The sequence below is a fragment of the Exiguobacterium sp. genome (assembly GCF_020832205.1).
In the GTDB taxonomy this organism is placed as follows: Bacteria; Bacillota; Bacilli; order Exiguobacteriales; family Exiguobacteriaceae; genus Exiguobacterium.
The window spans coordinates 1-47,109 of sequence record NZ_JAFIFD010000031.1; the positions used below are offsets into that span (position 1 = coordinate 1).

Annotated in this window: 48 protein-coding genes and 1 other annotated feature; of the genes, 9 read left to right on the forward strand and 39 right to left on the reverse strand. The window is 52.5% G+C overall.

Annotation, left to right across the window (positions count from 1 at the left end; translation table 11 throughout):
* Positions 1 to 41: 41 nt before the first annotated feature.
* The 7 genes from JJU47_RS07155 to JJU47_RS07185 form a co-directional block, all read right to left on the reverse strand.
* A complete protein-coding gene (locus tag JJU47_RS07155) occupies positions 42 to 1,304 on the reverse strand; it encodes a PTS ascorbate transporter subunit IIC (protein ID WP_228617639.1) in 1,263 nt (420 codons plus the stop codon).
* A gap of 34 nt (positions 1,305 to 1,338) precedes the next feature.
* A complete protein-coding gene (locus tag JJU47_RS07160; RefSeq protein ID WP_228617641.1) occupies positions 1,339 to 1,605 on the reverse strand; it encodes a PTS sugar transporter subunit IIB in 267 nt (88 codons plus the stop codon).
* Positions 1,606 to 1,608: 3 nt separating this feature from the next.
* A complete protein-coding gene (locus tag JJU47_RS07165; protein WP_228617643.1) occupies positions 1,609 to 3,627 on the reverse strand; it encodes a BglG family transcription antiterminator in 2,019 nt (672 codons plus the stop codon).
* 148 nt (positions 3,628 to 3,775) lie between these two features.
* Positions 3,776 to 3,973: a hypothetical protein gene (locus tag JJU47_RS07170; protein ID WP_228617645.1), complete on the reverse strand. Its 198-nt coding sequence runs from the start codon at positions 3,971 to 3,973 to the stop codon at positions 3,776 to 3,778.
* Complete coding sequence (locus tag JJU47_RS07175) at positions 3,970 to 4,500, reverse strand: hypothetical protein (protein WP_228617647.1); 531 nt, start codon at positions 4,498 to 4,500, stop codon at positions 3,970 to 3,972. The genes JJU47_RS07170 and JJU47_RS07175 overlap by 4 nt, the downstream gene beginning before the upstream one ends.
* A complete protein-coding gene (locus JJU47_RS07180) occupies positions 4,497 to 5,084 on the reverse strand; it encodes a phosphatase PAP2 family protein (RefSeq protein ID WP_228617650.1) in 588 nt (195 codons plus the stop codon). Before JJU47_RS07180 ends, JJU47_RS07175 begins: the two co-directional genes overlap by 4 nt.
* Entirely contained in the window at positions 5,084 to 5,629 is a 546-nt protein-coding gene (locus JJU47_RS07185; protein ID WP_228617652.1) for a phosphatidylglycerophosphatase A family protein, read from the reverse strand. Before JJU47_RS07185 ends, JJU47_RS07180 begins: the two co-directional genes overlap by 1 nt.
* A 176-nt stretch (positions 5,630 to 5,805) precedes the next feature.
* Here JJU47_RS07185 and JJU47_RS07190 point away from each other — a divergent pair, with 176 nt between their 5' ends.
* Complete coding sequence (locus tag JJU47_RS07190) at positions 5,806 to 6,315, forward strand: YjcG family protein (protein ID WP_228617655.1); 510 nt, start codon at positions 5,806 to 5,808, stop codon at positions 6,313 to 6,315.
* A gap of 2 nt (positions 6,316 to 6,317) precedes the next feature.
* Here JJU47_RS07190 and JJU47_RS07195 read toward each other — a convergent pair whose 3' ends face one another.
* Complete coding sequence (locus tag JJU47_RS07195; RefSeq protein WP_228617659.1) at positions 6,318 to 6,506, reverse strand: hypothetical protein; 189 nt, start codon at positions 6,504 to 6,506, stop codon at positions 6,318 to 6,320.
* An 84-nt stretch (positions 6,507 to 6,590) separates the two neighbouring features.
* Positions 6,591 to 7,364, reverse strand: a complete 774-nt coding sequence (gene fabI / locus JJU47_RS07200) for an enoyl-ACP reductase FabI (protein WP_228617661.1) — start codon at positions 7,362 to 7,364, stop codon at positions 6,591 to 6,593.
* Positions 7,365 to 7,512: 148 nt separating this feature from the next.
* Here fabI and JJU47_RS07205 point away from each other — a divergent pair, with 148 nt between their 5' ends.
* Entirely contained in the window at positions 7,513 to 8,679 is a 1,167-nt protein-coding gene (locus tag JJU47_RS07205; protein WP_228617663.1) for an FtsW/RodA/SpoVE family cell cycle protein, read from the forward strand.
* Positions 8,680 to 8,717: 38 nt separating this feature from the next.
* Here JJU47_RS07205 and JJU47_RS07210 read toward each other — a convergent pair whose 3' ends face one another.
* The 3 genes from JJU47_RS07210 to yjbM are packed head-to-tail and all read right to left on the reverse strand — an operon-like array spanning position 8,718 to position 11,045.
* Positions 8,718 to 9,587, reverse strand: a complete 870-nt coding sequence (locus JJU47_RS07210; RefSeq protein ID WP_228617666.1) for an RluA family pseudouridine synthase — start codon at positions 9,585 to 9,587, stop codon at positions 8,718 to 8,720.
* 3 nt (positions 9,588 to 9,590) lie between these two features.
* The gene (locus JJU47_RS07215; protein WP_228617668.1) at positions 9,591 to 10,388 is read right to left on the reverse strand and encodes an NAD kinase; all 798 of its coding nucleotides are present in this window, start codon (positions 10,386 to 10,388) and stop codon (positions 9,591 to 9,593) included.
* Positions 10,389 to 10,400: 12 nt separating this feature from the next.
* A complete protein-coding gene (yjbM, locus tag JJU47_RS07220) occupies positions 10,401 to 11,045 on the reverse strand; it encodes a GTP diphosphokinase (RefSeq protein ID WP_228617671.1) in 645 nt (214 codons plus the stop codon).
* A gap of 108 nt (positions 11,046 to 11,153) precedes the next feature.
* Between yjbM and JJU47_RS07225 the strand changes: the two genes are divergently transcribed.
* Entirely contained in the window at positions 11,154 to 11,735 is a 582-nt protein-coding gene (locus JJU47_RS07225) for a CYTH domain-containing protein (RefSeq protein WP_228617674.1), read from the forward strand.
* A 207-nt stretch (positions 11,736 to 11,942) separates the two neighbouring features.
* On the forward strand, positions 11,943 to 12,593 hold the full coding sequence (locus JJU47_RS07230) for a DsbA family protein (RefSeq protein WP_228617676.1): 651 nt from the start codon (positions 11,943 to 11,945) through the stop codon (positions 12,591 to 12,593).
* Between the two features lie 227 nt (positions 12,594 to 12,820).
* Here the strand turns inward: JJU47_RS07230 and pepF are convergent, their stop codons facing one another.
* From pepF to cls, 3 genes are read right to left on the reverse strand one after another with little or no spacing between them, the layout of a single operon-like run.
* On the reverse strand, positions 12,821 to 14,623 hold the full coding sequence (gene pepF / locus JJU47_RS07235; RefSeq protein WP_228617678.1) for an oligoendopeptidase F: 1,803 nt from the start codon (positions 14,621 to 14,623) through the stop codon (positions 12,821 to 12,823).
* A 17-nt stretch (positions 14,624 to 14,640) separates the two neighbouring features.
* On the reverse strand, positions 14,641 to 15,702 hold the full coding sequence (locus JJU47_RS07240; protein ID WP_228617681.1) for a competence protein CoiA: 1,062 nt from the start codon (positions 15,700 to 15,702) through the stop codon (positions 14,641 to 14,643).
* A gap of 12 nt (positions 15,703 to 15,714) precedes the next feature.
* Positions 15,715 to 17,226, reverse strand: a complete 1,512-nt coding sequence (gene cls, locus JJU47_RS07245) for a cardiolipin synthase (protein WP_228617683.1) — start codon at positions 17,224 to 17,226, stop codon at positions 15,715 to 15,717.
* Positions 17,227 to 17,309: 83 nt separating this feature from the next.
* Between cls and JJU47_RS07250 the strand changes: the two genes are divergently transcribed.
* Positions 17,310 to 18,032 (forward strand): SDR family NAD(P)-dependent oxidoreductase, encoded by a 723-nt coding sequence (locus JJU47_RS07250; RefSeq protein WP_228617686.1) that lies wholly within the window; start codon positions 17,310 to 17,312, stop codon positions 18,030 to 18,032.
* A 34-nt stretch (positions 18,033 to 18,066) separates the two neighbouring features.
* On the opposite strand, the gene JJU47_RS07255 is transcribed toward JJU47_RS07250, so the two are convergent.
* The 4 genes from JJU47_RS07255 to JJU47_RS07270 all read right to left on the reverse strand — a co-directional run bounded on the left by JJU47_RS07255 (position 18,067) and on the right by JJU47_RS07270 (position 20,913).
* Entirely contained in the window at positions 18,067 to 19,221 is a 1,155-nt protein-coding gene (locus tag JJU47_RS07255) for a DUF2254 domain-containing protein (protein ID WP_300997578.1), read from the reverse strand.
* A 146-nt stretch (positions 19,222 to 19,367) separates the two neighbouring features.
* Positions 19,368 to 20,024: an adaptor protein MecA gene (gene mecA / locus JJU47_RS07260; protein WP_228617691.1), complete on the reverse strand. Its 657-nt coding sequence runs from the start codon at positions 20,022 to 20,024 to the stop codon at positions 19,368 to 19,370.
* A 180-nt stretch (positions 20,025 to 20,204) separates the two neighbouring features.
* Complete coding sequence (gene spxA / locus JJU47_RS07265) at positions 20,205 to 20,603, reverse strand: transcriptional regulator SpxA (protein WP_015881217.1); 399 nt, start codon at positions 20,601 to 20,603, stop codon at positions 20,205 to 20,207.
* Positions 20,604 to 20,775: 172 nt separating this feature from the next.
* A complete protein-coding gene (locus JJU47_RS07270) occupies positions 20,776 to 20,913 on the reverse strand; it encodes a hypothetical protein (RefSeq protein WP_228617693.1) in 138 nt (45 codons plus the stop codon).
* Between the two features lie 221 nt (positions 20,914 to 21,134).
* Here JJU47_RS07270 and JJU47_RS07275 point away from each other — a divergent pair, with 221 nt between their 5' ends.
* The gene (locus JJU47_RS07275) at positions 21,135 to 21,668 is read left to right on the forward strand and encodes an HD domain-containing protein (RefSeq protein ID WP_024369933.1); all 534 of its coding nucleotides are present in this window, start codon (positions 21,135 to 21,137) and stop codon (positions 21,666 to 21,668) included.
* Between the two features lie 70 nt (positions 21,669 to 21,738).
* Here JJU47_RS07275 and JJU47_RS07280 read toward each other — a convergent pair whose 3' ends face one another.
* From JJU47_RS07280 to JJU47_RS07300, 5 genes are all read right to left on the reverse strand, one after another.
* Positions 21,739 to 22,689 (reverse strand): ABC transporter ATP-binding protein, encoded by a 951-nt coding sequence (locus JJU47_RS07280; RefSeq protein WP_024369932.1) that lies wholly within the window; start codon positions 22,687 to 22,689, stop codon positions 21,739 to 21,741.
* Entirely contained in the window at positions 22,689 to 23,762 is a 1,074-nt protein-coding gene (locus JJU47_RS07285; RefSeq protein ID WP_228617695.1) for an ABC transporter ATP-binding protein, read from the reverse strand. Before JJU47_RS07285 ends, JJU47_RS07280 begins: the two co-directional genes overlap by 1 nt.
* A 23-nt stretch (positions 23,763 to 23,785) precedes the next feature.
* Positions 23,786 to 24,811 carry an oligopeptide ABC transporter permease gene (gene opp3C, locus JJU47_RS07290; RefSeq protein ID WP_228617697.1) on the reverse strand — a complete coding sequence of 342 codons (1,026 nt, stop codon included), beginning with the start codon at positions 24,809 to 24,811 and terminating at the stop codon, positions 23,786 to 23,788.
* Positions 24,811 to 25,737, reverse strand: a complete 927-nt coding sequence (gene opp3b, locus JJU47_RS07295; RefSeq protein ID WP_228617699.1) for an oligopeptide ABC transporter permease — start codon at positions 25,735 to 25,737, stop codon at positions 24,811 to 24,813. The genes opp3C and opp3b overlap by 1 nt, the downstream gene beginning before the upstream one ends.
* A 302-nt stretch (positions 25,738 to 26,039) precedes the next feature.
* Positions 26,040 to 27,656 (reverse strand): peptide ABC transporter substrate-binding protein, encoded by a 1,617-nt coding sequence (locus JJU47_RS07300; protein WP_228617701.1) that lies wholly within the window; start codon positions 27,654 to 27,656, stop codon positions 26,040 to 26,042.
* A 273-nt stretch (positions 27,657 to 27,929) separates the two neighbouring features.
* Here JJU47_RS07300 and JJU47_RS07305 point away from each other — a divergent pair, with 273 nt between their 5' ends.
* Entirely contained in the window at positions 27,930 to 28,298 is a 369-nt protein-coding gene (locus JJU47_RS07305) for a DUF3899 domain-containing protein (RefSeq protein WP_228617703.1), read from the forward strand.
* Between the two features lie 45 nt (positions 28,299 to 28,343).
* Positions 28,344 to 28,552 (forward strand) — a binding site (T-box leader).
* Positions 28,553 to 28,601: 49 nt separating this feature from the next.
* Complete coding sequence (gene trpS / locus JJU47_RS07310; protein ID WP_228617705.1) at positions 28,602 to 29,606, forward strand: tryptophan--tRNA ligase; 1,005 nt, start codon at positions 28,602 to 28,604, stop codon at positions 29,604 to 29,606.
* A gap of 90 nt (positions 29,607 to 29,696) precedes the next feature.
* On the opposite strand, the gene JJU47_RS07315 is transcribed toward trpS, so the two are convergent.
* From JJU47_RS07315 to JJU47_RS07385, 15 genes are all read right to left on the reverse strand, one after another.
* Positions 29,697 to 31,364 carry a peptide ABC transporter substrate-binding protein gene (locus JJU47_RS07315; protein WP_228617707.1) on the reverse strand — a complete coding sequence of 556 codons (1,668 nt, stop codon included), beginning with the start codon at positions 31,362 to 31,364 and terminating at the stop codon, positions 29,697 to 29,699.
* A 205-nt stretch (positions 31,365 to 31,569) separates the two neighbouring features.
* Positions 31,570 to 33,102, reverse strand: coding sequence for a peptide ABC transporter substrate-binding protein (locus JJU47_RS07320; RefSeq protein WP_228617709.1), 1,533 nt, complete (start codon positions 33,100 to 33,102; stop codon positions 31,570 to 31,572).
* 66 nt (positions 33,103 to 33,168) lie between these two features.
* Positions 33,169 to 34,401, reverse strand: coding sequence for a beta-ketoacyl-ACP synthase II (fabF, locus tag JJU47_RS07325; RefSeq protein ID WP_228617711.1), 1,233 nt, complete (start codon positions 34,399 to 34,401; stop codon positions 33,169 to 33,171).
* Positions 34,398 to 35,357, reverse strand: a complete 960-nt coding sequence (locus JJU47_RS07330; protein WP_228617713.1) for a beta-ketoacyl-ACP synthase III — start codon at positions 35,355 to 35,357, stop codon at positions 34,398 to 34,400. Before JJU47_RS07330 ends, fabF begins: the two co-directional genes overlap by 4 nt.
* Positions 35,358 to 35,432: 75 nt before the next feature.
* Positions 35,433 to 36,137, reverse strand: a complete 705-nt coding sequence (gene mtnN, locus JJU47_RS07335) for a 5'-methylthioadenosine/S-adenosylhomocysteine nucleosidase (RefSeq protein ID WP_228617715.1) — start codon at positions 36,135 to 36,137, stop codon at positions 35,433 to 35,435.
* Positions 36,138 to 36,192: 55 nt separating this feature from the next.
* The gene (greA, locus tag JJU47_RS07340) at positions 36,193 to 36,666 is read right to left on the reverse strand and encodes a transcription elongation factor GreA (RefSeq protein ID WP_228617718.1); all 474 of its coding nucleotides are present in this window, start codon (positions 36,664 to 36,666) and stop codon (positions 36,193 to 36,195) included.
* Between the two features lie 63 nt (positions 36,667 to 36,729).
* A complete protein-coding gene (gene udk / locus JJU47_RS07345) occupies positions 36,730 to 37,368 on the reverse strand; it encodes a uridine kinase (RefSeq protein WP_228617738.1) in 639 nt (212 codons plus the stop codon).
* A gap of 16 nt (positions 37,369 to 37,384) precedes the next feature.
* Complete coding sequence (locus JJU47_RS07350) at positions 37,385 to 38,026, reverse strand: O-methyltransferase (protein WP_228617720.1); 642 nt, start codon at positions 38,024 to 38,026, stop codon at positions 37,385 to 37,387.
* Between the two features lie 63 nt (positions 38,027 to 38,089).
* On the reverse strand, positions 38,090 to 39,232 hold the full coding sequence (mltG, locus tag JJU47_RS07355; RefSeq protein WP_228617723.1) for an endolytic transglycosylase MltG: 1,143 nt from the start codon (positions 39,230 to 39,232) through the stop codon (positions 38,090 to 38,092).
* A gap of 71 nt (positions 39,233 to 39,303) precedes the next feature.
* Entirely contained in the window at positions 39,304 to 39,600 is a 297-nt protein-coding gene (locus tag JJU47_RS07360; RefSeq protein WP_024369916.1) for a DUF1292 domain-containing protein, read from the reverse strand.
* Between the two features lie 13 nt (positions 39,601 to 39,613).
* Positions 39,614 to 40,036 (reverse strand): Holliday junction resolvase RuvX, encoded by a 423-nt coding sequence (gene ruvX, locus JJU47_RS07365; protein ID WP_228617725.1) that lies wholly within the window; start codon positions 40,034 to 40,036, stop codon positions 39,614 to 39,616.
* A 1-nt stretch (position 40,037) separates the two neighbouring features.
* Positions 40,038 to 40,304 carry an IreB family regulatory phosphoprotein gene (locus JJU47_RS07370; protein ID WP_024369914.1) on the reverse strand — a complete coding sequence of 89 codons (267 nt, stop codon included), beginning with the start codon at positions 40,302 to 40,304 and terminating at the stop codon, positions 40,038 to 40,040.
* A gap of 37 nt (positions 40,305 to 40,341) precedes the next feature.
* Complete coding sequence (alaS, locus tag JJU47_RS07375; protein WP_228617728.1) at positions 40,342 to 42,981, reverse strand: alanine--tRNA ligase; 2,640 nt, start codon at positions 42,979 to 42,981, stop codon at positions 40,342 to 40,344.
* Between the two features lie 308 nt (positions 42,982 to 43,289).
* A complete protein-coding gene (gene recD2, locus JJU47_RS07380; protein ID WP_228617730.1) occupies positions 43,290 to 45,500 on the reverse strand; it encodes an SF1B family DNA helicase RecD2 in 2,211 nt (736 codons plus the stop codon).
* A 67-nt stretch (positions 45,501 to 45,567) separates the two neighbouring features.
* Positions 45,568 to 46,290, reverse strand: coding sequence for a hypothetical protein (locus JJU47_RS07385; protein ID WP_228617733.1), 723 nt, complete (start codon positions 46,288 to 46,290; stop codon positions 45,568 to 45,570).
* Between the two features lie 118 nt (positions 46,291 to 46,408).
* Here JJU47_RS07385 and JJU47_RS07390 point away from each other — a divergent pair, with 118 nt between their 5' ends.
* Positions 46,409 to 46,957, forward strand: a complete 549-nt coding sequence (locus JJU47_RS07390) for a VOC family protein (protein ID WP_228617735.1) — start codon at positions 46,409 to 46,411, stop codon at positions 46,955 to 46,957.
* Positions 46,958 to 47,109 lie beyond the last annotated feature (152 nt).

The window sequence follows — 47,109 nt, forward strand, 5'->3', positions numbered from 1 at the left end:
GGCTCCCGATAAAGGAGACGGCTTTTTCTGTGATTGTGGCATCACGTGAACAACGAGACGATCCACCTGATCAAAATCCCGACGAGCGCGAAATCGGAGTCTCCGAACGTCGTACTCTCGAAACCGAGATTGCCAAGAAGCGGCAACAGCAACGCCGGCAAGAAACTGATCAACAATCCGTTCGCAAACGCTCCGAGCAAGGCACCCCGCCGTCCCCCGGTCGCATTTCCGAACACGCCGGCCGTCGCTCCCGTGAAGAAGTGAGGCACAAGCCCTGGCACGATGACCGCAAGACCGAAGAGCGGTAAGAAGAACATGGCGATCAATCCGGCCGTAAAGCTCGCCAAGAAGCCGATGATGACGGCGTTCGGAGCGAACGGGAAGACGGTCGGGCAGTCGAGCGCCGGTTTCGCGTTCGGCACCATCTTGTCGGCAATCCCTTTGAACGCCGGGACGATCTCCGCGATCAACATGCGGACACCTGCGAGGACGATGTAAACACCGGCCGCGAACGTGATCGCTTGAATGACCGAGAAGACGATATAGTTCGACCCGCCCGACAACTCACTCTCAATAAAGGCCGGACCCGCGAACAGGGCGACGACGATGAACAAGAGCGTCATCGTCAATGAGACGGCGACAGACGTATCTCGAAGGAAGCCGAGTTGCTTCGGTACTTTGATCTGTTCAGTCGAATGTTCTTTGTTCCCGGCATATTTCCCGATCGTTCCGGAAACGAAGTAACCAAGCGACCCGAAATGTCCGACCGCGAAATCATCCGACCCCGTGATTTGACGCACGAACGGTTGAAGTAGCGCCGGGAAGAGAACCATACACAGTCCGAGCAACACCGAACCGACCGCGACGAGGACGACACCGTCCAATCCTGATACCGAAAGAATCGCAGCGAGCAGACTCGCCATGAAGAGCGTGTGGTGACCCGTCAAGAAAATATATTTGAACGGGGTGAATCTGGCCAAGACGATGTTCATGATCATCCCGAATACCATGATCATCGCCGTCTCAACGCCGAACGCGTCTTGAGCGACGGCGACGATGGCTTCGTTGTTCGGAATGACACCGCGAATACTGAACGCTTCGTCGAACATCCGACCAAAGATGTCGAGCGCCGCAATGATGACACCAGCCCCTGCTCCGATGATGACGAATCCCATAATCGTCTTCAACGTCCCCGAAACGACGGACGCGACGTCTTTCTTTTGAAGCATGAGACCGATCAACGCGAACAGACCGACCAAGATCGCTGGTGTTCCCAATATGTCCCGCATAATCAAATCAAGCATACGTTATTCCCCCTCCCTGTCCCGAAATTGTACGTCAGAGCTTGTCGCTCAACTCGGCTTTGATTTGTTCGATATCCATCACGTTCTCGAGTGCGACGATCGTCCGTGTCCCGTCATCTAGCGTCGTGATGATGTCTTGTGCGCCGAGATAGATGTCAGCCGGTTCCGTTCGAGCCGTAGCGATGTCCGTGTGCGACACTTCCGCTTCTTTCCCCATCTGATCGAGCGCTTTTTTCACGTTCAACTCCATGATGAAACTCGACCCTAACCCGTTTCCACATACAACTAAAATCTTTTTCATGATTTATTCCTCCTCAGAATATTTAGTGATGACTTGTAACATTTGTTCAATCGATTCAGCGTGCATGACTTCTGTTAAATCGGGACCGTTACTGAGCAGCTCTGTCAGTTGCGCCAACGCTTTTAAATGGGTCGTCTGATCGATGGCCGCAAGGACGAAGAAGAGACGGACCGACTTGTCAGACGGAAAGACGACCGGTTCTTCGAGCTTCAAGACGCTCATGCCGAGTTGGCGGACCCCGTCTTCCGGTCTTGCGTGCGGGATGGCCACGTCAGGCATCAAGACGACATACGGACCATGCTGCTCGACGTTCTCGATCATCGTCTCGACATATCTCGCTTCAATCGATCCGTTCGTCTCGAGTGGTTGAGCGGCGACCCGAATCGCCTGTTTCCAATCGTCCACCCGTTCGAGCAGTTGGACCTGGTCGTGCGTGATCAATTCATTCAACACTGGTTGTTCCCCCTCTGACCTCATCAGGTGTTTATTCGGATTGAGCAACATCCGCAACGCTTGCTTCAATTGCCTTTCGTTCGTGACGTTCGCATATTTTTTCACGATATCCATGACGTCTTCCACTTGGATGGGCTCGTCTGAGATGCGGTTGAAGAAACGTTGACCGACTTCTTGCTTCAAGGCGACTTGTTCGATCCGTGTCGGCAATGTCGGGACGAGCATCACGTGGGCCAACCGCTGTATCTCGCGAGGCAATGGCACGGTCGTGAAGACGATGTCGACGAGCGGGACGAACCGTTCAACGTCCCGCTGTGAAATCGGCGGCAAAAAAATGAACTCCGGAAACTGGTTTTTCAAAATGTGATCGAGCATATGAGACACGCTGACCCCGCTCGGACAGACGACGACCGCCTTCATCTTCTCATCGAGGTGTTGCCCTTGCCGATGAAGGTGGGCTGCGAAGTGAAGGGTATAATACATCACTTCGATTTTAGGGACGTCTTTGCCGAACCGTTGACGGAACGGGTCGAGTGACCGTTCCACGAGAACGTTCAATACTTGGTGCTCTTTCATCACGTACCGTTCCAACTCTCTCGGTGCCTCCAGGCCGGTGTATACGCGTTGCATCGTCGCTTTCGAATGAAGGACGAGCTTCTCGCACAGCGCTTCCCGTTCGATGATGAACGTACAGCTCAACGTCTCGAACCGTTCGATCACTTCCATCATCGCTGCCGCCAAGTTTTGTTGCACTTCCGCTTCCATCTCTTCTTCCACTTTCGGACCGCTCTTGACGAGCATGTCGAGCGTCACCCACAAGTGTGGCACTTGATTAAAATGTTGCCGGAGCGACTCATCCGTGTTTTCGGCTAAAATGACGTCCTCTTCATCGAGCGGCTCGATGCTCGAGAGACGTTGACCGATCAAGAGGAAGTAAGCGAGCTTTTCCCGGTGGCTCTCCACGAACTGAAATTGACGCATCTGTTCGTACGACTCGATCTGTTCTTGCAACCGTCCGAGTTCATCTCGCCACTCTGCGATGACCGCGCTGACGAGACGTTCTTTCGTCGATAACTCCATCATCCGTTCGACGGCTCGATACATGTAAAGCGCCAACGTCTGGGGATGACCGTTAAAGTGGTACCCGAGTCGCCGCGTATAGGCAAAATCGAGACCGAAATGAGCCGCGCTTTTCTTCACTGCATTCAAACTTTCCTGGACGGTAAACTTGGATACGTCGAGTAACTGTTGATAATGGACGGCCGATAAGAAGTCACGGCTCGTCAACGTATAAAATACGATCAACAATTCCCGTTCTTCCTCCGAAAAGACGAGATCGGCGCGTTCGATCTGTTCGACGATGCGCGGGTCATCACGAAGTTGAATCGATGTCTTCTCGATGACGAGCGGAGGAAGGTCATTGCCGCGCAACCATTCTTGAATCCGCTCCAATTCGTATTCGATGGTCCGTTTCGAATAAGGCAACATGACGGTCAGCAGCTGCAACGTCACGTTGTTCTCATGCATGAGAACTTGGAAGATCCGTTTGCTTTTTTCGTTTAGTAACATGGGTAGAGGCCTCCTACACCTTTAGTATACGATACGGAGCGAACAAAAATGTAAGCGTTTACGACAGGATTTTCGGGTCGTTCGTCCAAAAATTCTGTCTGAAGGGTACATGCAAAAAAGCGAGGGGACTTCTGTCCCCTCGCCACCATCACGCTTCTGTCATCGGGCTGGCTTCGTTGCGACGATAAATCGTCACACCACCATGCTTTGCCTCTCCGACGACTTGAAACAACCATTCTTTTTCAATCAACATCGAACGCACGGTCAAAAAATCTTCTTTCGGAACCGTGAGCTCCTCGACGGAACCGTCGAGCAACGCGCGCATGCGTTGTTCCCATTCGTTCATGTCAGGTTCCCCCTCTCATTCTGCGCATTCGCCCAAGCGAACAACCGCTCGCCCGTTTTGACGACGTTCCCGTCGATATATAAATCACCCGGAACGCGGGCGACGTCCGGAACCTTGCCGTTGCCGGCCAACATGACGTCGTCTCCGAGCTTATGCTGTAAATAACGGACCGCGAAGGCGACGGCTTCTTCGTCCGTCGTCGCACCGGCCTGTACGAGTGCCGCCTCGTACTCGGCGTCCGCTTGATTACGCTCCAACAAGACGCGTCCCCCTTGAAGCAACGCATAAGGCGGCAACGCGTCGACATGGAACACTTCGTACGCTTTATAATCCGTTTCGTCGCATGACAATAACGGAATGAACCGTTCGGCTGCCGTCCACTTCTTCAATTGGAACAACGTCCGCATCGGAGCGAACGACCGGGCTCCGGTTTGATCTTTCTCTACTAAAATCGTGGGCACGTCAGCCAAATCCGCTGCGTGGCGGTCCATGAACAACCAGTGTTCAACTTCTGCTATAAGTATCAATTACGTTTCCTCCCTAACCACCACTCCGAGGCGGCGATGACGACGACCGCGACAAGCCATCCTCCGAGGACGTCACTGAAATAATGGACGTTTAAAATGACCCGACTGAATGAGACGAGGACGACAAGGGACAGGACGAGCCCGATCCCCCACATCGATCTGTCGTTGCGATACATCGTAAACGCGAACAATCCATAAAGGGCGAGCGATCCCGAGGCGTGTCCGCTCGGGAAACTGTACGTCGTGGCGTCAAGCGCCGCATCGATAAGCGGACGTTCAATCCCATAGACGAGCTTCAGCCCTTGTGTCAATATGAGCGTCCCGATGACGACGAGCGGCAACCGGAACGCCTCGCTTTTCTCGCCGTTCCATAACCAATACAACATCCCGACGAATGAAAGCCCGATCAGTACGCGGACGCTGCCGAGTTCTGTAATATAGGCGAACGTCGGTCCGGACAACGGTGCGACCGCCTCATAGATGAAGTCATCGATCGGGATGGCCGCTCCTAAAACGACAATCACCGAGACGAGAGCGTAGCCCATCGTCCCGGCGATTGTCAGCATCTTCGCTCGGTCGTTCATCAATACAATCCTTTTCGTTCCCGCATCTCTTCTTCACCGAAGTCGGTCATGTCCCGCAACCGATGCGCGAGACGGCCTGAGGCGTTCGCGGCGATGGCGCCGACGAGGTCGTCCATGAACGTATGGACTTGACCGTCCTCCATCTTCGTATCGAGCTGTTTGATGATCCCGATTTTCGCTTTATCTAAGTAACCGAACGTCGTGACGGCGATCGAACCGTACGTGTTGACGGCTCCGATGGCAATCGTCTCATCGACCCCGAACAGTCCTTCGTCCGAGGCGACAATCGATAGGAGCGGCTCCGACAATTGTCCGCGCTCCGCTAACATGTCGAGCTCCGAGCCGACGAGGATAGCGTGTTGGAGCTCACGCTTTTCAAGCACGGCCTCGACCGAGTCCATGCAATCTTTTAGCGATAAATGGGGCGAGTATGGGGCTTGCATTTGATAGACGATTTCACCGATCGATTCGATGGATACGCCGCGCTCAAGCAAACGGGCCCGGGCGGCCTCTCTGACGTCTCGTGAGTGTGGTACATTTTTCATAGTTTGCGCGGGCGCTGGTCCCGCTACACATCCTTTCGTATCGAGAGCGGTTCACGCTCTCACCGTACTTGATTCCATTATACTGAAAAATTGAAAAAAAGACTAAGCCCGCTTTGACTTCCCTTCTTAAATCGTTCATCATAAATGAGAAGACCACTATTAAAGGGGGAACTGGAATGAAGATTGGGGTAGTCTTATTTCCATCAAAACAAGTTCAAGACTTCGCCAACTCGTACCGTAAGCGGTACGATACGAAGTACGCCTTGATATCACCACACGTGACTATCAAAGAGCGGACCGAAGTGGACGAAGCCGACTTGCCAAAAGTGCTCGAGTATTTACAACAAGTCGCCGACGCGACGAAACCGATCCAACTGAAGATTGATGGCGTCCGTGCGTTCGCGCCGACAAACAACGTTCTTTACTTAAAAGTGTTGCCGACCCGTGAGCTGGCGGCGTTGCAACAAAAGTTGCACGAAGGCGTGCTTGACCAACCGCCGAAATACGAATTCCTCCCGCATATTACGATCGGACAAGACCTTGCCGATGCCGAGCTGTTCGACGTGCTCGAACGGATGCGGATGGAACAAGTCCATTTCGAGGAAACGATCACCCGGATGGCCGTCATGTACGAGCTTGAAAACGAAACGTGGAACGTCTATGAGACGTTCCGGTTCCGCGGATAATATTAAACGCTCCGGTCGACGAATCGACCGGGGCTTTTCTGTTGTTCTGCTTCTAACCATTCGTCTTGCCGAGGCCGAATCCGTTGGACCCGCTTAATGCGTGTCACTGGTTCGATGTTTGCCCGTTCAGTTGGTTGGACTTGGCGATTCCCGTATTGGACGACCGTGAAATCAATCTGATAAGGACCCATGACTTCCCCTCCCTCACAAGTCCTTACCCGAAACCGTTTCACGATAATACAAAAAAGAGCGCTTTAATGCGCCCTTTACCAAACTTATAAAATATGGTAGCCGCTGTCGACGTGAATGATTTCTCCCGTCACACCGCTGCCCATGCTAGACAACAAGAACAAGCCGGTCGAGGCGACCTCTTCTGCCGAGACGTTGCGTCGGAGCGGTGCCTTTTGCTCGAGCTCAGACAAGATGCTGTTAAAGTCACCGACGCCTTTGGCCGAGAGCGTACGGATCGGTCCCGCTGAAATCGCATTGACCCGAACGCCATGCGGGCCATACTCGTTCGCCAAGTATTTGACGCTCGAATCGAGCGCGGCTTTCGCGACACCCATCAAGTTATAGTTCGGGACGACTCGTTCGCCACCGAGGTAAGTGAGCGTGATGACTGAAGCATCTTCTGCGAAATAAGGCTTCGCCGCCTTGACGACCGCCGTCAAGCTGTACGCCGAAATATCGAGCGCCTGAGCGAACTGACCGCGCGTCATCTCCGAAAACTCACCGCGTAACGCTTCTTTGTCGGCGAACGCGATTGAGTGGGCGATCCCTTGAATCGTCCCGGCCTGCTCGTGGATCGTCCGGAACGTCGCTTCGATCGCTTCGTCGTTCGTGACATCGCATTCAAGCAACAGTGCTTCTCCGTTCAATTCAGCTGCGAGCGATTCGAGACCGGATTTGAACCGTTCGGCCGCATATGTGAGAACGAGCTTCGCACCCGCCTCATCAAGCGTCTTCGCAATCGCCCAGGCGATTGAACGTTTATTGGCGATCCCCATGACGACATACGTCTTATTCGTTAACGTTGGATAGATTGACATCGTAAACTCCCCTTTTTAGTACCTGGTGATAACATCTGTTATTAGATTACAGAATGGTGTCTGTTTTGTCAACCGACTCGGAACGTATTGCGATTTTTTTTGGTTATTGTAAGATAAAATACGTATAGAAAGGGTGACACGACTCCTCATGAACCGCATTCAATCATATTTTAAAAGCTTAGACGCGACGCTTTTGACAATCGTTTTTCTATTGATGATCATCAGTCTCGGCGCAATTTACACGGCACAACCGATGCTTCCGGTCCGTCTGCAAGGGATCAACTTCGCTTTCCAACAGGCAACCTGGTACGTCATCGGCTTCGTGGCGATGCTCGTCGTCATGACGATCGAATACGAGCAGCTTCGGAAGATCCATTGGTATTTATATGCGCTCGGCCTGATTTTACTCGGCGGGCTCATCCCGCTCCGCGATACGACGCTCGTTCCGAACATTAACGGCGCGTACGGCTGGTATAACTTGCCGGGCTTCAGCTTCCAGCCGGCTGAATTCATGAAACTGTTCTTGTTGATCACGATGTCGACGATCATCTATGACCATAACAAGCGGTTCGGCACGTCACAGCTCGACACGTGGCTGCTCGTGAAGCTCGTTCTCGTGACGCTCCCACCGCTTGGGCTCATCGTGACCCAACCGGACCTTGGGATCGGTCTCGTGTTGATCACGATGCTCGGGGCGGTTATCATCGTTTCCGGGATCGGCTGGAAATGGCTCCTCGGCCTGTTCAGTGCCGCCGGGCTAGCCATCGGCGGATTCATGTATTTGTTTTTCTTCCAATTTGAGACGCTGGCTAAAATTTTCCCAGGACACGCCTTGAACCGTTTCCAAGCCTGGATTTATCCGTACGAGTATTCGGATGACCTCGCGTTCCAGCTCATCAAGTCGCTCCAAGCGATCGGCTCTGGTCAAATGTTCGGTGCCGGATACGGCCAAGGACTCGTCTACTTGCCCGAGTCCCAGACCGACTTCATCTTCGCCGTCATCGCCGAGCACTACGGTTTCATCGGGGCTGCGATCGTGATCATCGTCTTCTTCTTGTTCTTGTATCGCATGATTCATATCGCGCTCGAATCGAGCAGTCCGTTCGGAAGTTATATCGTCACTGGGATCGTCGCCATGTTCACGTTCCAAGTGTTCCAAAACATCGGGATGACGATTGGAGTCCTCCCGATCACGGGACTTCCGCTCCCGTTCGTCAGTTACGGCGGGACATCGTTGCTTATGAACATGATTGCCGTCGGCCTCGTCATGAACGTCGCCTCGAAGTCGAAAACGTATATGTTCGATGATGATTAAACAACAAGCCCCGGCTCATTCGAGCCGGGGCTGTTTTGTTAACCGGTGATGTCGATGAAATCTTGCGGGAGCGACGCTTGAACGGTGAGCGTTTCTTTCGTCAACGGGTGCGAAAACGTCGCTGACGCGCTGTGCAGGGCGTGACGATCGATGACCGGTGTGCCCCCGTACATCGTGTCTCCAAGCAGCGGATGACCGATATGACGCATATGCACACGGATTTGATGGGTTCGTCCCGTTTCGAGCTGGATCGTCAGTGCTGAGACACCCCCGTGCACGACGGCTGCTCGAACGTGGGTGACGGCGTGTTGCCCTGCTTCGGTGACGACCCGTTCCATGATGGAATGCTCGGCTCGACCGATCGGCGCGTCAATCGTTTGCGGCTCGACGGCGCCTTCGGCGAGCGCGACATACGTCCGTGTCAATCCGCCCTTTTTCTGAAGCTCACTGAAACGATGATGGACGTACGCGTACTTCGCGAACAAGACGACGCCGGACGTATCGCGGTCGAGCCGGTTGATCACATGAATGGCCGACGATAAACCGATCTGTTCATAATATCCGAGCACGGCGTTCGCGAGCGTATCGTCCGGGTGGAGGCGCGACGGGATCGTCGCGATGCCGGGCGGTTTATCGACGGCGAGCAAATAGTCGTCTTCATACAGCACGGTGAGCGGACGTGTCGAGCGGACCATCGTCGCCGCGGGGTGTTCGACCGGGAAATGGACCGTCACCGCATCGCCTGGCGATACATCATAACGGACGGTCCGCGGTTCCCCGTTGACGAGGATGAGACCGCCATGCTTCACTTGGGTCAACATTTTCCGGGAGATGCCACAGTCTGTCATTAAAAAATCGCGCAGCGGGACGTTCGTCTCCGCGACGCGATGTAGCGTAAATCCGTACATCGGTTATTTCCCTTCTTCAATGAACGACTCGCGCACTCGTCTCCAAAACGGGAACGGGCGGAAACGGGCGAACGTCACTTTTTCTTTCGCGACCGCACAACGAATTGAGCGGACGTTCGACCATGACAACGCTTCTTGGTGGTCAAACGCCAATTCAAACTCCGTTTTCGTGTGCGGCGCAATCTTCACTTGGTGGTGTTTTGGCAAGAGCAGCGGCGACCCGATCGTCCGATAGACGAGGTTGTTGATCGACGCCATCTCCGTCACTTGAATCGCCTCGATCGACGGATGGACGATGGCCCCGCCGAGCGCCTTGTTGTAAGCGGTCGACCCTGAAGGTGTCGAGATGCACAACCCGTCCCCCCGGAACGTCTCGAAATAGTCGTCTCGAATCGACAAATCGCAGACGAGCGTCCGCTTATAGTTTTTAATCGTGCACTCGTTCATGGCGAGCTGGCGTTCGGTCGTCCCGTCCTCATAATCGATGAGCACCTCGACGAGCGGGTACGAGACCGGCTCGAACGATTCGCTCGTGATCATATCGGTCAGTTCATCGAGCTCGTCCGGTTGCCAGTCGGCATAAAAGCCGAGATGTCCCGTATGGATGCCGACGAGAAGCACATCTTCCAAGCGGTCGACGTATTCGTGGAACGCTTGCAACATCGTCCCGTCCCCGCCGACCGACACGACGATGCGCGGTTCGTTCGACACAGAATGTCCTGCTGCCGTCAACTTGTCCGTCAACTCACGCGCGATGTCAGCCGAACGCGCGTCTCCCCTTGCCACAATCGCAAACTGCATACTCTCTGCCCCCTAGTCTTGGTCCGTTTGGACGTTCATTTCTTTATCCCGGAACACTTGCTGTGCGTCTTGGATCTCGACTCGGAGCTGACTCATTTCGGCATCGAGCAAGAAAGCCGCTTCGGCGGCACGGCGAAGCCGTTCCTGCACTTCTTTCGGCATGTCCCCATCGTATTTATAATTAAGCGAGTGTTCGATCGTCGCCCAAAAGTTCATGGCGAGTGTTCGCACTTGCACTTCAACGAGCGTCGGGAACTCCCCATGAATCGTCTGGACCGGGTATTCAATGATGATGTGGTACGAGCGATACCCCGACTCTTTTTGATTCGTGATGTAGTTGCGCTCTTCAACGATTTTAAAGTCTGTCCGATGGTGGAGCAGTTCGAGGACGTGGACGATGTCGTCGACGAACTGGCACATGATGCGCAGACCTGCGATGTCCTGCATCTCGGTCGCCAAGTTGTCGTATGCGATTTGTTTCCGCTTCGCTTTCTCAAGGATGCTGCCGAGAGGTTTGACGCGTCCCGTGACGAACTCGATCGGAGAGTGATCGTTTTGTGAGTTATATTGCTTCCGAATCGCTTTGAACTTCACTTTCAGCTCGTCGACCGCGATTTGATACGGTACTAAAAATTGATCCCAATCCATTGATTGCATAGGCTGTCACCACTTTCGTTCGTTTCGGAAATTCGTGCTTTTTTCCGTATGTATCCGATAGTATGGTATCATAAACCAACAATTGTTCATAGAATGGAGCGACGACAAATGACCCAAGAAGTGGAAATTGAATTTAAATCGATGTTGACGAAAGACGAGTACGAGACGTTGCTCGACGCTTATCAACTCGCAGACGAAGTGAAATGGCAAGCGAACGACTATTTCGATACGCCGACGTTTGAACTGCGCAACCATGGTGCGGCTTTACGCATCCGCGAGAAGAAAACCGGTCTCGTCTTGACGCTCAAACAACCACACGACGTCGGACTGCTTGAGACGCACGCTCCGCTCACGGACGAGGAGGCCGAAAATTTATTCAAGTACGGGATCGTCCACGATGAGCAGATGAAAGAAGCACTCGCCCCCTTCCATCTGACCGGTCCGCTCGAACACCTCGGACGCCTCGAGACGAAACGGGCCGAAATCGAGACGGCAGAAGGGTTGCTCGTCCTTGACGAAAGTAATTATTTGGAGATTCGTGACTATGAAATAGAATTTGAAGTGACGAACGAGACAGCCGGCCGGATCGCCTTCCTGCGCCTCCTCGCCGAACACGGCATCCCGCTGCGTCCCGCCAAAAATAAAATTGTTCGGTTCATGGAAGAAAAGATGGGCCGGAGTGAAGGTTGAGCAGATACATTGCCAACCTTTTTTTGTCGTTGCTACAATGAGCATACGATATATTTGATTCTGTTTACGAGAGGAGGCGACACAATGGAACTTGAACAATGTAATGAGTCATCCTGTTCACTGGAAGAAACTGCTATCCAAGTCACATATAAACCATTAGAGCTATTCTATTTCGTGGATATATCGGACCCGGATGGACTTCACGTGATGACACTCATTAAAAAGCTCGAGCTCGAATACGGTCATTTGATTCGTTTTCGGATGGTCTCGACAGTTCCAAGTTGTGTTGGCGGATGTCAAGAAGAGGTTCGCCTTCTCACGATGATCAAGGCTATGGAATTACAAGGGAAACGTCATGCGATGCGCTTTTTGCGTCACTTGCATATTAACGACATCTTTTTGAACAAAACGACGCACGACGCTGATTTATGGGAAATCGCTCGTTCGTTTTCCGGATATGGTCTCGACATCGATGAGCTGGCGGCTGACATTCAGTCCAACCAACTGTTAAGCGCCCTCGCCGTCGACCACCAGATTTTAAAAGACTGGGAAATCGAGACGTTGCCGGCGCTCACATTCGTCACACGTGACGAAGCGCTGAAAATCGAAGGCGTCTATCCTTACGACGTCTATCAAGCCGTCATGGCCGAACTGCTTGGCTACGTCCCGAATCGTGAAACCGATTGGAACGTTGAAAAAGTGCTCAGCCATTATGACGCCTCGACGATTACCGAACTTGCGTTCATTTTAGAACTCGAGAAGCCGGTCATCGAACGAGAACTGAAAAAGTTGTCGCTCCAGCAACGTTGCCGCCCCGTACCAGGGTGCAGCGGACAAGCGTGGGCGACGAAAAAGTAAGACGAAACGAAAAAAAGCCCACGGCCGGGGAGCCGTGGGTTTTTTGACGTCTCAAGCGGGGACAAGAGGCGTCGATCTCAACACCCGGGGAAGGTGTCGAGACGGGAGAAAGTTTACGGTCAATAAAGGGGTTTGTGATTGATTTCACACTTATAATATACCGAGCAACGCCTTCATTGACAAGCTGTTTGTTCACTTTGTCACATAATGTTCACGTAGCGTGACGATTATGAGAACAGGAGCGCCTCCATCTCATCGAGGACAGATTCGAATTGATCCAACGCCGCTAGAACAGGGGCTTTTGTCGTCATATCGACTCCGGCCGCTTTCAACACTTCGATCGGATAATCGCTTGATCCCGCTTTCAAGAACTGATCGATATAACGGCGAACGGCCGGCTCTCCTTCTTCCATGATCTGCTGGGACAAGGCAGCTGAAGCCGAGATGCCCGTCGCGTACTGGTACACGTAATAGTTGTAGTAGAAGTGCGGAATGCGGGCCCACTCATATGCGATTTCTTCGTCGATGACAATGTCGTCGCCGAAATAACGTTTGTTCAGTTCCAAATATGTCTCGTTCAAATATTCTGGCGTGAGCGAGACGCCATCTTGGGCCGCCCGGTGAATCATATGCTCGAACTCGGCAAACATCGTTTGGCGGAACAAGGTGCCTCGGAACGTTTCAAGCTGATTGTTGAGAAGGTACAGGCGCTCGGCCTTGTCCGTACGCGTCTTCAACAAGTAATCGTTCAAGAGCGCCTCGTTCGTCGTCGAAGCGACTTCGGCCACGAAGATCGAGTAGTCTCCATACGGATACGGTTGTGTCGCCCGTGTGTAATGGCTGTGCACGGAATGCCCGAACTCATGAGCGAGCGTGAACAAGTTGTTGACGTTGTCTTGCCAGTTCATCAAGATGAACGGTTGCGTGTCATATGCGCCGGACGAGTAGGCGCCGCTACGCTTCCCTCGCGTTTCCCGGACGTCGACCCATCGCGAGTCGAGCCCATCCTTGACGATTTGAACGTACTCGTCACCGAGTGGGGCAAGCCCATCGACCATCAGCTGTTTCGCTTCTTCATATGAGATTTTCATCTCCACGTCTTTGACGAGCGGCGTATACAAGTCGTACATATGCAACGCGTCGACTCCGAGCGCCCGTTTCCGGAGCGCGACGTAACGGTGCAACAGGTCGAGCCGTTCATTCACCGCTTCGACGAGACCGTCGTATACCGATTCGGGGATCGAATTGTGATGGAGTGCCGCTTGACGGGCATTTTCAAATTTCCGGACCGTCGCGTAGAAGTTATCTTTTTTCACACTTCCCGACAGCGTCGAGGCGAACGTGTTCAAATAGTCTTTATACGTGCCGTACATCGCCTTGAACGCCGTCTCCCGCACATCGCGGTCGCTCGACTCCAAAAATGTGATGTAGCGGCCGTGTGTCAGTTCGACGTCTTCCCCTGCCTCGTTCTTCACTTTCGGGAATTTCAAATCGGCGTTGTTGAGCATGCCGAACGTCGAGCTCGATTGTCCGAGCACGTCTCCCGCTTGAGCGAGCAGCGCTTCTTCAGCTTCTGTCAAGACGTGTGGGCGCTCTTGGGCCAACTCATCGAACGCGTGCCGATAGACGCGGAGGTCATCGTGTTCGTTCATGAACGCCTCGATTTGGCTTTCCTCGATGGCGAGCAGTTCTGGCGTCATGAAAGCGAGTTGCGCCGAAATTTGGGCCGCCAGCGTCCCCGCGCGATCGTTCAACGCTTGGTAATGGCTGTTCGCCGTATCCTCGTCGTAACGCATGTGGGCGTATGTATAAAGTTTATGCAGTTGCCGCGAGAGGTCGTCTCGCAGGCTGAGCGCGGCGTAGAGCGTGTCGGCCGATTCTCCGAGCTTCCCTTTGTACTCCATGAGAGCCGGTACGTTCGCTTTGAGCGCTTCAAAATCCTGTTCCCAAGCTTGATCGTCGGCATAGATCGTCTCTAAGCTCCACGTCTCCTCGACGGGCACTTGTTGTCGTGTAAGTACTTCTGACATATGTCCACTTCCTTTTCTCAGTTTGTATACGATTTCGCCATAAATCGCTGAAACCCTTGAAACAATCGAAAATCGCTTTGAAGCGCCGCCTCGAGTGTCCTCGGCACGGGCCACCCTTTCACGTCAGGCGACAGATCGAACACGTTCAAGAGTTGTTTCCATTGTACTTCAAACCCTTCAATAAAGTCGCTTGTCGGGGTCACACCGAACTGGAGACTCGTCTTCTCGATACTCCACCGGACCGAGTCGTTCGGGAACGAACGCCGATTCAAGTATAAGACGACTTGATAATCGAATGGGTGAATGTGAATTCCCCAGAGCGCCGGGAGCGGCAAATAGCAACACGTCGGCAGTAACGATGGCAACATCCCGATCGGATAGAGCCGCTCGAGCACCAAGCGCCGATACACGGCAGACGGATAAGGCGGTGTGACCCGACTCCGGCGTACGCGTTGCGTCCAGCGATGTGCGTCAAACCGATAATACGCCTCGAACGGTGACGTGTTAAAATCGTCTGCCGGGACCCAGTTGCCTTGCCCTCTCCGAAGCGTAGTCGGGCAGCCGACGAACCGGTAAAGCTTCCCACCCGCCGGAACGAAGAGCGCCTCGTTCCGCGCCAACTCGGCCCGCATCCATGGTGAGAACGCAGGCATCGGGTCCGGACTCATCCCGCTCGCGAGCCAGACGACTGAAAAGCCCGCAGCCGTGTAATGCGTTGTCCGTTGTCGGTACGTCTCTGCATCGAGCGGGGAGGCCTGCACTTCGACGATGAACGTCTCGCCATCCTTTGACGCCACCAAATCGGCCCGCCTCCCGCCGACGGTCACTTCTTGGTCGACATCATAGCCCCGTTGTTGCAACCACTGCCTGACGTTCCATTTATCCTGTTGGTGAGCGGCCGATTCTCCACGTCCGCATGAATGGACGTGGGCGAAATGGAGACGACGTTTCACTCCTTCCTTCAAGATGACGCGTTCATGACAGTCCGGGCACGAAAAAGGGGCAAGCGCTTCGAGTTGCCTCCGGTTCGCGATCCGGGTGTCTACATACTCCCCTGTCCGACCGATTGCACATCGCATATCGCTTCCCCCTCATAATAATGGTGAGAACATTCGAGCCAACGACTCGATCACTTTGATGAGAAATGGCCGTTCTGAAAAAACAGCCAAGTCTAGTTCGTGTGACCCTTCGAAATCTTTATACAAGTCTTGTTTCAGCTGATGGACCGAATTCGTATTATAGAGAAGCGCGTTCACTTCAAAATTCAAGTGAAAGCTCCGAAAGTCCATGTTCGCCGTCCCGATCGTCGCGAGCCCATCGTCGACGACGATGACTTTTGAATGCATGAACCCTTCCTCGTATAAATAAATTTTGACCCCGGCACTGAGTAACTCCTCGAAATAGGAACGACTCGCATAAAAGACAATTTTATGGTCCGGGTAACTCGGCAGTACGATACGGACATCGATGCCGGATAGCGATGCCGTCTTGAGCGCGCTCATGATATCTTCATCGGGGATGAGATAAGGCGAAGAGATGTATACCGACTTCTTCGCGGCATTGATCAATGCGAAGTAAATCGATTTCATCGTCTCATACGGCTCATCCGGGCCGCTCGCGACGATTTGCACGCCGCCGCTCGCACTTCTGACCGTTTCAAGTGGCTCGAGATAAAACGGCGTGAACAGCCGTTCCCCGGTCATGTAGTACCAGTCTTGCAAAAAGATGAGCTGTAACTCCGACACGCCTTCTCCTCTGACGTACAGATGCGTGTCACGCCAGAAACCAAATTTCGAGTGCTCCCCTAAATACTCATCCCCGACGTTCAACCCACCGGTGAACGCCTCTGTCCCGTCAATGACGACAATTTTACGATGGTTTCGATAGTTCGTCTTGCTCGAGACGAGCGGCAAGATGACCGGAAAGAACGCTTGCACATGGACGCCCGCTTGGCGCATTTCATCGAAGAACGCGCCGCTCGTATGAATCGAGCCGACTGCATCGTATAAGAACCTCACTTCGATGCCCGCTCGTGCCTTGTCGATCAAAATTCGCTGGATTTCCCGAGAAATACGGTCTTCCCGGAAAATATAGTACTCGAGGTGAATATGGCGTGTCGCCCCTTTCAGCGCCGGCAACAGCTTCGAGAACTTCTGTTCACCGTTCGTCAAGATTTGTGTGTACGTGTTCGAAGAAACGGGCAACTGATTAAGTGATGACGTCAAATGCATAAGCTTCTCATAATCGTCATGTGTGAACATGAGGGACGGAGAGAGCGTCATCGCTTTTTGCCGGTAAGCGAGGTACGTCTCTTCATCGAGCATCGCCTTTTCCGAGAACATGCGCTTGCGGCGATAGTTCTGCCCGAATACGAAATAGGCGAACAAGCCGACGACCGGAAAACCGATCATGACGATTGCCCAAATGAGCGTCCGCTGCGGGTTACGGTTCTCGAGCATGATGACGAGCAAAATACTGAACGTCGTCAAAAAGACTAAAATCGAGAACAAGCCGATCACTTGCGAGCTCCAGTAATATGATAATACGGCAATGAGTCCTGCGAGCAAAATAAGGGATAAGAGTACTTGTATGCGTCGCAACATATTATAAACTGACCTCGTTTCTGTCATGTATTATCATTAATTATACAACGTAACGCCATTATTTAGAGGGGAGCGGAAAAAATATGGGTACTTTTCTCATTACCGGGGCGACGAGCGGCATCGGACGCGCTGTCGCCTTGCGCTTAGCGGAGGACGGACATGACGTGTTCGGTGTAGGACGGGACGAGGCACGAGGGGAAGAAATCGCGGCCGCCTCACCACGCATCACGTTTTTGAAATGTGATTTATCCGATCCGGACGAAGTCGAGTCGCTGATGGACGGATTGAAAGACCGGAACATCACGCTAGACGGCTTGTTCAACAACGCTGCCACGTTCGGCCGTCCCGGGACACCGGAACGGCTACCGGCTTCGGCGTTTGACGACGTGTTCGACTTGAACGTGAAAGCGACGAACCGGATCATTCAGCGGGCGCTGCCGCTCTGTTCGACAGGAGCGAGCGTCGTCAACAACGCTGCCATCGTCGGTCACGTCAAATTTCCGCCGATGCTCGGTCCATACGCTGCCTCTAAAGCGGCCGTCATCGCTTTGACGAAGACGTTCGCCCATCGGCTGAAAGGCAAAGTCCGCTTCAACGCCGTCTGTTTCGGTCCTGTCGACACGCCGCTCAGCCATAAACTGTACGGCGGCGAGGCGAAGTTCAATGAAGCGATGACCCATCATTTCCGGGGCAATGCCGCCAAACCGGAAGAAGTCGCCCCGGTCGTCACGTTTTTGTTGACCGATGGGTCGAGCTACTTGAACGGCCAAGCCATCACAGTCGACGGCGGATATAGTCTTTCGTGACACAAACAAGCAGGCGAACGCTCGCCTGCTTGTTTCATGCGTTTACTTTTTTGGACCGCATGAGCTGATTCTGTAAATACGCGCGTTCTCGCTCGTGCAGATCGCCCCAGTCGATGACGTCATCAAAATAGTCGATGATTTCTTCGAACGCCTGAAACGATGACGGATGGGCTTCGAGACGGGCGATCCGGATCGCTTCGAATACGGAGGCCATGACGAAAATGTCGTGGCTCGCGTACGTTTTGATAGGAGCGAACGCTTGGAACAACGTGGCGTCGAGCGGTTTACGTTTTGCATGCCAATCGCTCTTCCCGTTTGAGAACACGAAGTCGCCTTCTGGCATTCGGCTCAGCTCGCGTAAAATGTCGCCGATGTAATGGATGGCATGGATGGCCGTATTCGGGTCGTTGATTCCCGGCGAGACACCTTTTAGCGCAATCTCACTCAGCTTCTCGATGACGAACGCCGGATCTTGGATCGACGAACGGACTTCTCCGATTTGAAACAGTTCCACGTCATCCGCTTCCTCACCGACCCAATAGCCGAGCAGATCCCCTTTCGCAACGAAATCCCCGACGGCGACGACCGACTCAAAACTAGATGTCCGATCTTCTTGTTTCTCGCTCGCGAACAGTTGGATGTAACCGGTGCGCGAGGCATAGACGGCCTGCCCTTCGAACGCATGGACGGAACGCGTCGGCACGATGCTCACTTCGTCGCATTCGACCGCCTTGCGTTGGCTTTTGATGACCGAGAGCGCTTCTCGATGCAACGCCGACAGCAACCGCTCCGCTTGGATCGAAACGCTGATCGTCTGGATGAACTTGACGAACGCCCAAATCGAACCGATGACGAGGAGGACGCTCACCCCCGAGGCGAGCACCGAATCATCATCGGCCGTCCGGATTAAAAACAAGTTCGATATGCCGTAGACGGTCGTCATGATGAACAATCCGAGCGTATGCTTCGCTGCTGCGTTCGTCAAAAAATTGTTGACCGTCCGTGGCGAGAACTGGGACGAATACGTCGTCAAGACAACGAGGATCGTCGAGAAGCTGAACGTCATCATCGTCATCAAACTTGTGAACGACGAGGACAGCACGTTCGCCGCCGAATCTTTCTCTAAGTAGAACGCTTCCGGCAACAGTTCTCGGAAAAAGCCACCAAAGGATTGCGTGAGAAACGTCAAAACGCCCCCCCGAACCCGTATAAGAACGGGACGAACCATGCACTGTCTGATAACATCAATTGAATCCGCTTTAGCATCAGGTCACCTCTTCATTATGTATCGAATAGTAAAAAACCGCCTGTCCACTTGAACAGGCGATTGGGGGTTTAAAAATAGTGACGTACTTTCGCGAATACATCTCCGTCGAGAATAAGTTTGCCGTACTCCTCGAGCATCGCGAGCGTTTGCGTACTGAACGACAAGTATTCTGCGAGCAGGCTGAGGACGTTTTCTTCCTCTTCCGGCTCCATCTCGTCCGGGAAATCGACCCATAAATAGTAGCGATTATCGTAATGGAATAGTTTCAACGTGACGTTGTTTAACGTATCACCGGCCCGTTTGCTGAGGGCGATGATCGATTCGAAATCGTCAGTGTCCATCGCGAGCGGAGCCCACGCCTCCGGCTCGGCTTCAAGTTCATCAAGTTCACTCAATTGATCCAAGACGTTTTGTTGTTCGCGTGCATCGTCGATGGCCGAACGTAAAAGCGAACCGAGTTCGGAATCATCTTCCGCGTCGATCACATTTTTAGCGATCGTGACGGTCACTTCGAGTCCTTTTTCAAAAGCTTGTACTTGTATCCATAGTGGACCATCAAACGAGATGTCTTCTCGTTCATGCGCTTCGTCCATCATTTGCCAGAACAGCTGCTCACCACGTTCACGGTTGTACCAGATTTCATCCCGGGCGAAACCGCGTTTCTCGATATCGACATAGGTGATGAAAAATTTGACGGTGTTGTCATTGATGCGCTCAATTTTCACGATTGTCCACTCCCTTCTCACCTCACTCCTACTACGATTGTTAAGGAGGAGAGGGGAAATTGTCTTGTTATCATAGTACCCTCTTTTACATGTGTCAATCTTCAGATGATGGGGTTGTTACTCTTATTTTATCGGAAAAACGGGATAATAAAAAGCACACTGCTTAGACAGCGTGCTTTCTCATTCGTTGACAAGCCGTTGCGCTTCCTGTAGTTGGAACGTCCGAACTTTACGCGGCAAGAACCGACGAATCTCATCCTCGTTATATCCGACTTGGAGACGTTTTTCGTCAATTAAGATCGGACGACGTAAAAGTCCAGGATATTCTTGAATCAAATCGTACAGTTGCTGGAGCGAGAGCGCGTCGACAGAAACATCAATTTTCGAGAAAACTTTTGAGCGGGTCGAAATGATTTCATCGGTCCCGTCTTCTGTCATACGTAGTATTTGTTTGATCTCATTGAGTGAGAGCGGCTCTGAAAATATATTCCGTTCCGTAAATGGGATGTCATGTTCTTCGAGCCAAGCCCGTGCTTTGCGACACGATGTGCAGCTCGGGGACGTATATAATGTGACCATGTTCGTTCCTCCCTGATCAAATGTTCGTACTTCTTTTTTAGTGACTCTTCTTGTATACCCAAAAACTCGTCCACTTAATTATAATAATTCTTATTTATTAAAACATCAATGATATTCTTTCTCATTGAGGTAAGAAAAGAGGACGCATCCGCACGGATGCGACCTTGATCGACTAGGAAGCCGGTACCCGAGAAACCGGTTGTGACACCGTTTCTTTACCAGGCTTCACTTGTAAGTCTTTCAACTTTTTCTTGAGTACTTCTTTCAACAGTTTCTTTTTCCGTTGCAATACTTTGTCACGCTCTTTCATGGTCTCTCACCCCCACTGCCTGAAGCAACAGCACGACCATTACTGAATCTGAAAATCTTAAACTTGCACTAAATCTACAATTAAATTATAGCATATTCATTTGAAAAATGTTGCACATTCTTCAATTTTTTCATCATTTCCCACGTTACAAATTTGCTTTTCTTTCTCGATTCCCGTATAGTTAATAGAAATAACCTTTGAAATCACCAAGGAGGAGAGCGATGATGAGAATCACTTTAGAAACAATTATGCAGCACCCGGTCACCCAGAAATATTTAACAAGATCCGGCTTAAAACACGCCGTCGACGTCTGTGAGCGCGCTCTCGAATTGGCGACACGACGAGGACTCGACACGGATTTGGCGACGAAAGCCGCCTTGCTTCACGACATCGGTCATTACGAGTGGTATACCGAAGGCAAGTGGAATTATGATTTGTACCGTCAAAACGACATTCACGCGATCAAAGGAGCCGAACGGGCCCATAAACTGTTGATTCGTCTCGGGGAAGACCCGGCGCGGGCAAAAGAGATCTCCGTCATGATTTTACTTCACACGGACTCTTACTTGCCGCCTAGCCGAATCCAACGCACCCCGCTCCAACAACTCGTCCACGACGCCGACACGTTCGTCGAACAACCGGGCGGACTCCATCACTATGAGACGATGGACATCGAGGACGCGCTCGCCCGCGTTCGGATCATCGATTCGATTGTCGACCGGCTCTCGAACTTGCCGCGCATCTCCAACGCCTGACACTTCCGGACTTCCGGCAGTGTTTTTTTGTGCAAAAAACCCCGAATCGATCGATTCGGGGTTTGCTCCATTAAACGAGCTGAGCTTTATAAGCCTCATATTCTTCATCTGTCAACGAGACGAAATGACCTGGCTCGACTTCACGGAGCGGCGGGATGCTTGAATCTTCATCCGAACGTCCGACGGCACCGAGTGACTTCGACTCATAGACGATCCGTTTACGGGTCCGCTCATGCTCTGGATCCGGAAGCGGGATCGCCGACAAGAGCGACTTCGTGTAAGCGTGAATCGGGTTATCGTACAGGAGTTCCGCCGGAGCAAGCTCGACGAGGTGACCTTGATACATAACGCCGATTCGGTCCGAGATATACTTGACCATCGACAAGTCGTGGGCGATGAACAAGTAAGTGAGATCACGGTCGCGTTGCAGTTCTTTCATCAAGTTGACGACCTGTGCTTGAATCGACACGTCAAGTGCCGAAATCGGCTCATCGGCGATGATGAAGTCCGGTTCGACCGCGAGAGCACGGGCAATCCCGATCCGTTGACGCTGTCCGCCCGAGAACTCGTGCGGGTAACGGCTCGCGTGTTCTTTCGTGAGACCGACCGTCTCGAGAAGATCATAGACACGGTTCATCCGGTCTTCATTCGTCTTCGCGAGACCGTGGATATCGATTCCTTCCGCGATGATATCAGCGACCGTCATCCGCGGGTTAAGCGACGCGTATGGGTCTTGGAAGATCATTTGCATCGCGCGGTTGAACTTCAACTTCTCCGCTTTCGACTTCTTATCGTGAACGTTCTCGCCTTTGAAGATGACGTCTCCGTCTGTCGCATCGTAAAGTCCGATGATCGTGCGTCCAGTTGTCGATTTTCCACAACCAGATTCTCCGACGAGACCGAGTACTTCTCCTTTGTAAATATCAAACGAGATGCCGTCGACCGCTTTGACGACACGGCCTCGACCAATTTTAAAGTGCTGCTTCAGGTCTCGTACTTCTAATAATTTCTCACGTTCCATTATTCAGCACCACCTTTCACTAGCGATTTCGCGAACGCGCTGTCTGGACGATATTTGAGCGCCAAGTCGATGATCGCTTGTGGCGGCGTCACTTGCGGTGCTTGCGGGTGCAACAACCATGTCGCCGCGTAGTGCGTGTCGCTAATTTGGAACATCGGTGGCTCTTTCTCAAAATCAATCTTCATCGCGTACGGGTTACGCGGTGCGAACGCATCGCCTGTCGGCGGGTTCAACAAGTTAGGAGGCGTACCCGGGATGGCCGGGAGCGCTTCGTTCGGATCATCCGTCGGACGCGGCATCGAGCCGAGCAGTCCCCATGCGTATGGGTGACGTGGCTCGTAGAAGATCTCATCGACCGTTCCTTTTTCGACGATTTTACCGGCATACATAACAGCGACACGGTCAGCCATGTTCGCGACGACACCGAGGTCGTGCGTGATGAAGATGATGGCTGTACCTGTCTTTTGTTGAATATCTTTCAACAATTCTAAAATTTGCGCTTGAATCGTTACGTCGAGCGCTGTCGTCGGCTCATCAGCAATCAACACTTTCGGGTTACATGCGAGCGCGATCGCGATAACGATCCGTTGACGCATCCCACCTGACAATTGGTGCGGATATTGCTTCAGACGAGCTTCCGGGTTCGGGATGCCGACGAGCGTGAGCAATTCGAGCGCACGCTTCTTCGCATCTTCCCCTGTAAGCCCTTGGTGCTGTTTCAATCCTTCGGCGATTTGCTTATAGATCGTCATCGTCGGGTTGAGCGACGTCATCGGATCTTGGAAAATCATCGCGATGTCGCGACCGCGGATTTTGAGCATTTCTTTTTCCGAAAGTTTGGCCAAGTCTTTTCCTTCGAACAAGATTTCTCCGTTCGTGATCTCACCTGGCGGGTTCGGGATGAGACGCATGATCGCTTTCGACGTGACGGATTTACCAGAACCCGATTCACCTACGATTGCGAGCGTCTCGCCTTTTTTCAAATCAAACGATACGTTGCGAACGGCTTGTACCGTACCAGCGTACGTATGGAACGAGACCGCTAAGTCTCGGACAGATAAAATCGTTTCCATGCACGAGTCCCCCTCTTTCTAAGTTATTTACGCATTTTCGGGTCGAACGCATCACGCAAGCCGTCGGCAAGCAAGTTGAAGCTGACCATGAGCAAGACGATGATCGTCGATGGGATGACGAGGAGGTACGGGAACGTCCGTAGCTCTTTATATCCGTCATTGATCAACGTACCGAGTGACGCTTGTGGCGGTTGAAGTCCGATCCCGATGAAGCTGAGGAACGCCTCGAAGAAGATGGCAGATGGAATCGTGAACATGAGTGTGATGATGATGGCGCCGAGCGTGTTCGGGATCAAGTGTTTGAAGATCAAACGATTGCTTGAAGCACCGAGCGTGCGGGCAGCCAAAACGAACTCTTGGTTTTTTAGTTTCAAGATCTGCCCGCGGACGAGTCGACTCATCCCGATCCAACCGGTGATGGTCATCGCCAAGATGATGGTGAAGACCCCTGGGTCAAAGATCAAAATGAACAAGATGATCAAAATCAAGTTTGGTACACCTGTCAAAATCTCTACGAACCGTTGCATGATGTTATCGACGCGGCCACCGAAGTAAGCCGAAATTCCGCCGTACGCCACACCGATGACCGTATCGATGATCGCGGCGACGAGACCGATAAAGAGCGAGATGCGTGTCCCTTCCCAAATCCGTGACCAAAGATCACGGCCGAGGTAGTCGGTCCCGAACCAGTAGTTCTCTTCGACGTTCTTTTGTTCATAGAAGTTGATATCACGGCCACCGAGGTTAGCCATGCCGTCAAATCCGGCCCATTCAAGTCCTGTGACTTTTGGCGGAAGTTTCGCTTGCGCGATGTTTTGTGTATACGCGTCGCGTCCTGACAGCATCGGTCCGAAGAGCGCGAGTGCGACGAGAATTAAAATGACCGATAGCGAAATGATGGCTGCTTTGTTTTTCTTTAAGCGCATCCATGCATCTTGCCAGAAGTTTAAACTTTTTCCTGCGATCCGTTCAGCGAGCTGTTCGTTCATTTCGACCGGTTGGAACATGTCTTGGTCGAACTGCTCGTATTTTTTTTTATTTTCAATCATCAGTTATCCCCCCCAAGACGAATACGTGGGTCAACGACTCCGTAGAGCAAATCGACGAGTAAAATGATCAAGATGAAGAGCGCCGAGAAGAACAGGGTCGTACCCATGATGACCGAATAGTCATTCAACGTAATCGACGTAACGAACAATTCACCAAGTCCTGGCACGGCAAAGATTTTCTCGATAACGAACGTCCCTGTCAATAAGGCAGCTGTCATCGGGCCAAGAATCGTGATGGCCGGAATGATGGCGTTACGCACCATGTGTTTCCACACGATGGCATTCCCCGTCAGCCCTTTCGCCTTGGCGAGCGTGACGTAATCTTGACCGGTGACTTCTAGCATCTCAGTCCGGACGAAACGGGCAATCGAAGCCGTAACCCCGAGCGAGAGCGAGATGGTCGGTAAGATCGTGTGCGCCGGAGAATCCCAGAACGCAACAGGCAATACGCCCCACTTTACGCCCACATAGTACTGAAGGAGGGCCGCAAAGACGAACGATGGGACGGAAATCCCGATAACAGAGACGAACATTGAACCATAATCGATGAACGTGTTATGACGAATTGCCGCCACGATTCCGAGCAATAGTCCTACGAACGTACCGAGTATCAACGCTTGAGCACCTAACTGGGCCGATGGACCGATTCGTTCCATAATCAATTCCGTCACTGGACGGTTAGCCGTACGGAATGAAATGCCGAGGTCACCTTGTAACAGGTTCCCCATGTAAGTCGCATAACGAACCGGAAGTGGATCGTTGAGTCCGTAACGATCGTTCAAGATTTGAATTTGCGTATCCGTCAATTTCTCCTGGTTTTGGTACGGCGAACCCGGTAACAGGTCCATCAGGAAAAATGTGAACGTCGCAATCAAGAAGAACGTGATGAGGCCGTAAGTCAGCCGTTGCAAAAGATAACGTCCCATAAATAAAAACCCCCTGTTTTTCTAAATATATCTATGCTTGCACCAACAGCGTCACTATGACATATTTCCCTATTCTTGAATTCACAAAATGAAAGGAATTTTCTGAAAGAATAGGTCAAACGTCATCTCAAGGCTCTTAGTACAGCACATGAAAATCGCAAAGTACTCACTTTATGAAGTATTCTGAATTTTCACTGTTACTACATTATACTTTACCAACAAAACATTTGAATAGTGTTTTCTCTTATTTCTAATTTTTTTTTAGAAAACGGGGGACATGCTGTCGCATGCCCCCGCGCTCTTTAGTTGATGTCGACGTATTTGTACTGGTAGTCAGCACCGAATAGTTGACGGTTGAAGTTTTCGACGTTTGGACGAATCAAGTAAGCGACACCTGCTTGATAGATCGGCATGATCGCTTGGTCTTGTTCGATCAACAATTGTTCAGCTTCTTTAAACTTGTCATAACGGGCATCAATTGCCGTCTCAGCTGACGCTTCGTCGATGAGACGATCGTAATCGGCCGAGCTGTAGTTGATGTCGTTTTGACCGTTGTTCGATGTGAAGATCCCAAGGTTTGTGAGCGGATCTTGATAGTCAGGACCCCAAAGGGCGAATGAAATCTGGTAGTCCCCGCTCGCTTCACGCTCGAGTTTATTGTTAAACGGTTGTTGAGCGATGTTGACCGTCACGTTCGGCAAGTTTGCCTCGATTTGGCCTTTCATGTACTCAGAGATTTGTTTCGATACTTCAGAGTCGAATGAGAGAAGTTCGATTGTGAGCGCTTCGCCGCCCGTCGCTTCTTCCCAAAGCGTCGCCGCTTCGTCTGCGTTCGTCTCAAAGTATTGAAGACCTTCTGTGTAATCCGTTCCGTCTTCATATTTGATGAAGTCTTTCGGGATGAAAGATGTCGTTGCAATCGAACCGTTGTTCAAAAGTTGGTCGATGATCCCAGACGGGTCGACCGCGCGTGCGACCGCTTTACGGGCGTTCACGTCAGCGAACACTTCATCTTCGTGGTTGAACTTGAAGTATCCGACGGCTGAACGGAGACCTGTGTTGAAGTCTTCGCTGTCTTGGAAGGCAGCGACTTGCTCTGAAGCGAGGCCGGCGTAGTCGACTTCACCAGCTTCGAACAAGTTGACGACTGTCGATGTCTCTTTGACGACACGAACATCGACTTTGTCGAGAGCGACGTTGTCTTTGTCCCAATACGTGTCGTTTTTCGTCAAAACGTAGCCTTGCTCACGATCCCATTGCGACCATGTGAACGGTCCGTTGTAAAGAAGGTTGTCGACGTTCGTCGCGAAGTCTGAACCTTTTTCAGTTGCAAACGCTTCGTTGACCGGTGTGAACGTACCGAACGACGTGAGTGAGAGGAACGATGGGTCTGGACGCTCAAGTGTGACTTCGAGTGTCTTCTCATCGATAGCTTTCACCCCGAGCTCTTCTTTTGGAACGTCGCCCGCGTTGATCGCGTCCGCGTTTTTGAGCGTGCTCATGATGTAAGCGTATTGTGAACCTGTTTCAGGGTCGACGGCGCGTTGCCATGCGTAGACGAAGTCGTTCGCTGTGACCGGTTCTCCGTTTGACCACTCGGCGTCACGAAGTGTGAACGTGTAGACGGTCTCGTCTTCGTTCAATTCCGGCTCGCCTTCTGCCATCGCTGGTACGGCTTGACCGTCTTTATCGAGGCGGTAAAGTCCCTCCATCGTGTTCGCAATCAAGTTGAATGCGACCGCGTCTGTTGCAAGTGCCGGGTCGGCTGTCGTAATGTCAGACGTATCTGTCAAGCGGAGTACTTTTTCTCCGTTCGAAGATGAACCGCCGTCAGAGTCTCCGCCAGTCGAACAAGCGGCGAGTACTGAACCGAGCGCTAAGATGAGTGTCATCATTAGCAAGATCGATTTTTTCTTCATAGTGATATCCCCTTTCTGAAACTATATTGCTTGGCGCATCGTCGGAACGTAACATCTTACTTTTTTCTTTAATTTTCTGAATATTTCATAAAGTATCCGACGAAAGAACGTTAGGGCTATTGTAAAAAATTTTTAATCAAACTGTCAACTAGTTGATAAACCGCTCTCATTTTTCAAACTTCTCTCTCGCCAGAACGATAGAACTACTAGTATCATAGAGCCATGAAGGATGGGAGCCGATTTAAGTCATCCGGTTGAAAGGAGTTTGACACATTGAAAAATTTTAGAGCGATATTAATCGTTTTAGGGATTGTCACAATTACATACACGATTTGGTCGTATGCATCGTACTATCGGCCGGAAACGTTTTTATTCCATGTGAGCGGTGGACTGTTCGTCGGCGGGATGATCGTCTTCGCGATCGGCATGTTCTCACAAATGAGCGCATCCGGTCTATTCGACGGCATCATGTACGGCTTCAAGCGGAATCGACGAGCGAAATTGAAAGAAATCGATCCGGACTATGAAGAAGACGAAGATGCGACACCGGAGGAACGGACCGAACGGAAACAAAACGCTCGGCGTTGGATTTATATCGGCATCGTGAGTATTCTCGTCTCGTTCGCCCTCTCGTTCGTTTGACCTTCCCGTTTTTTCGTCCGTATGCTAAACTGAAATGAGAATAAAAGAAACATATGGAAGAAGAGAAGTAGGTCGAACCCGCTGTCCCCCAGAGAGTCTACGTTGCTGTGAGTAGATGGAAGCGATCGAGTGAATGGACTTCGGAATGGCTCGCTTGAATTTAGAGTATGGCGAGACGGTTCACGCCCGTTAACGCGTTCAAGTGGCATGGGTTCATGCAAATTTGGGTGGCACCGCGGTAATTCGTCCCGATCTATTCGGGCGGAAGACCGCGGTTTTTTTATATTCTTTGGAGGTGCAATCATGGCAAAAATCTTTTCAGGTATTAAACCGACCGGCGTTGTCACGCTCGGCAACTATTTAGGCGCGATGAAACAGTTCGTCGATCTTCAAGACGAGCACGACGCATTTTACTGCGTCGTCGATTTGCATTCAATCACCGTCCCACTCGACCGCATCGAATTGATGGACAACACACGGAAACTCGCCGCGCTCTATCTCGCCTGCGGCCTCGACCCGGAGAAAGCGACAATTTTCGTCCAATCCGAAGTGAAAGCGCACGCTCAGCTCGGCTGGATGTTGACGTGTATCTCTGGTATGGGTGAACTCGGTCGCATGACCCAGTACAAAGACAAGTCGCAAGGCGGCGATAACGTCGGGGCCGGTCTCTTCATCTATCCGACGCTCATGGCCGCGGACATCCTTCTTTACGGAACGGAGCTCGTCCCGGTCGGAGACGATCAAAAACAACACGTCGAATTGACGCGTGATTTGGCGGAACGTTTCAACAAACGTTATTACGAGACGTTCACCATCCCGGAGCCGCTCATTCAAAAAGAAGGCGCCCGCATCATGAGTTTGACGAACCCGGTGAAGAAAATGTCAAAATCGGACGCGAACGCGAAAGGGTATATTTCGATGCTCGATGAACCGAACGTCATCCGCAAAAAAATCAAAGGGGCTGTCACGGATTCAAGCGGTATCATCTCATTTGACCGTGAGAACAAACCGGGCATCTCGAATTTGCTCGAGATTTACTCACTCGCTACCGACACGCCGATCGAAGAACTTGTTGAAAAATATAAAGACTCGAACTACGGCACGTTCAAACAAGACGTCGCCGAAGCGGTCGTCGCCTTGCTCGAACCGATCCAAGCCCGCTACCACGAACTCGTCGATTCAGCCGAACTCGATGCCATCTTGGATGCCGGACGTGAAAAGGCAGAAGCCGTCGCCAACAAAAACCTCGCCAAAATCGAGAAAGCGATGGGACTCAGCCGCAAACGTGCCAAAGTGAAAAAAGGATAAACTGCCGCACCGCTCTTTCATTCGAGCGGTGTTTTTTTACGCACAAAAAAGAGAGACAGGCGTCCCTGTCTCTCTCAGTGATGTGTAATCTTATTCTTTACCTTCGATGAATGCCCACTTGTACGAGTAGTCAGCGCCGAACGCGTGTTCAACGATGTCTTTCACGTATGGCTTCGTGAGGCGAGCCGATCCCCGTTGGTAAACTGGTGAGATTGCGCTCTCTTCAAGAACGATTTTCTCTGCTGCTGCGAGGTCAGCCCAACGCTGTTCAGCATCTGTGCTTGTTTTCGCCGATTCGATGAGTGCATCGAACTCTTCGTTCGACCACTTACCACGGTTGTATGGTCCGTCAGTGACGAAGAGGTCAACGAATGTCATTGGATCCTGGTAGTCAGGTCCCCAACCAGCGAATGACATTTCGAAATCGCCAGCGCTTTCGAGTTCAAGTTTGTTGTTGAACGGTTGTTGCTTGATTGTGACAGTCATACCTTCGAGGTTCTTCTCGAGTTCACCTTTGATGAACTCACCGATTTGCTTCGCAGTCTCTGAGTCGTAGTTCAAGAACTCAAGTTCAACTGTGTCTGTACCGAGTTCTTCAAGTCCAGCTTCCCAAAGTTGCTTCGCTTCTTCTGGGTCGTAGCCGCCGATGTCTCCGTTGATGTCACGGAAGTCGTTGCCGTCAGGACCTGTTACGAAGTCTTTCGGTACGAGGTAGTTCGCAGGGATCGATCCGTTCGCGAGGAGCGTCTCTGAGATTGCTGCTTTATCGTAAGCGCGGTCGATCGCGTTACGGATGTTTTGGTTGTCAAGCGCTTCTACAGCTGAGTTGAATTGGAGGTAGAAGAGTGTAGGTTCGACGACAGTTGAGAAGTCTTCGCTGTCTTGGAACTGGGCAACGAGCTCAGAAGTCAAGCCAGTGCGGTCAACGTCACCGTTCTCGTACAAGTTAACGCCCGTTTGGACTTCTTTTACGACGCGGAAGTTGATCTCGTCAAGTTTGACTGATTCTGCATCCCAATACTCTTCGTTTTTAACCATTTTCCAGCCTTGTTCGCGCTCCCAGTTTTCGAGTTTGAACGGTCCGTTGTAAAGAGTTGTCTCTGCAGACGTCCCGAGGTTCTCGCCTTGCTCTTGGTCGAATGACTCAAGTTTAGGCATAAATACGCCGAAGCTTGTGAGACCGAGGAAGTAATCAGCTGGTGCTTTCAATTTAACTTCAAGTGTTTGCTCATCGACAGCTGTGACGCCGACTGCATCGCGCTCGCCATCGCCTGTATTATATTCATCAGCACCTTCGATTGGTGACATGACGTATGCATATTGTGAACCGTTATCCGGGTTCAATACTTCTTTCCAACCGTATTCGAAGTCGTTAGCCGTTACAGGCTCTCCGTTTGACCAAGTAGCGCCTTCACGGATTTTGAACGTGTAAGTCAAGCCGTCTTCAGATACTTCGTGTGATTCGGCCATACCAGGTGTTGGGTTGTCTTCTTCGTCCATGCGATAAAGACCTTCCATAACGTTGTTCAATACGTTGAACGATACTGAGTCAGTAGCGAGCGTCGGGTTAAGTGAAGGAATATCTGAACCTTCGAGCAAGTTGAGGACTTGCGCTTCATCCGGCGTACCTTCTGAACCAGATCCGTTTGAACCTGTTTCGTTGTTAGTCGTGTCGTCCCCACCCGAGCAAGCTGCTAGAAACGCACTCGAGATGAGCGTGACTGACGTTGCTAAAGCAAAACCTTTTTTCTTATTCATTGCGATGACCCCCTGATTTTTTTCGGTTTAACAGAATGAACGATGGTAGAAAATTCAGTCATTTTCCACTTTACAAAATTTGCTACCACAATCCCGTTGAAGCAATAATACAATATTCTGATAATTTTGCAAAGTATTTATTTTGATTTTTCTAAAAAATTTTTACCATAGTCGAAAAGCCCGCCTAAAAAGACGGGCTTTTTGCTCATTTTTTATAAACTTTCGAAAAATGTAGGACGTACGAAGGACCGATGACTGGAAATCCAATTTCCGCATATTTGCCATCGACCGCGTACGTTCTTCCAGCTTGATAGATTGGAATAACGACAGCTTGATCGAGCAAGTGCTGTTCAGCTTGCCGATACTTCGCATCGCGCGCTGCCAACGCCTCTGTCGCCCGAGCGTCCGCCATCAGTTGATCGTACGTTTCGTCGGCGTAACCGCTCGAGTTTAAATAATTGTCCGTCTCGAACTGGGTCAAATAAGCGCTAAGCCCGGGGGAGTCCGGTTGCCATCCCGAGAGTGACAACGCATAATCCCCTGCGACTTCTTTCCTAACTTTCTCACCGAGCGGAAGTTCGATGATGTTGACGGTGAGTCCGTCGAGTTGTTCAAAGTCTTGCTTGATCGACTGGGCAATTTGTCTCGCTTCATCGTCGACGAAGCTGAGAAGCTCGATTTCGATCGTTTCTTGTTGCAACCGTTCTTTCACGGTTTCGAACGTTTCGGCCGCATCCCCTTCGAGTGCGGCGTTCGCTTCCGTCTCATCGATGACGAGCAAGCGCTCCGTCGGCCGCTCGGCCCGTGCGAGTTTCGAAGCGATCACCTCCCGGTCAAGCGCAAGGGCGAGGCTTTGTCTGAACTCGGTGTCATCAAACGGATACTCGTCGACGTTCGGTTTTAAATAGAAGACGCCGCTCCGCGGGATATCGACGATTTCCCCTTCGAACGATTCGAAAGCGGCTTCTTCCGTACCGTACGGGATTGGATGGATGCCGGTCGTCTCTTGATCGAGTGCCGCATCGGCCCATACGGTAATTTTCTCGATCATGACATCATCCGCTTCGTGATATTTTTCGTTTTTGACGAGCGTCATCTGGGCCGCGTCAATCGACTCGATATGGAACGGGCCGTTCCCGTCAAGTTCTTGCCATTCGCCAATCCCTGTTTGGGGTAGGAAAGCCGGCATGGCGAGGATTTCTTCGAATCCTTCCATCGGCCGTTCAAGCGTCACTTCAAGTGTCGATGGATCGAGCGCCCGAACACCGAGCGTCTCCGGTTCGTTCGTCCCGAGGCTGACCGCTTTTCCGTTCACGACATCTTCTAAGAAGAAACTGAACGGGGAATTCGTGTCATCGTCGGCGAGCATGCGGAATCGCTCGACGAACGTCTCGGCCGTCACCGCCTCGCCGTTGAATGACTGGCTGTCTTTTAACGTGAACGTATATGTCGTCCCGTCATCCGACCGCGACATCGATTCGACGAGCCCCGGCTCGACTGAACCGTCGTTTCCGAATCGATACAACCCTTCATAAATGTGGGACAAGATCGTCTGCGAGCTCGGATCGATGGCGAGTAGCGTGTTCGGCTGCTCCGGTAACGTCTCTCCGTGGATCGTGATCACTTGTTCTTCTGGTGATGCCAGTTCTCGTGCCGTGTCTCGTTGTCCGTACCAAAGGATGAAAAAAAGGATAAGGACTGAACCTAACAAGGCGGCACCGATGAAAAATCGTTTCATCTCGCATTCTCCTCTCTGTTAGACCAACCCTTATACCCTACCCGTTTTTGGTACGATTTTCTACTATTAGTCTGTCACTTTCGCGAAAGCAAGCGTCGCGTTGTGGCCCCCGAAGCCAAGTGAGTTGCTCAGTGCATACTGGATATCAAGTTCCCGGTTTCCTTCTCGAACGTAGTCGAGGTCACAATCCGCTGCGGGTGACGCACAGTGGATCGTCGGATGAATCTTCCCTTCATGGATCGACAGCGCCGTAATGACGGCTTCTACGCCCCCGGCCGCGCCGAGCAAATGCCCGATCATCGATTTCGATGAGTTGACGGCGAGTTTATCGGCATGTTCCCCGAACACGTTCCGAATCGCTTTCGTCTCGAGCATGTCGTTGAGCGGCGTGCTCGTCCCGTGGGCGTTAATGTACTGGACGTCCTCAGGGCGAATTCCTGCGTCGCGGAGCGCCTCGCTCATCGCTTTCGAACCGCCTTCCGCTTCTGGGGACGGCGCCGTGATATGGTACGCGTCCGAGCTCATGCCGTAGCCGACGACTTCAGCGTAAATTTTCGCACCGCGCGCTTTCGCATGCTCGTATTCCTCGAGAACGAGCACACCAGCGCCTTCTCCCATGATGAAACCGTCTCGGTTCTCATCGAACGGGCGGCACGCCGTTTCCGGGTCTGGATTCGTCGACAATGCTTTGTTCGCACAAAATCCTGCGAACGAGAGCGGAGTGATCGGCGCCTCGGCACCGCCTGCAAACATGGCGAGCGCGTCACCACGTTGAATGACACGGAACGCTTCCCCGATCGAGTTCGTGCCCGATGCACAAGCCGTCACCGAGCAGTTGCTCGGTCCTTTCGCCCCGAGGTAGATCGACACTTGGCCGCTCGCCATGTTCGGGATCATCATCGGGATGAAGAACGGACTGATACGGCGCGGCCCGCGCTCGTGAAGCACGGCCGACTGCTTGTCGATCGTCTCGACGCCGCCAATCCCGCTTCCGATCCACGTTCCGACTTTGTCAGGAGCGGCTGCGACATCGAGTCCGCTATCTTTGTGAGCGGCGTCTGCCGCTAAAATCGAATATTGGATAAACGAGTCCATCTTGCGGATCTCTTTCGGCTCTACCAAATGGCTGATATCCCACGATTTGACTTCAGCCCCGACTTTCGCCGGATACTGGTCGATATCGATTTTTGTCAACGTGTCGACGGCGTTGTCCCCGTTCAATAACCGTGTCCACATTTCCGTGACATCATTGCCTAACGGTGATACGACACCTAACCCTGTAATGACTACTCGTTTCATGAACTAATCTCCTCCGTGATGTTAGCGTTATTCCAAGTGATACAGCTCGCTCCCCAAGTGAGCCCGGCTCCGAAGCCGGCGATGACGACCGTCTGTCCGGCCGCGACTTTCCCGTTTTGCACCGCTGCGGCGAGTGCGAGCGGAATCGAGGCGGCCGACGTGTTCGCATGGTCTTGAATCGTGACGACGACTTTTTCTTCAGCGAGTCCTAACCGTTCGATGGCCGCGTCGATGATGCGTCGGTTCGCCTGGTGCGGAACGAGCACATCCATGTCGTCAATCGTCTTCCCTGCCTGTTCGAGCGCTTCGAGGACGATGTCTGGCATTTTACGGACGGCGAATTTGAATACTTCACGCCCGTTCATGACGATTTTGCCTTCGTCATTCTCATACAAATATTTGCCGCCCGTACCGTCACTGCCAAGTACGATCGAATCGATCGAAGCGACGTCGTCTTCCCCTAATACGACGGCCCCGGCCCCGTCGCCGAACAAGACGGCGGTCGAACGGTCGTCCCAATCAATCAGATTGCCCATCTTCTCCGCACCGATGACGAGTGTGCGCTTGAAGCCTTTTGACACCATCAAGCTCTTCGCCGTGTCCATCGCGAAGATGAAGCCGCTACATGCCGCACTGACGTCGAAAGCGACGGCACGCTTGGCCCCAAGGTTCGCTTGGACGAGACACGCGGTCGCTGGGAAAGATGGCGCCGTCGCCGTGGCACAAACGATGGCGTCGATCTCATCGATGTCAATCCCCGCACTCTTGAGCGCTCGTTCGGCGGCCTGTGTCGCCATATCGGCCACGGTGACGTCCGCATCGGCCAAATGGCGGGCCTCGATGCCCGTCCGGGTCCGAATCCATTCGTCGCTCGTATCCATTCGTTGTTCCAAATCGATGTTCGTGACCCGGTTAGCCGGAAGGAACGAACCGATCCCAATGATTCCAATGTTCATAATGTTGACCCCTATTCTTAGTATCTGGTACTAATATAAGGGAATGAAAAAGGGATGTCAACGCATCCCTCTCATTTATTCACTTTGACCGAGCCGTTTCGTGACGGCCATGACCATTTTCGCCGAGTTGATGGCTGCCGTCTCCAAAAACTCATCGAACGATAAGTTCGCCTCTTCATCGGCACTATCTGAGATCGAACGCGTCACGACGAACGGGACGCCGAACTGATAGCACGTCTGTGCGATCGGTGCCGCCTCCATCTCGACCGCGGCCACTCCTTCGAAATGTCCGAGAATGTCTTGTACGCGTTTCGAGTCGTTGATGAACGAGTCGCCCGTCACAATGAGTCCCGTGTGGACGTTCACGTCATGCAAGCTCTCGATCACTTCTTTACATACATCCATGAGATACTCGTCCGCCGGGTAAGCGGCAGGCATGCCCGGCACTTGTCCGTACTCATAGCCGAACGCCGTCACGTCGACGTCGTGGTGACGGACTTCTGTCGAGACGACGACGTCGCCGACTTTCATTCCTTTTTTGAAACCGCCGGCCGAACCGGTGTTGATGACAACGTCAGGCTTGAACTTGTCAATCAAGAGCGTCGTTCCGATCGCCGCATTCACTTTACCGATGCCCGACTTCAAGATGACGACCTCGACGTTCCCGAGGTAACCTTCATAAAAGTGATAGTTCGCGATTTCTGTGTCTGTCCGTTCTGTCAATTCGTTGCGGAGCAAGTTCACTTCTTCTTCCATCGCCCCGATGATCCCGATTTTCATCATGTTGCCTCCTCAGAAAGAGAGCGACCTCCACATGGATGTCGCTCGTTTGTCCTTACTTGATTTCTTTAATTTCGACGACCATGTCGCCGCCTGGTGTTTGCACGTTCACGACGTCTCCGACCGTACGGCCGAGAACCGCTTTCGCGATTGGTGATTCGTTCGAGATTTTCCCTGTGAACGGGTCGGCCTCGGCGCCACCGACGATTGTGTACGTCTCTTCTTCGTTGTCTGCTTGGATAAAGAACGTCACGGTCTTGCCGATTGCGACCATCGAGTTGTCCGCTGCGTCATCTTGGATGATGACGGCGTTACGGAGCATCTCTTCAAGTTGTGCGATGCGGCCTTCGACCATTGCTTGTTCTTCTTTTGCTGCGTCGTACTCAGCGTTCTCCGACAAATCGCCGAAGTCACGAGCGATTTTAATATTTTCAACGACTTCCTTACGGCGCACCGTCTTCAGTTCGTTCAATTCATTTTCGATCTTCGCTTTTCCGTCTAACGTCATGTAATGTTGTTTTTCAGCCATTTCTGTCACTCCTTCATTGTCTCCTAGTATATTACAGCTAGGGGTAAATTGAAAACGATTTATTTAGTATGTGCGGTTGCGTTCTGTCAGCACCCAGCGGATTTTCGTCACGAGCAGATCGATGGCGACAAAGTTCTCGCCGCCTTCCGGGACGATGATGTCCGCGTAACGCTTCGTCGGCTCACAAAACTGCAAATGCATCGGGCGGACGACGTTCGTATACTGCGCGACGACCGAGTCGATCGAGCGGCCGCGCTCGTTTAAGTCACGTTGCATCCGACGTAAGATTCGGACGTCCGCATCCGTGTCAACGAACACTTTAATATCCATCAAATCACGAAGACGGTCGTCTTCGAGCGCTAAAATCCCTTCGACGATGACGACGTCGACCGGCTCGATCAAAATCGTTTGATCCGAGCGTGTATGGGCCGCATAATCATAGACCGGTTTTTCAATCGCTTGATGCGTCTGCAACTGCTTGATGTGTTCGATCAATAGATCGTTGTCGAAAGCGAACGGATGGTCATAGTTCGTCTTGTACCGTTCCTCCATCGTCATCTCCGATTGATCTTTATAGTACGCGTCTTGCTCGATCATGACGACCGATTGTCCTTTGAACGCATCCACGAGCGCGCGGGCCACGGTCGTCTTGCCTGATCCGGTCCCCCCGGCCACGCCGATAATGACGGGTTTATGTTGCATCAAAGTTAAATCCTCCTCATCGTAATTTACGACTGATTGCTAGGCCATCACCAAGGGGCAAAATTGCAGTATGATAATCGGTCCGTGCCATCAATTGCTCTGTAAATTCTTTCACGAGACGGACGAGCCGGCGACGTCGGCGGTCAAGTACTGACACGTCTTCGAGCAGCACGTCTCCTCGTAAAAATAAATTATCGCTGTAAATCGTACCACCAATTGGTACTAAAGCGCCATACCCATCAAAAAATTTTTGATACTGACCTTTCGCCGCATCGATGAACACCGCGTCAAACGGGCCTTCGATCGACCCGATCAATTCGACAGCATCGCCGTGTACGACGGTGATCCGATGTTTCACGTCGGAACGACCGATGAACGACAGCGCCTCTTCGTGCCGGCGTGCGTTTCGTTCGATCGTGACGATTTCAGCGAACGGCAACAGCTCCGCCATTCGGATCGCCGAATAGCCGATCGCCGTTCCGACTTCAAGGATCCGGGCCGGGCGTTGCATCGCGAGGAGCGACAGCAACACTTCCGACCCGGTCAAGTCCATGATCGGCACGTGATGAACGCGGGCGAACTCCTCCATCTCCGCTAAAAGCGGTGACCGAGGCGTGACCAAATTCTCCACATAACCTTCATAGGATGAATGTTCCACTGTTGACACCTCTTACTCTCTATTCATTCAAACGACCGGAAGCGAAAGCTTCCGGTCGATCCGTCAATTGTTGTTGGCTGCTTCAAACGCTTCCCATTCCGGTCGGTACTGGTTGACGTTTTGTTGATGCGCCTCATACGTCACTTCAAACAATACTTCTCCGTTCGGGAACCCTTCACGTGGAGGACGTGCGTAGAAATAGACGTTCTCCGTGTCGTTCGGGTTGAGCGTCGCGGTGAACGCATCTCGGCTGACCGATGCGATCGGACCGATCGGGATGCCGGCATACTTGTACGTGTTGTAGAGTGAATCGTTTTGGAGGTCATTGAACGATGTGAAAATCGACGTCTCCCCCGTTCCGTACCAGACGGTCGGGTCAGACTGCAGTCTCATGCCGTCAGCAAGACGGTTTTCAAAGACACCGGCAATCTCTTGACGGTCTTCTGTCGAGACGGCTTCTTTCTCAACGACCGAAGCGAGGGCGAGCGTCTCATGGAACGTACGTCCTGCCGCTTCAAGAGCCGCCTTATTCTCGAAATAAAGCTGTTCTGTCGGCTTCAGCATCTCTTCGATGATTTGTGTGAGCGTGACACCTTTGTCAAACTCATACGTCGCCGGGAACAAATACCCTTCGAGCGGATGGTAAATCCCGTCCGCTAGCACTTCGTCGGTCAACATCTCATGTTTAGCCACGAGCGAACGGATATACTCCTCATCGCTTAGCTGAGCTGAAATCTCTTCCTCTGGGAGCTCTGCGACATTCGCAAGCCGTTTAATGACTTGGTCAATCGTGAACCCTTCCGGAATGACGAGCTTGATGTCCGGTACGACGATCACTTTACCCGTTTTCAGTGTGGCAATCAACTCGTCAAGTGACTGTGACGGAGACAACGTATACGTCCCCGCTTGGAACGATGATTCATTTTTAAACCGTGTATAAAGACGGAAAATCGCGCTATTCCTCACGAGCCCATTCTCTTCGAGTAGGTCGCCAATGTAACCTGAGCCGGCACCAAGCGGCACCTCGACTTCGACCGTTTCGGTCGAGGCCGGGTCCACTGGCTCAAGTGACCGCTTCACGAAAGCGTACGATACGGCGGCACCGGTGGCGATGACAAGAAGAAAGACAGCAAGGATGATGACCGTGATTCGACGAACGATCCGGCTTCGTGCACGCTTCTCATCTGGCATCGATGGATAGTTCATGCATGTGTCTCCCCTGTTCTTCTTTTATGAAGATGGGCGACGAGGGTTTCCCCTAGTCGCCCCTCCACGTATTAGTCTAAACCGACTTCGTCGTTGACGATGTCGAACGCTTCCATGACTTCCTCGAAGTCGTCATCGTCTTCGACGAGCTTCAAGATGAACTCGCCATCTTCAAGTTCTTCGATTTCGAATGCGTATACTTCGATTGTGTCTTCATCTTCTGTTTCCGGGTTGCCGACCGGCTCGAGGACGACGAACGTCTTTTTCGAGCGGTCGCTCGTCATACGGAAAATTTCTGCAAATAAATGCTCGTCTCCATTTTCATCTGGAATACGGTACATTTCTTCTTCACGACGGATTTCTGCCATGAGTAATTCCTCCTTATTTCCCGGAACGATCCAGGTAGTTTTGTAAAATCATGACGGCTGCCATCTTATCGATGACGGCCTTTCTCTTTTTACGGCTGACGTCTGCTGAGATGAGCATCCGTTCCGCTTGCATCGTCGTCAGGCGCTCATCGACGAGAATCGTCGGTAAGCCCGTCGCCTCGGTGAGCGCAGCGGCAAACGCCTCTGACGCCTCGCCCCGTGGCCCGATCGTCCCGTTCATGTTCTTCGGGAGACCGACAACGACTTCTAACACATCGTACTGCTCGATGATCGGACGGAGCAGACGGACGGCTTCATCAAAGTCCGGCTCGGTCCAATAGACCGTCTCCACACCTTGCGCCGTCCATCCCATGAGGTCGCTCACAGCGACCCCAATCGTCTTCGAACCGACATCGAGCCCCATGACTCGCTTCATATTAATCCTCTCTACGATCGTTCAAATACGATTTGACCAACTCTTCGAGCAGTTCATCTCGTTCGATTTTGCGAATCAAGTTTCGCGCATCGTTATGACGCGGGATATAGGCAGGGTCACCTGACAACAAGTATCCGACGATTTGATTGATCGGTTGGTAGCCTTTTTCCTCGAGTGCTTTGTACACTGTGATCAGCGTTTCCCGAGTGTTGGCGCGATTATCATCTTCTGGAAAATTGAATTGCATCGTGCGATCCATTTGGCTCACAAGAATCCACCTCTTTCCGTTTGCACTTCACATTCTATTATGCCAGTGATTCGACGTAATGTGAAGCAAACTTCAATGCTTCGTCCAGTTTTGTCGCATCACGGCCTCCGGCTTGCGCCATGTCTGGACGGCCGCCACCGCCACCGCCGCAACGAGTCGCGACTTCCTTGATGAGTTTTCCAGCGTGGAAGCCACGGTCGTTCAAGTCTTTCGTCACACCGGCGACGAGGTTGACTTTATCACCGTTCGCCGAGCCGAGAATGATGACCGCTGAACCGAGTTTTCCTTTCAATTCATCAACCATGCCGCGAAGCGCATCCATGTCTTGGCCGTCGACCCGTTTGGCAATCAATTGAACGCCTTGAATCGTCTCAATCGCATCCGTGAGTGACGCCGCTTCGATATTGGCGAGTTTTGCTTTCAGTGACTCGCTTGCACGTTCCACGTCTTTTAGTTCGGCTTGAAGTGCTTGAACGCGAGCCGGTACTTCGAGCGGTTTTGTCTTGAGCAGTTTAGCCGCTGACTCGAGCGTCTCGATATGTTGGTTCATCACTTCGTACGCGCCAGCTCCTGTGACCGCCTCGATCCGGCGTGTCCCGGCGCCAATGCCTGACTCTGACAAGATTTTGAAAAGACCGATCTCGGCCGTGTTGCCGACGTGGCAACCGCCGCAAAGTTCGACCGAGTCACCGGCCGCGACGACACGGACGACGTCGCCATACTTTTCACCGAAGAGCGCCATCGCACCTTTCGCTTTCGCATCGGCGATGTTCATCTCTTCGATATCGACAGCGATCGACGCCCAAATCCGTTCGTTCACTTGGCGCTCGATCGACTGAAGTTCTTCTGCCGTCACTTGACCGAAGTGCGAGAAGTCGAAGCGCAGACGATCTGGCGTGACGAGTGAACCGGCCTGGTTGACGTGTTCACCGAGCGTGTCTTTCAAGGCGCGGTGAAGCAAGTGCGTGGCCGTATGGTTTTTAATGATCGCTTGACGAGACGCTTGGTCGACCGTCGCCGTGACGGCAACTTCCGCTTTGGCAACGCCTGAGACGACCGTGACCGTGTGCAAGTTCTGTCCGTTCGGTGCTTTTGAGACGTCTTTGACGTGAAGGACGAAGTCTGGGCCTTGGATTTGGCCTTTGTCACCGATTTGACCGCCGCTTTCCGCATAGAATGGCGTTTGGTCAAGGATGACTTGCGCTTCTTCACCGGCTCCGACGACATCGACGAGTTCGCCGTCGTGAATCAAGCTGATGATTTTCGCGTCCGTCTCGAGGTGCGTATACCCCGTGAACGTCGACGGGAGTGTGATATCCGCGAGGACGCCTGACTGGATTTGCATCGATTCGACGTCGGCACGCGCCGTGCGGGCACGTTCACGTTGCGCGTTCATCGCTTGTTTGAAGCCGTCCTCGTCGACCGAAAGTTTGTGGTCTTCCGCGTATTCGATCGTCAATTCGAGCGGGAACCCATACGTATCATAGAGACGGAACGCGTCTTCACCGCTGATGACGTTCGAACCGGCCGATTTTTGCGCTTTCGCGACTTCGTTCAAGATGGCAAGGCCGTCATGAAGCGTCTCGTGGAACCGCTCTTCTTCGTTCTTGACGACTTTCTTGATGAAGTCTTTCTTCTCGCGTACTTCTGGATAGAAGTCGACCATGATATCGCCGACGACGTCGACGAGTTCAAACATGAACGGACGCTCGATTCCGAGCATCTTCGCATAGCGAACGGCACGACGGAGCAGACGACGAAGGACGTAGCCGCGGCCTTCGTTCGATGGAAGAGCCCCATCACCGATCGCGAACGATACGGTCCGGATATGGTCGGCGATAACTTTGAACGCCACGTCTTTGCTGTTGTCAGCGCGATACGTTTCGCCGCTGATTTTCTCTGTCTCACGGATGATCGGCATGAACAAGTCCGTGTCGAAGTTCGTCGGCACGTCTTGCATGACGCTTGCCATCCGCTCGAGGCCCATCCCCGTATCAATGTTCTTCCGTGGGAGCTCGGTGTAGTTGCCGTGTCCGTCATGGTTGAATTGACTGAAGACGATGTTCCAGATTTCGAGGTAACGCTCGTTCTCACCGCCCGGATACAGTTCCGGGTCAGTCGGGTCGTCGCCAAACGCAGGTCCGCGGTCGAAGAAGATTTCCGTGTTCGGTCCAGACGGGCCTTCCCCAATTTCCCAGAAGTTTTCTTCGAGCGGGATGATGCGGTCTGCCGGCACGCCGAGTTCGAGCCAGATTTGTTTCGCTTCTTCATCTTCCGGGTGGATCGTCACGGAGAGACGGTCCGGGTCAAGCCCGTACCACTCGTCGCTCGTCAACAGTTCCCAACCCCATTTGATGGCGTCTTCACGGAAGTACTCCCCGACCGAGAAGTTCCCGAGCATCTCGAAGAACGTATGGTGACGCGCCGTCTTCCCGACGTTCTCGATGTCGTTCGTCCGAATCGATTTTTGCGCGTTGACGATGCGCGGGTTCGCTGGAATGACGCGTCCATCAAAATATTTTTTAAGCGTCGCGACGCCGGAGTTGATCCAAAGTAACGTCGGGTCCTCGACCGGTACGAGCGAGGCGCTCGGCTCGACGCTATGCCCTTTTGATTTGAAGAAATCTAAATACATTTGGCGAATCTGTGCGCCAGTTAATGGTTTGAGCTGTTTCATCAACAATTCCTCCTTATTCTGAACGAAACGAAAAAAAGCGATGTCCATCCCTATGGAAAGGGACGAAAGCATCGCTTCGTGGTACCACCCTCGTTCGCACGGCAAAGCCGTGCCTCGAACATCCGATAACGCGGATGAGGCGCCCAGGGTGAGTGGGGACTCCAGACTAGCTTCGGTCGGCCGGCCCCCATCTTCTCGCAGCCTAGGAAGATGTCTCTGATGAGGCGGTGACGACGTACTCGGTTCTTTCATCGTCTTTAATCGTTTCAGTTTTCTATTCGTCATTATCACATGTGTTCATACGTCCGTCAAGACTTACCACCGAGCCGTTCGACGAGTTTCGTCCGTCGTACCGGCTCCTCTTCCCGCGTCGCCGCCTCGAGCGCTCGAACGTCCCCGAACAAGAGCAAGCTCTTCTTCGCCCGGGTGACGGCCGTGTAAATCAAGTTGCGGGATGAACGGAAGCCGCCGGTGAAAAAGACGGGCATGAGCACGATCGGAAACTCGGAGCCTTGCGACTTATGGATCGTGATGGCATAGGCGTGGGTGAACTGGTCCCACTCGCTCCGGTTATATTCGACTTCGGTCTGGTCGAACCGGATGTAAATCTTGTCGACTTTGTCGACGTTCTCTTTCGCGAAAAAGATGTTCGTGATTTCGCCGATGTCGCCGTTGTACACGTTCTCCTCGGCGTTATTGACGAGTTGGAGCACTTTGTCCCCGTTCCGGTACGTCCGGTTGCCATGTTTCACTTCACGGGCGGCCGATTTCGGGTTGAACACGTTTTGCAGCGCTTCGTTCAATCCGTCGATGCCGCAGACGCCGCGATACGTCGGGGCGAGCACTTGAATGTCAAACGGCGAGTAGCCTTTCCGGAGCGCGGCCCCTGCCATCTGACAGATGGCTTGGAGCGCCGTCTCTTGGTTCGCCGTGTAGAAACGGCGGTCCGGGAGTGAGGCGAGCAAGTCATCCGGCATTTGTTTCGCGTTCAGCGAGTGCGCGAGACGCAAGATGCTCGATTCGGACGCCTGGCGATGAACGACGTCGAGACGGACGACCGGAATGCCATCTGTCGCCATCAAGTCGGCGAGCACTTGGCCCGGTCCGACCGACGGGAGCTGGTCCCGGTCACCGACGAACAAGATTTTCATCCCGTTCGGCACGGCACGAAGCAGGCTGCGGAACAAGAAAATGTCGATCATCGACGCCTCATCGACAATCAATACTTTCCCGACGAGCGGGTTCGTGTCATCGACTTGAAACGAACTGCCGTCAAACTTCAACAGACGGTGAATCGTCGACGCCGGCAAGCCCGTCGATTCACTGAGACGCTTCGCGGCCCGGCCGGTCGGTGCGGCGAGGACGAACGGGAACGGTTGATTCGGCACCGGTTCGAGTTTCCAATCGAAGACGTCACTAAGCGCGTGGATGATTCCACGGACGACCGTCGTCTTTCCGGTACCCGGTCCGCCGGTGAGTACCATGAGCGGCGACTTCAACGCGAGCTCGATCGCTTCCCGTTGCTGTTTGGCGTACTCGATCGAGAACATCTCCTCGACGCGGCCGACGGCATCGAAAATCGTCGCCATGTCGACGTCTTCTGTCGTTGACGTCGACATGATGCGGGCGAGTTCTTCTGCTGCCTTTCGTTCGGCCCGGTAGACGCGCGGATGATAGACGACGCCGTCCTCGATGATGATCCGCTCATCGTTCGCGAGCGTCTCAAGCGCCGATACGAGCGCTTCTCCCGGATCACCACCGATGATGCGCGGCATGTCGTTCGCAAGTTGGTCCGCCGTGACGAACAGATGCCCGTTCCCTTGCTCGAGTTCGAGCACGTATAGGACAGCCGCGGCGATGCGTTCCGGGTGAATGCCTTGAATGCCAAAATGCGCGGCGATGGCGTCGGCCGTTTTGAAACCGATGCCTTGAACGTCATACATGAGCGCGTATGGATTTTTTTCAATCGTCTCCATCGCCCGGCCTTCGTACTCTTTATGAATTTTTGAGGCGAGCCGCGGCGTCACATCGAACGGGGCCAAAAACAACAGCAGTTGGTCGACGCCGTACAAGACGTTCAACCGTTCGGTGATGACACGGGCTTGCTTTTCTTTCAATCCGTCCACGTTCGATAGCACGCTCGGGTGTTTGACGATTTGGTCGATGCAGTCGTCACCGAGCGTGTCGGCGATTTTTTGGGCCGTCTTTTGACCGATGCCCGGAAACGAGCCGTTCGTCAAAAAACGGATGGCGGCGCGTTTCGTCATCGGGACGACGCGGCGAATCCAATCCGCCTTCATCTGCTTACCGAACCGTGGATGATCGACGAGGCGTCCATGCGCCTTATACGTCTCGCCTTTCTCGATGCCGACACCGACACCGGCGATGACCATCTCGGTCTCGTCTGTCTCAAAGTTTTTTTCTTTTATACGTACAAGCGCGATCGTATGCGCTTCTTCTTCCGATTGAAACAGGACGCGGATGACTTTTCCTGTCAACTCGTAAGGTGCTGCCATCATGTGAGCCACCCCCAGCTAGTTTTCCATCCCCCATTATAGCCCGATTCGGAAGGTGAGAACAAATGGCCTAGTTGAACACGTTAAGAATCCGCTCCAGTTGATCGAGGTTGACCCGTTCAAGGATGCGAATCAGTTGATCGATATCGACCCGATTCAACAGCCGCTCGAGCTGGTCGATATCGACCGTATTGAACAAGCGTTCGAGCTGTGCCAAATCGACACGTTCCGGCAGCCGTTCGAACCGTTCCAGCTCGCCACTGTTGACGTACCCTTCCAACCGTTCGAGCAGCTCGGTCCGTTCAACCCGGAACAGTTTCTCAAGCGATGGACGCTGCACAAGAAAGACGAGACCAGCAGCTGCGACGTGGACGGTCCAATTGAAGACGACGTGCCCGAGTCTTACCGCCTGGCCGACGAACGGAATGAGCGGGATGAACGACAGTTGCAAGAACACGAGCGCGAGTTGTACATAGGCGTTCGGAACGAAGAACGCCACGATCGCCAACAAAAGCGGCACAAACCAGGCGATTCCGACGTCTCCGAGCGTTCTGATCCAAGACCGGTTTGTCGACAATACCCAATGCATAAAGATCCCGATAACGAAAAACGTCGCGAACAAGAGGAGCAGTGCGGTCGTCGCCCGTTCTGACTCGACGACGACGCGGAACAAGAGATTGTTCGTCCATTCGCCAGAAGCGAGCCGGACATCAATCGCTTCAAACAATCTTCCGAGCATGAACCATTCGATGATGAAGAAGACAAGGACACTGACCAAACTATACATACGCATATGATTTCTCCCCTCTCACATTGATAGTTCATTTCCCGAACACTCGGACGGCTATGCACGTTTTTCAGCGAATCAAACGGGGAACTGTTCGAGTGAACCTACGAAGGAGGAATGACACATGACGAAACGAATCCCGGTCACCGGACTATGTGAGCTCGTACTAGAAGTGACCGATATGGCCGAAGCCGTCGCTTTTTGGCACGGAAAGCTCGGTCTCCCCATCGTCGAACAATGGGTCGGTGACGACGCCGAGCCGAGCAAAGCGCAAGAACAAGCGGATGAGCCGTGGGCGACATGGCTATACGTCGGCGGAAACACCCGTCTCGGTCTTTGGCTGAAACGAAACTTCACGGAAAAAGAAAACACAAACCGGAACCAAGACGTCACCGAATGGGACACGCTCTATGACGAGGGCGGTGCCCACGTCCACTGCGCCTTTTACGTGCCGATGGACTCGTTCGACCAAGCGCTCGACGTGTTGAATTCGTCCGACATCCCGACAAAACTCCGGACGTGGGATGAAGACGAGACCGTCAACGGCAAAGAGCGCTCGGCCTACTTTAAAGACCCGAGCCATAACGTAATTGAGCTGTACACGAAAAACATGGATGAGGCGTACGGGGAGTTCGCCGGTGAGCCGGTGAAGATCACGACGAAGCAGTTGTGAATTCGATGAAAGCCGAGCGAGCCGCATGATAAGATGAGAAAAAATGGAAAAGGTTGTGGCCCATGCAATTTTTCGCTCCATTCATCATGACCTGTCTCGCGCTACTCACCTATGTGCTCTATTTCATGATTGAAGCGTTTCCTTCGCTCGAC

Coding starts and splice junctions, on each gene's coding strand:
- JJU47_RS07155 (WP_228617639.1), bottom strand. CDS start 1,304: ATGCTTGATTTGATTATGCGGGACATATTGGGAACACCAGCGATCTTG.
- JJU47_RS07160 (WP_228617641.1), bottom strand. CDS start 1,605: ATGAAAAAGATTTTAGTTGTATGTGGAAACGGGTTAGGGTCGAGTTTC.
- JJU47_RS07165 (WP_228617643.1), bottom strand. CDS start 3,627: ATGTTACTAAACGAAAAAAGCAAACGGATCTTCCAAGTTCTCATGCAT.
- JJU47_RS07170 (WP_228617645.1), bottom strand. CDS start 3,973: ATGAACGAATGGGAACAACGCATGCGCGCGTTGCTCGACGGTTCCGTC.
- JJU47_RS07180 (WP_228617650.1), bottom strand. CDS start 5,084: ATGAACGACCGAGCGAAGATGCTGACAATCGCCGGGACGATGGGCTAC.
- JJU47_RS07185 (WP_228617652.1), bottom strand. CDS start 5,629: ATGAAAAATGTACCACACTCACGAGACGTCAGAGAGGCCGCCCGGGCC.
- JJU47_RS07190 (WP_228617655.1), top strand. CDS start 5,806: ATGAAGATTGGGGTAGTCTTATTTCCATCAAAACAAGTTCAAGACTTC.
- JJU47_RS07195 (WP_228617659.1), bottom strand. CDS start 6,506: ATGGGTCCTTATCAGATTGATTTCACGGTCGTCCAATACGGGAATCGC.
- fabI (WP_228617661.1), bottom strand. CDS start 7,364: ATGTCAATCTATCCAACGTTAACGAATAAGACGTATGTCGTCATGGGG.
- JJU47_RS07205 (WP_228617663.1), top strand. CDS start 7,513: ATGAACCGCATTCAATCATATTTTAAAAGCTTAGACGCGACGCTTTTG.
- JJU47_RS07210 (WP_228617666.1), bottom strand. CDS start 9,587: ATGTACGGATTTACGCTACATCGCGTCGCGGAGACGAACGTCCCGCTG.
- JJU47_RS07215 (WP_228617668.1), bottom strand. CDS start 10,388: ATGCAGTTTGCGATTGTGGCAAGGGGAGACGCGCGTTCGGCTGACATC.
- yjbM (WP_228617671.1), bottom strand. CDS start 11,045: ATGCAATCAATGGATTGGGATCAATTTTTAGTACCGTATCAAATCGCG.
- JJU47_RS07225 (WP_228617674.1), top strand. CDS start 11,154: ATGACCCAAGAAGTGGAAATTGAATTTAAATCGATGTTGACGAAAGAC.
- JJU47_RS07230 (WP_228617676.1), top strand. CDS start 11,943: ATGACACTCATTAAAAAGCTCGAGCTCGAATACGGTCATTTGATTCGT.
- pepF (WP_228617678.1), bottom strand. CDS start 14,623: ATGTCAGAAGTACTTACACGACAACAAGTGCCCGTCGAGGAGACGTGG.
- JJU47_RS07240 (WP_228617681.1), bottom strand. CDS start 15,702: ATGCGATGTGCAATCGGTCGGACAGGGGAGTATGTAGACACCCGGATC.
- cls (WP_228617683.1), bottom strand. CDS start 17,226: ATGTTGCGACGCATACAAGTACTCTTATCCCTTATTTTGCTCGCAGGA.
- JJU47_RS07250 (WP_228617686.1), top strand. CDS start 17,310: ATGGGTACTTTTCTCATTACCGGGGCGACGAGCGGCATCGGACGCGCT.
- spxA (WP_015881217.1), bottom strand. CDS start 20,603: ATGGTCACATTATATACGTCCCCGAGCTGCACATCGTGTCGCAAAGCA.
- JJU47_RS07270 (WP_228617693.1), bottom strand. CDS start 20,913: ATGAAAGAGCGTGACAAAGTATTGCAACGGAAAAAGAAACTGTTGAAA.
- JJU47_RS07275 (WP_024369933.1), top strand. CDS start 21,135: ATGATGAGAATCACTTTAGAAACAATTATGCAGCACCCGGTCACCCAG.
- JJU47_RS07280 (WP_024369932.1), bottom strand. CDS start 22,689: ATGGAACGTGAGAAATTATTAGAAGTACGAGACCTGAAGCAGCACTTT.
- JJU47_RS07285 (WP_228617695.1), bottom strand. CDS start 23,762: ATGGAAACGATTTTATCTGTCCGAGACTTAGCGGTCTCGTTCCATACG.
- opp3C (WP_228617697.1), bottom strand. CDS start 24,811: ATGATTGAAAATAAAAAAAAATACGAGCAGTTCGACCAAGACATGTTC.
- opp3b (WP_228617699.1), bottom strand. CDS start 25,737: ATGGGACGTTATCTTTTGCAACGGCTGACTTACGGCCTCATCACGTTC.
- JJU47_RS07300 (WP_228617701.1), bottom strand. CDS start 27,656: ATGAAGAAAAAATCGATCTTGCTAATGATGACACTCATCTTAGCGCTC.
- trpS (WP_228617705.1), top strand. CDS start 28,602: ATGGCAAAAATCTTTTCAGGTATTAAACCGACCGGCGTTGTCACGCTC.
- JJU47_RS07315 (WP_228617707.1), bottom strand. CDS start 31,364: ATGAATAAGAAAAAAGGTTTTGCTTTAGCAACGTCAGTCACGCTCATC.
- JJU47_RS07320 (WP_228617709.1), bottom strand. CDS start 33,102: ATGAAACGATTTTTCATCGGTGCCGCCTTGTTAGGTTCAGTCCTTATC.
- fabF (WP_228617711.1), bottom strand. CDS start 34,401: ATGAAACGAGTAGTCATTACAGGGTTAGGTGTCGTATCACCGTTAGGC.
- JJU47_RS07330 (WP_228617713.1), bottom strand. CDS start 35,357: ATGAACATTGGAATCATTGGGATCGGTTCGTTCCTTCCGGCTAACCGG.
- mtnN (WP_228617715.1), bottom strand. CDS start 36,137: ATGAAAATCGGGATCATCGGGGCGATGGAAGAAGAAGTGAACTTGCTC.
- greA (WP_228617718.1), bottom strand. CDS start 36,666: ATGGCTGAAAAACAACATTACATGACGTTAGACGGAAAAGCGAAGATC.
- udk (WP_228617738.1), bottom strand. CDS start 37,368: ATGCAACATAAACCCGTCATTATCGGCGTGGCCGGGGGGACCGGATCA.
- mltG (WP_228617723.1), bottom strand. CDS start 39,232: ATGAACTATCCATCGATGCCAGATGAGAAGCGTGCACGAAGCCGGATC.
- JJU47_RS07360 (WP_024369916.1), bottom strand. CDS start 39,600: ATGGCAGAAATCCGTCGTGAAGAAGAAATGTACCGTATTCCAGATGAA.
- ruvX (WP_228617725.1), bottom strand. CDS start 40,036: ATGAAGCGAGTCATGGGGCTCGATGTCGGTTCGAAGACGATTGGGGTC.
- alaS (WP_228617728.1), bottom strand. CDS start 42,981: ATGAAACAGCTCAAACCATTAACTGGCGCACAGATTCGCCAAATGTAT.
- recD2 (WP_228617730.1), bottom strand. CDS start 45,500: ATGATGGCAGCACCTTACGAGTTGACAGGAAAAGTCATCCGCGTCCTG.
- JJU47_RS07385 (WP_228617733.1), bottom strand. CDS start 46,290: ATGCGTATGTATAGTTTGGTCAGTGTCCTTGTCTTCTTCATCATCGAA.
- JJU47_RS07390 (WP_228617735.1), top strand. CDS start 46,409: ATGACGAAACGAATCCCGGTCACCGGACTATGTGAGCTCGTACTAGAA.